Here is a 57,671-nt window from a genome sequence, read left to right as displayed (position 1 = left end):
TCCGCCAAACGCCGACGTCTCCATCCTTGAAAACGGCGTGCTGCGGCAGGTTGTCGTCGTCCTCAAGGATCCGGTGTTCGAGGAGGGAAACCTTCACTACACCGTAAAGATCATCGATGGAGAAATGCCAGTGCTTGGTGAAGACGTGTCCGTCTTCATTGACGTCATCGGCATGCCGCTGACTCCGGTCTCCTTTGCCGGTGCCCGCCGGCGCGCGTATCGGCGTGCGGTCCTCTACTAAATCGTTTCGCGAAACGCTTCAGGCTGGCCAGCCTGGTAGGGTGTCCCGGCGGTGAAGCGTGGAGTTTGTACACGGCAGCCATTCAGCCCTGCGGCTAGTCCGCGTCCTGAACAAATGGCCGGGCTGCCTATTCATCAGACCGCTGAGCGCGCACAAGACGATCCGCAATGGATGTTGCGGTGGCGACGAACAGGCCAAGACCGCAGAATATATATCCGATCGTAAAGAGCTTTCCCGGCACCGTCTGAGGGTAAAAATCGCCATATCCGACCGTGGCGATAGTGATGACCGAGAAATAGACCGAATCCAGCAGTGTCCACCCCTCGAAGTACCAGTAGAACACCGAAGCGATGCCGATCAGCGTGACCGTCATCGTCATCAGCGTCCGCACCCATTCATCGGCAAAGGCCACGGCCAGCCCCCGCCAAAGGTGTCTGACATTTTTCCCCATGCGCCTTATTTCCCCGTCATGCGGTGGGTGCGACCCTGCGGTGCCTTAGCGACAGGACGACAAGTGCGGCCCCGTTAGCCAGCAACTCCAGACCCAGCACAATCCCCAAATTTCCTGCGATAAATCCGGGAATGGTGGTCAAAATCACAAGACCGAGCAGGACCGAGATGGCACCCGCACCGATCACGACAGGAAAAAGGCCATCACCGCGCACATGTCGCGCGGCCCAGAGTTTGGCCGCGCCTGAGATGAACAGGAGCGCGGTCAGCGCGTAGCGCAGGAAGCTGCCGTCGCCAAAGGGGCCGAATACCAAAAGTACCCCCATGAGCAGGGCTGCCGCCGCCGCGATACCGGCTCCGGTTCTTGCCTTGAAACCCTGCGAAGACCAGGCGGACCAGCCTTGCAATGCCCCGATGATCAGCAGGGCCCAACCGGCCAGAGTGGCAGCTGCTATCGACGCCGAAAGTGGGTTGAGTAGGGCCAGAATACCGCCAATCAATGATATGACCCCGATGCAGAGCCACAATGTCCGGTTTTTCATGCCAGCCTCCATTCACCCGACAGCTTCGGTTTTACGGCTCAGCGCCAGCACAATCAGCGAGACACCGTTCAAGATAAGCTCGATCGCCAGGAACACGCCAAGCACGACCGTCGCCGATTGTGGGATATTAGAGAATATCATCACTCCCAGGACGATGGATATTGCGCCGGAAATGACCATCGCCCAGCGAAACTGCGCGATCACGCTGCCAAGGCCAAGCAGCAGGCGGAATATGCCGGTCAGCACGAACATCACGGCAACAAAATAGGTCAGCGAGATCATTCCGCGCAGCGGCTCGCCCACCAGATTGCTCCCCATTATCACCAGCAGAACACCGAGAAGAAGCGCAAAAATTCGCCCGCCCCAGCCCCGATCGCCAAACGCCGACATGAATGTCAGCACGCCCACGACCATGAATATCCACCCCGTCAGCACCACCGCAGTCAATGAGGCCGCAAGCGGATTGGCGAGCGCGAATAAACCACCAAGCAACGAAATCACACCGATAATCAGCCACAAAAACCAGTTTTTCATCGATCTATCTTTCTTTTTTTGGGCACAGCCCATTTTAGAGTAACCACTCCACCGGGAGAAATCCTATCACGACGATGGCGATCTGTTCAAACCACGTTGCCCCCGGTTCTTCCTGATAGATCAGGATTTTACGATCGCTCAGGGGTTCTTTCCAGACCATCTTGTTTTCCGGGGTCAGTTCAGGCTGATAGCTCACTTCGGCCAATGGACCGGAAAACCCTTCACTCACGCGTTTTGCCAGCGTCGGGCTGTCAATCAGAAACCCCATTTCGCAATTCAACATGGCCGAACGCGGATCGAAATTAAAGGAGCCGATGAAAATGCGGCTGTCGTCAATCGCAAATGTCTTGGCGTGCAGGCTGGCCCCCGACAATCCCAGGGGTTTGATCTGGAGGTCGGCTTCCTGCGTCATATCCCCGCGCAATTTCAACTCGTAGAGCTTCACCCCGGCCTCAAGCAACGCGCGCCGGTACTTGCTGTATCCTGCATGCACCATCAGCACGTCCGTGGTGTTCAGTGCGTTGGTCAAAATGCGCACGTCGATTCCGGAACGGGCAAGATTGCTGAAATAGGCGACGCCCTCCTCCCCCGGTACGAAATAGGCCGATACCAGATCCAGCCGCCGGGTGACTTTGCCCAAAATCCCGCCCAATTGCGTGATCATCAGCTGATCGGTTGTGGCGATGCCTTGCCCCTTGGCGGGATCATCGGCGACAAGCTGGACGTCGGTCCACTCGATCTGGGCCGCGCCCTTTGCGTATCTGGCGGCGCTGTTGTTCGCGTCGCCCAAAAATGCCTTGGCCTCCGGGCTGGCGGCGATTTCTGCAACGCGCGCTTCGAACGCCGCAAGGTCGCCGATGCCATCGATGATACTCTCGACGGAAAATACCGAAACACTGTTCCAGTAATCATCGAACACCGCAGCCGTTTGCGCCACGACCTTGCCCGTCGCCAGAACATCCATGTCGACGTAGAAAACACCGTTGCCGACCTGAAAATATTCGTCCCCGATATTGCGCCCCCCGATTATCGCGGCGGCCCCGTCGGCGATTAAGGATTTGTTGTGCATCCGCCGGTTCATGCGCGGGAAATCAAACGCATACCCGGCCAGCTTGGGCGATCGAACCGTAGACGGGTTGAACAACCTTATCTCAAAATTATCCTGCGCATTCAGGGCCGCCAGGAAGGGATCAAGCCCCGGCACGCCGTTGTCATCCAGCAACAGCCGTACCCGCACGCCGCGTTGCGCCGCATCCCGCAACGCGTCCAGAAGCAAAATGCCCGACACATCGTCATGCCAGATATAGTATTGGGCATCGATCGACTGCTCTGCCAACGTGACGAGATCCAACCGGCTGGCCAGCGCATCATGACCATCCCGCAGGGGAATAACGCCTGAGGTGCCGGGATGCCGATCCGCCCCGGCCGCCATCATTTGCCCAAGCGGCGTTTCCGGTTCAGCGGGTATGGCCGTGCTGGCCTCGCGCTGGGAGATGTCAGGCAGCGGAAAGACCAATCTCGCCACGACTACAGCGATTGCGGCGATCACGATGATGGCGATCAAGAATTCCATAAAACGTTTCATTTTACCGCCATCGCATTGAACTTCCATGCACCATACCCCCTCGGCAATGAGAAAGTCAGCCATATTGATCAAGGTTGGGGCGTCGGCGCCCTCAATGGACCTACACCGGGCATCCTCTGCCACTGGCGCGTGCCATCTTGCTGGCCAAGGGGGCCAAAACCATCAGCGGGGTTTGGGTAACATAGCCCTCAGGTTTGTCATTTACATTGTAGACAATATGAATTATATCGACCTTCGATGGACACGCAAAACGACAGTCGGCCATCCGGCGACGGTGCGAGGCGGTATATGGCGGCAGACAGCAAGACCAGAAAGAACAGGTGCGCCGAGGACATCAAGCGCCGCATCCTGACCCAGAATCTGGAGCCGGGCAGCAATCTGGACGAGACGACGCTGGCCGAATTCTATGAAATCTCGCGCCCACCGCTGCGCGAGGTGCTGCGCCAGCTGGCTGGCGAAGGCTATGCCATCCTCACGGAAAACCGGGGTGCGCAGGTTGCGCCGATGACCCACAAGACGTTGCGCAACTTCCTCATTGCCGCGCCGATGATTTACGCCGCCGTCACCCGGTTGGCAGCGCAAAATGCGACCGAGGCGCAGATCACGCGGCTCAAGGACGTCCAGTCCCGGTTCCGCCACGAGATCCGCAGCGGCGATGTCGAGGGGCGGGCGCTGCTGAACATGCAGTTCCATGCGATGATCGGCGAAATTGCCGACAACGAATTCCTGATGCCAAGCCAGCGCCGACTGCTTATCGACCACACGCGCATCGCAATGACGTTCTACAACCCGCGCCACGGGGCGATGGCCGAGCAGCGCGCCATCGCCGCTGACCATCATGACGAATTCATCGCGCTGATCGAGGCTGGCAATGCCGACGCTGCCGCCGCCCTTGCCGTTGCACATTGGGATCTGTCGCGCACGGAGATAGAAAGCTTCGTGATGCCTCCCAGTATCGATATTCCGCTTGGTCGCTTGCCGGGCAGTGCCACCTTGGAAGGAGCCACATGAAATTCGAAGGCATCTACACCCCCGCTATCACCCCGCACCACGACGATGGCGCGATTGACCGCGACGGTTTTGCCGCGCTGATCGAGCATCTGATTGCGTCGGGCGTTCACGGGATCATCAATGGTGGTTCGACCGGGGAATATTACGCCCAGTCGATGGAAGAGCGTGTCGAGATGGCGAAACTGGCCAAGGAGATCATCGGCAAGCGGGTGCCGTTGATTGTCGGCACCGTTGCGATCCGCCTGGAGGATTCGATCCAGATGGGCGAATGTGCCGCCGAAATAGGCGCGGATGCGATCCTGATCGGCTCGCCTCCCTATGCTGTCCCGACCGAGCAGGAAAACGCGTTGAACGCGCTTGCCATTGATCGGGCCGCAGATTTGCCGGTCATGCTGTATAACTACCCCGGACGCATGGGCATCAACATGGGCGAGGAATTTCTGGACCGCGTCGGGCGGTCGCGCAATTTCGTGGCAATCAAGGAAAGCTCGGGCGACATCAACCGCGTTCACCTGCTGGCGCGGGATTATCCGCACATACAGATGGCCTGCGGCATGGACGATCAGGCGTTGGAGTTCTTTGCCTGGGGCGCGCGCGGCTGGGTCTGCGGCGGCTCGAATTTCCTGCCGGGCGAGCATCTGGCGCTGTATCGCGCCTGCGTCATCGAGCGTGATTTCGACAAGGGACGTCGCATCATGTCGGCCCTGCTGCCGCTGATGCGCGTTCTCGAACAGGGGGGGAAATTCGTCCAATGCATCAAACATGGCAGCGAGATGAACGGCTTCCACGCCGGGCCGTCGCGCCCGCCGCTGAAGGGGCTGAACAAGGATGACAAACGACAGTTGGAACAGGTGGTTCGGGTGCTGAAAAGGACAATCGCGGACATCGAAGCGGAGACATCGGCATGAGCGACCTTCTGACAACCGACGAATACAAGGCGATCGCTGCAGCTATCCAGCCGCCGACGCAGGCGTTCATCGACGGCACCTTTCGCCCCGCGATTTCCGGGGCGACCTTCGATAGCATCAACCCCGCGACCGGCAAGGTCATTGCCAAGGTCGCAGCCTGCGGCACTGATGATGTGGATTACGCGGTCGCCAAGGCCCGCGATGCCTTTGAGGATGGTCGCTGGTCGCGGCTGCATCCCTCCGAACGCAAGACCGCACTGATCCGGCTGGCAAAACTGATGCAGCGCAATGCGCGCGAACTCGCCGTGATGGAGAGCCTCGATTCCGGCAAGACGATCTATGATTGCGAAACCGTCGATATCCCCGAAGCGATCAACTGCCTGATCTGGCACGCGGAGCTGATCGACAAGATCTATGATCAGGCCGCGCCCGCCTCGGATAACCACATCGCGATGATCGTCCGCGAACCCGTGGGCGTTGTCGGTCTGGTGCTGCCGTGGAACTTCCCGCTGCTGATGCTGGCGTGGAAGATCGGTCCCGCGCTTGCCTCGGGCTGTTCGGTCATCGTGAAACCCGCCGAGGAGACGTCGCTGACGGCCTTGCGCATCGCTGAACTGGCGATGGAGGCGGGCGTGCCAGCAGGCGTGTTCAACGTTGTGCCGGGAACCGGGCCGGACGTGGGCGAACCCTTGGGCCGCCACATGGATGTCGACATGATTTCCTTTACCGGCTCGACCGAGACGGGGCGACGCTTCCTGCAGTATGCCGCTGATTCCAACCTCAAGGAAGTTACACTGGAGATGGGGGGCAAGAACCCCGCCGTCGTGCTGGCGGATGCCGAAAACCTTGACCGCGTGGCGGCGCATATCGTCAACGGCGCGTTCTGGAACATGGGCGAGAATTGCTCGGCCACCTCGCGTCTTATCGTGGAAAAGGGCGTGAAGGACGCGCTTCTTGCGCGCATCTTTGCGCATACCCGTGAATGGCCGATGGGCGACCCGCTTGATCCGGTCAACCGGGTTGGCGCGCTGGTGTCGCAGGCTCATTTTGAGAAGGTGGCGTCGTATCTGACGGACGGGCCGCAGGTTCTGATGGGCGGCGGGGCCAAGGATGGCTTTGTCGAGCCGACCATTCTTGAGGTCAGCCGCGATGCGCCGCAAGCGTGCGAAGAGATCTTCGGGCCAGTGCTATCCGTTCTCACCGTCGAGAATTTCGACGAGGCGATCGAGCTGGCCAACAACACGGAATATGGGCTGGCCGCCTCGATCTTTACGTCCAACGTCAAGAGGGCGATCCGCGGCGCGCGGGCGATCCGGGCCGGGACCGTCAGTGTGAACAGCTTTGGCGAGGGCGACATCACCACCCCGTTTGGCGGGTTCAAGGCCTCGGGTTTTGGCGGGCGTGACAATGGCATCCACGCCCATGACCAGTACACCCAGCTCAAGACGATCTGGGTGGATCTGAGCGACGACGAGGATGAGGCGGTATCGTGACCGCCTATTCCGCGCGGCGGCTGCCTGTACATCGCGGACCGGCGGCGTGGAACGCCATACTGCCGGTCGCCGATGCGCCTGATCTGATGATAGAGTCCCTGACGGCTGATTTTGCCATTGTGGGCGGCGGGTTTGCCGGGGCGTCGGCGGCGCGGCGCCTTGCCCAGATCAACCCGGGTGCGCGGATCGTGGTGTTGGAGGCCGGGCGCCTGGCGGAAGGGGCCTCCGGGCGCAATTCCGGTTTCATGATCGACCTGCCGCATGATCTGTCGTCCGACGACTACGCCGGGCAGGGCTGCGAAAGTGACCGCGAGGTCATTACCCTGAATCGCGCCGCCATCGCATTTTCCGGCGCGGCGGTCGCAGATTATGGCATCGACACGGCGTTCTTCGATCCGGTCGGCAAGGTCAACGGCGCTGCCAGTGTCAAAGGGGATGACCACAACCGCAGCTATGCCAAACATCTCGCCGACCTTGGCGAGTCCAGCGAGATGCTGGACGCGACGGCCATGCATGAGTTGACCGGCAGTCGGCACTATGTATCGGGCCTCTATACCCCCGGAACGGTAATGATCCAGCCCGCGGGCTACATCCGGTCTTGCGCCAGGGGACTGCGTCGCGACGGGGTGCGCATATTCGAGAACGCCCCGGTTACCGAAATCCGTCGCACCGGGCCGGATTGGATGCTGACAACGCAGCGGGGCCACGTGACGGCGGCAAAGGTGATTCTGGCCAATAACGGACATCTGGAAAGTTTCGGGTTTGAGACGCGGCGGCTGATGCACATCTTTCTTTTTGCGTCGATGACTGCCGAATTGGATGTAGCGGCGCTGAAATCGCTTGGTGGGGCGCCGCGATGGGGGGTCACGCCGTCAGATCCAATGGGCACGACGATGCGCCGGATCGACACTGCGCAAGGCGGAAACCGGATCATCACCCGCACCTGCGCCAGCTTCCTGCCGGGTATGGAGGCAAGCGAGGCGGCGCTGAAACGTGCGAAGCGGGTCCACCACCAAAAATTTGCCAGCCGCTTTCCCGCGCTGGCGGGTGCGCGCATGGACTACAGCTGGGCCGGTCATCTGTGTCTCAGCCGCAATGGCGTTTCGGTCATGCGCCGGCTGGACGACGGGATTTTTGCGGCGTGCTGTCAGAATGGTCTGGGAACGGTGCGCGGAACGCTTACGGGCATCGCCGCCGCCGAACTGGCCAGCGATATGGAAAGCTCGATCACCCGGCATTTCGCGCACGAGGCGGCGCCGTCAAAGCTGCCGCCCGCGCCCTTCGCCGAGATTGGCGCGAACGCCTATCTGCGCTGGAAGGAATGGCGCGCCGGTCAAGAGTGACGCCCCCAAAGCAGCGGGTCCTGCGGCGTGGGTAATCCGGCGGACGGCGCCCGGCCACGGGCGCCGTCCCGGCACTATCAGACGGCGCGGGTCAATCCGCCGTCGATCCGCAGGTTCTGGCCGGTCATGTAGGTGGCCCCCTCGGACGCCAGCCATGAGATCAGGGACGACACTTCCTCGGCCCGGCCGTAGCGCCCCATCGGGATACGCGCGCGGCGGTCTTCGGTTTCGGGGAGGCTGTCGATGAATCCCGGCAGGACATTGTTCATGCGAAGATTCTCGGCCGCGTATTTGTCCGCATAAAGCTTGGTGAACGCAGCAAGGCCCGCACGAAACACGCCGGAGGTTGGAAAAAGCGGGTCTGGTTCGAAAGTCGCAAAGGTCGAAATATTGATGATCGTACCGCCCCCCTGTGCCTGCATCAGCGGCGTTACCAGCCGTGTGGGGCGAATGACGTTCAGCAGATAGGCTTCCATTCCCACGTGCCAATCGTCATCCGAAATGTCCAGCACAGGCCCTTTGGGGCCATGCCCGGCCGAGTTGATCAGCACATCGACACGGCCCCAGCGATCCGTCGCGCCCTGCACCAAGGCGGCAAGATCGTCGGTCGAGCGGTTCGACCCTGTGACGCCAAATCCACCCAGTTCCTTGCCCAGCGCCTCGCCTTTGCCGGACGACGACAGGATCCCGACGCGAAAACCGTCTGCCGCCAACCTGCGGGCCGCATCGGCGCCCAATCCGCTGCCGCCAGCGGTGATAAGTGCTACTTTTTCTACAGACATTGTAGTCTCCCTCATATCCATGTGTCTTATATACTGCGACTGAGCGCGAATTTCGCGTCAGAATTGATGTTGTCTGACAGTAGGATTACTATTGTCAGATGAACCAGATTCCGCCCCTCAACGCGTTGCGGGCCTTTGACGTGGCTGGCCGTCATCTGAACTTTCGCGCCGCCGCGGATGATCTGGGCGTGACCCAAGGAGCCGTCGCGCAGCAGGTGCGGCAGCTTGAGGCGCATCTAGGGATTGCGCTGTTCGAAAGGATGCCGAAGGGGCTGGCGTTCACGCCATCGGGGCGCAGCTATCATGCGCGTATCGCCACGGCATTTGAGGAATTACGGGCCGCCACGGAAACCTTGCGCCCCGAGCCGGGCAAGGTCGTGGTCAGCGTCACGCCGACCTTTGCCGCAAAGTGGCTGATCCCGAACCTGCCGGATTTTTCGACCGCACATCCCGAGATCGACCTGCGCATCCTCGCCACGGAAAAGGTATCGAGTTTTCACAGTGACGGGATCGATCTGGCCATCCGCCAGGGGCATCCGCCGTTCGGCGCTGCGCTGGAGGCGGTCCGCCTTTTCCGTCAGGAGATCATCGCCGTGGCGGCCCCCTCGCTTGTTGCGGGGCACTGCGTGCCGCTCGACCCGGAAGCGCTGTCATGCCTGCCCAAGCTGCACGATTCCCACGATCTATGGTCGGCGTTTCTGAAAAATATGAAGCTGGAGGATCGCGGAGGCCACGGGTTGCGTTTGAACCAGACCGCCCTCGCCATTGACGCCGCGCTTTCGGGTCAGGGGGTGGCCCTCGTCAGCAGTTTCCTCGCAAAACGCGACATTGCCGCAAATCATCTGGTGCAGGTTGCCCCCGAGATGCTGCGCGGTGAACATGATTTCTATTTGCTGTCCCTGCGCGGAGCGAGGCGCGACCCGTCATCACTGCGGGCTGTCATTGAATGGTTCGCCGCAAAAGCCGCATCTGAGGCGTAGCTGTCGCGTTATGGCCCGGTTGCGCGGAGGCGGAAAAGGCCCGGATTGATTGACGTAATGCCGGGTGCCCCTGTCATATCGCGTTCTGGTTGACCCTTTCGGACAGGTCGGCAGCGCTTTCCTTGCGCTCGCTGTAGCGGTCCAGGAGGTAGGCCTTATTGTCGCGGGTGAGCATCGTGAACTTCATCAACTCCTCCATGACATCAACCACCCTGTCGTAGAACGGCGAGGGCTTCATGCGGCCGTTATCGTCGAACTCCAGAAACGCCTTGGGCGTCGAGGACTGGTTCGGAATGGTCAGCAGACGCATCCAGCGCCCGAGGATGCGCAGCTGGTTGACCGCGTTGAAGCTCTGCGAGCCGCCGCTGACCTGCATGACGGCCAGCGTCTTGCCCTGCGTCGGGCGCACACCGCCGAGCGATAGCGGGATCCAGTCGATCTGCGTTTTCATGATGCCGGTCATGGCGCCATGCCGCTCGGGCGAACACCAGACCATGCCTTCGGACCATGTGACCAGATCACGCAGCTCCTGCACCTTGGGATGATCGGCGCCTGCGTCGTCCGGAAGGGGAAGGCCCGAGGGGCAAAAGGTGCGTGTCTCGGCCCCGAACCGCGTCAGGATGCGGGCCGCTTCTTCGGTCATCAACCGACTGAACGAGCGGTCCCTGAGCGAGCCGTAGAGCAACAGGATGCGCGGGGCGTGTGGCGCCCGTTCGGGCGGCAACAGACGATCGGTGTCGATCGCGTGGAAATGCCGGTCTTGGATGTTCGCAGTATCAGCCAACGCGGTTTCCCTCCGTGTCGATCAGTGGCGTGCCGTCCTCTTTGACCATCGGGCCGGGGGGCAGACGGTCAAGAAGATCCAATACCGCCTCGCTCGGGCGGCAGAGCCGGACGCCCTTGGGCGCGCAGACGATGGGGCGATTGACCAAAACCGGGTGTTCCAGCATCGCCGACAGCAGCGTCTCGTCGCTGACGCAGGGGGCGAGCAGCCCCAACGCCTCTGCCGGGGATTTCGTCGTGCGCAGGGCGGTGCGGGGCGTCAGCCCGGCAGCCGCGAACAGGGCCAGAAGCTGCGGACGGGTCCAGCCGGTTTCGAGATAGTCGATGACCACCGGCGCCGCGCCCGAAGCCTCGATGATCGCCAGCACGTTGCGCGAGGTGCCGCAGTCGGGGTTGTGGTGGATGACGATGCTCATGCTGCGTCCTTTGCCGATGGAAACCAGTGCTTTGTTCTGTTGGCGAAGGCAACGAGGGACAGCATCACCGGCACCTCGACGAGGACGCCGACGACCGTCGCAAGGGCTGCCCCCGACCCCAGCCCAAAGAGGCTGATCGCGACGGCGACGGCCAGCTCGAAGAAGTTCGACGTGCCGATCAGGGCGCAGGGGGCCGCGACATTGGACGGGATGCCCCATGCCCGCGCGGCGCCATAGGCCACAAAGAATATACCGTAGGACTGGATCAGCAGGGGGACGGCAATCAGCGCGATGACCAGCGGACGCTCAAGGATGACCTCGCCCTGAAACCCGAAGAGCAGCACCACCGTCACCAGCAGCCCGAAAATCGAGAAAGGCTGCACGCGGGTCTTGAACGTATCCACGGCCGCCTCGCCGCCGCTGCGCACAAGGGTGCGGCGGGTCAGATACCCGGCCAGCAACGGCAGCATGACATAGAGGCCCACCGACAGCAGCAGCGTATCCCACGGCACGACGATATCCGTCACCCCCAGCAGGAAGGCTACGATGGGCGCGAAGGCAAAGACCATGACGACATCGTTCACGCTGACCTGCACCAGCGTATAGGTGGCGTCGCCGCGCGTCAGGTTCGACCAGACGAACACCATCGCGGTGCAGGGCGCCGCGCCCAGCAGGATGACCCCGGCGAGGTAGGCCTGTGCGTCATCGGGCGGGATCAAACCTGCAAAGACATATTCGAAAAACAGCACGCCGAGGGCCGCCATCGTGAAGGGTTTGATCAGCCAGTTCACCACCAGCGTCACGACCAGCCCCTTGGGTTTGTCACCGACCTGCCGCAGCGCGCCGAAATCTACGCCGACCATCATCGGATAGACCATCGCCCAGATCAGCAGCGCCACCGGCAGATTGACCGACGCGACCTCTAACGCGGCAAGGGCCGCAAACAGGCCCGGAAACAGGTTTCCAAGCAACAGCCCTGCACCTATGGCAAGCGCCACCCAGACGGAAAGCCAGCGTTCAAAGGGTCCCAGACCTGCGGCAGCGGGAGTTACTGTATCTGTCATGTCTGTCTTTCGCGGGTTGGAGTTCCGTCAGGTTTGGCAGCGTTCATACACAGGCCAGTTCATCCAGGATGGGCTGGCACAGCTCGGGGCGCCCACCGCAGCAATCCTCCATCAGAAAAGCAAGCAGGCCGCGCAAGCCGTGCATGTCGGCGAAATAGCGGATGCTGCGGCCTTCGCGCGCGCTGCGGATCAGGCCGGAGCGGGCCAGAATCGACAGGTTGGCCGACATCGTGTTCTGGCGAACCCCTAGGGTATCGCTGATGTCCCCAGCCGACATGCCCGCTTCTGCGGCCTTGATCAGCAGGCGGAACACGTCGAGACGGGTGGGTTGGCTGAGAGCCGCAAAGGCATCGAGAGCGTGATTCTTATCCATATATCCAGAGTTCTAGATATTACGAGGCTGCGTCAAGCCCGAAAATCGCGAGCGGGCTGCATCAGGCGGTCAGGGGCGGCGGCGCTCAGGCGCCACGGTTTCTTATCGCGGTCACCGCTGAACGGGCGATCACCACCGTTGCTACGATCAGGATCAGGATCACGGATATCGCGGCGATGGCGGGGTCGATATTGTCGCGCAGGCCCTGCCACATCAGGCGGGGTAGGGTGACGGCGTCGACCGAGGTGATGAAGATGGTCACTGCGATCTCCTCCCATGACAGCACGAAGGTCAGGAAGAAGGACGCGATCACGCCGAACTTGATATTGGGCAGGATCACCTTGAAGACGCGGGTTGCCAGCGAGGCCCCCATTGCCCGCGCGGCAAGGTCCATCCGCCGGTCCACCTGCGCCAGCGACACGCTGACCAGCACCACGGCGAAGGGCAGGATCATCACCGAATGGGCCAGCGCCACGCCCAAAAGCGTGTCATAGGCGACGACGCCGTTGAACTTGGTCAATGTGATGAGAAAGAAATAGAGCGTCAGCGCCGACACGACCGGCGGCGCGACCATCGGCAGCAGGGCAATCCCCATCAACAGGCCGGCAAAGCGGGGCCGGAACATCCAGATGCCAAGGCTGAAGAACGTGGCCAGCGCCGTGGCGAAGGTGGCTGACAGAACACCCACGCGCAGCGACAGCCAGATCCCCTCGATCCACTCGCGGTCCTCGATCAGGGTGCGGTAATGGCGCAACGACAGCGCGCCCTCGGGGATCGACAGGAACCGCTTGGGCGTAAACGACACCGGGACCACCGACAGCAGCGGCAGCAGCATGAAGATGCCAATAAGAACGGCCAGGATCGTGGCCAGCAGGCCGGGGCGCAGGCGGATCATTTGGCGTCCTTGGGGCTAAGCTGTTTCAGCAGCAGCGCCAGCAGGGCCGAGATCGCGACCATCAGGATCACGCTGACCGCCGCCGCCAGCCCCCAGTCGGGGCTTTGGAAAATGCGCAGATAGATCATTTCGGCCACCATCACGCTGCGCCCGCCGCCCAGGATGGCGGGCGTGATGAAGAACCCGATGGCAAAGACGAACACCAGCAGCGCCGCGCCCATGATGCCCGCCGCCGTCATCGGGACGAATACCTGCCAGAAGGTGCGCGTGCGGCTGGCACCCATGCCGCGCGCGGCCAGCAGCACACGCTCGTCCACGTTGCGCATGGCCGAGGCCAGCGGAAACACCGCGAAGGGGATCATGAAATGCACCATGCCGACGATCACGCCAAATTCGTTGCGCACAAGGCGCAAGGGGTCATCGATGATGCCCAGCCCCTCGAGCCAGCCGTTCAGCAGGCCGCGACTGGACAGCAGTGCCAGCCACCCAAAGGCGCGGGTCAGCACGGAAATCCAGAACGGGATGAGGATGCAAAGCTCGGTCAGCGTGCGCACCAATGGCGTGCCGCGCACCCACAGGAGCGACAGCAGATAGCCCATCGCGACCGAGATCGCCGTGACCACCGCGCAGATGCGCAAGGTCCGCCAAAAGACCGACAGGATCAGCGGATCCGTCAGCGCCGCCGCATAGTTCTGCAAGCCCGGTTCCGGGATGGTCACGCTCCAGCCGATGACGCCTGCGAAGGGCAGCATATAGGCCAGCGAAAGGAACATCAGCAGCGGCGCCAGCAGGATCATGGGGCGGATATTGGTCATGGGCATCCTATCACAGCGGGGCCGCCCCGGCAGGGGCCGGGGCGGTATCGGACATTGGCTGTCAGGCCGAAACGATGGCGAGATATTCGTTCAGCGCGTCGCCGTAGTTTTCCTCGTACCACGCGACGTCCAACGCGACCTGCTGTGCGTAATTATCGGGCGCGACCGGGTTGAAGCGGCGCTCGTCTTCGGGGATCAGATCGTCGGTGGCGGGGTTTGCGGGGCCTTGGGACAGCATGTCGAACATCACCAGCTGCTTTTCTGGGTCCTGCGCAGAGGCGATGAATTTCATTGCCGCGTCACTGCCGCCCGGATTGCCCTTGATCACCGCCATCGCACCCGGCGAGATGACACCGTCCTGCCAGATGAATTTCACGTCGCCATCGGTGTCCTGATCCAGCAGGCGGGCGCGGGTGGACCAGATCAGCGCCATCGACGCCTCGCCGTTCAGCATCAGGGTCTGGCTTTCGGCGCCGTTGCCCCAGAAGCTGATGACATGCTGTTTGAAATCCCTCAGCTTGTTGTGCGCGCGCTCCAGATCCAGCGGGTAGAGATCGGCCTGCGCCACCCCGTCGCCCATCAGCAGCGCTTCCCACACACCGGTGCCCCACTTATACATCGCCCGCTTGCCGGGAAATTGCTCGGTGTCAAAGAAATCAGCCATCGAGGTCGGTGGGTTGTCCCCGAATTTCGTGGCGTCATAGGCGATGACGTAGCTGAAGAAATAGCTGGAGGCGGAGTATTCCCAGCCAAATCCGTCGCGCATCTTGGACTTGTCGACGACATCGTAATCGATCGGTTCGATCATGCCCTTCTTGCCCAGTGATTCGGCCGAGAAAGCGTCGGCATCGACGATGTCCCACGTGGGATTGCCGCTCTCGAACTGGGCCTGAATCGCGCCCTCGGTCGGTCCGGAGCCGTCCTGACGCACGCGGATGCCTGTCGCCTCCTCGAACGGTTTGCCATAGGCGTCGTCATAGGCATCGACGGCGTCTCCACCCCAGCTGACAAAGACAAGCTGCCCGTCAGCGGCCAGCGCGGGCATCCCGCGCGAGGCCAGCGCGGCGCTGCCCAAAAGCGCCGCGCCCAATTGGGTGAACTTGCGGCGGCTGATCTTGCCCTGACGGGCCTTGTCGGCCAGCAGCTCCAGCTGGTCGTCGGTGAATGTATCGGTCGGTTTCATTGTTATTTTTCCCATGTTGGCAGTGATTATTGGTGGTTCCCGTTTTACAGCAGGAATCCCTTTTGCTCGGGCCAGCTGGCCCAGATGTTGCTGCCGGGGGCCAGACCCTCGGGCAGTTTGTCGGTGGGATGCGTCAGAATGATCGCGCAGCCCTCGGGACCGCTGAGATCGATGCGCGTGTCGGCGCCCAGATATGTCAGGTCGGTTACGGTGGCGGGGATCGCGTTGCCGGTATCGGGCGCGGCGGTTCCGAGGGCCATGTATTCGGGCCGAACGGCCAGCGTATCGCCGTCCGCATGGCCCGCCGCGCGCAGGGTGCGTCCGCCAAAATGGCCCACCTGCATATCGCCGTCGCGGCTCAGGCCCGTCAGCGGCAGCAGGTTGATATCGCCCAGAAACTCCGCGACAAAACGGTTCTCGGGTCGCTCGTAAATCTCGCGCGGGGGGGCCAGTTGTTGCAATCTGCCGCGCTCGAAAATGGCGACGCGCGATGATAGCGCCAGTGCCTCGGACTGGTCGTGGGTGACAAAGACAAAGGTGGTCCCCGTCTCGCGGTGCAGGCGGCGCACCTCGTCCTGCATCTGGCCGCGCAGGTTCTTGTCCAAGGCCGAGAACGGCTCGTCCAGCAGCATTACCGGTGGCTCGCAGGCCAGCGCGCGCGCCAAGGCGACGCGCTGCTGTTGCCCGCCCGACAGCGCGGTGGGGCGCTTGTGGCCATGACCGCCCAGGCCGACCATCTCGACAATCTCGGACACGCGCGCCTTTATCTGCTGCGCGCTGCGTCTTTGCACCTTGAGCGGGAAGGCGATGTTCTGCTCGACCGTCATGTGCGGGAACAGGGCATAGCCCTGAAACACCATGCCGAACCCGCGCTTTTCGGCAGGCACGTCAGTCATCGGCGCACCGTCCAGCGTCATGCTGCCGCGCGTCGCCTCTTCGAATCCGGCCAGGACCATCAGGAACGTCGTCTTGCCCGATCCGGACGGGCCGAGCAGCGTCAGAAATTCGCCCCGCCCGATGGTCAGCGAGATGTCACTCAGCGCGGTGAAGTCGCCAAAGTCCTTGCCGATGCCCTGAACGCCGATCTCGGCGGCACGGGTTTTCTGCGTCATTGCACACCCCCTTTGAGGTTTGAGCGTAGAGGCGCGCGGCGCGCCGGGGCAAACGAATTGTTTTATCTCCTTTGGCAAATTTGATTTGCCGAAGGGCATCCTATCTGTTGCGCTGGGGCAATGCGCCGATGATCCAGCTGCGAAAGGCGCGGGCCGGCTCCAGCCCCTGTTTTTGCGTCGGGATACCCAGATAGTACGAGCCGGGTGATTTTATCTGGATATCGGTCACGCGGATCAGCTGCCCGGTATCCATCGCGCCGTTGCAGATGAATATGTCGCCCATCGACACGCCCTGTCCGGCGATCGTGGCGGCATAGACCAGGTTCATGTCGGCAAAGACCGGCCCCTTGTCGGCGGCGGCCTGCGGCAATCCGGCCGCTTTCATCCAGCGGCGCCAGTCGGCGTTGTCGCCCAGATGCAGAAGGTCCGTGCGCAGCAGATCCTGTGGCGTTTTCACACCGCCAAGACGGTTTGCCAGAACGGGGCTAACCAAGGGGGCGAAATCGACCTCCTGCAACAGCTCGACCTCGAGCCCCTGCATGGTGCCGTCGCCGAAGGTAATGAAGAGGTCAACATCGGGATTGGACACATCATCAAGCCGACGTGGCGTGACGATATGCAGATCGACATCGGGGCAAATCGCGCGAAATTCGCCGATTCGGGGGGCCAGCCAAAAGGCGGCAAAGCCCGGCGTGCAACTGACCGTCAACTGCCCCGACAGGCCATGGCCGGCGTTGCGCGCCGCCGATCCGGCGATGACCGACAGCGCGCTGCGCACATCGGCGGCATAGGCGCGCCCGCGCGGCGTCAGCTCGATCCGCGTGCCGACCCGGTTAAACAGCGCAAAGCCAAGGTCGCGTTCCAGCAGGCGCAGCTGGTGGCTGACCGCGCTGCGGGTCAGGTTCAGCTCGTCCGCGGCGCCCCAGACGGTGCCGTGCCGCGCGAAACATTCCAGCGCGCGCAGGGCCTGGGTCGACGGGATGCGGGACATGGCGGGCTCCGATCAGGACTATTTTAACCAGTTAGGTGAGTAAATTTTGCCGATGCAAGCAAAAGGTTTCACTATGAAGCGGGCCGCTGCGCTGGCTAACTCTGCACTCAGGAGGACGCCGATGACATTGAATGACGCGCAGAGCCACGCCCTTGGCATTATCGATGCCCGCATGCCCGAGCTTTCGGACTGGTGCAGCATCATTTTCGGCTATGGCGAAACCGCGTGGCGCGAATACCGCTCGGCTGAATGGTATGTGAAACGGCTACGCGCCGAGGGGTTTACGGTCGAGGAAGGGTCGGGCGGAATGCCCACGGCCTTCTGCGCCGAATGGTCGAACGGCGATGGACCGATCATCGGCATGTATGGCGAATATGACGCGATTCCGGGCAATTGTCAGGCCGCCGCGACTCACCGCGCGCCGCGAAAGGGGCTGGGCTATCAGGCGGGCGGCCATACCGATCCGCATTCCGGGCTGGGCATCGGCGCGCTTGGCGGCTTGCTGGCGACAAAGGCCGCGATGGAGGCCAAGGGCATCAGGGGCGGCCTGCGATTCACCGGCGAGCCTGCGGAGAAGGTGCGCGGGTCAAAGCCGATTCATGCCGCCAAGGGGTATTATGACGGGCTGGCGGCGATTCTGTCGTTCCACCCGTTCTACATGCTGCCGATGTGCAACACGGTGCGCTGGGATACCCACTGCGGCGCGGCCTATTCGATGATCTACCGCTTTGTCTGTGATGCCCCCGAGACGTGGGGCGCGGGCGATGGCGCGCCGATCCCGCAATCCCATAGCGCCATCCGCGCGCCGGGCGCCTCCGAGGCGCTGGTGCAGATGTATTCCCTGTCCAAGGCGCTGCGCGAATCCATGCTGCCGCATCAGGGCGGCTGGTCGATCTCCGAGGCGATTCTGACCGCCGGGCAGGCCACCGCCGACAACCAGCCTGCCGGTCTGGCCGAGCTGCAATACATGATGCGCACGCCGACCGTCGAGATGGCCGAGCAGCTGACAGCCGCGCTGGATCGCAACGCCGAGGCGGTGGCCGCGATGACCGGCTGCCGGTGGGAGCGGCACTGGGTCTGCAAGTCGCGCCCCGGTCTGGCGAACCACGCGATGGCGAATGTCGTCTGGGACGCATTGCAAGCTGCCGGTGCGCCGCAATGGGGCGCGGATGCGGTCAGGGTCGCGCAGGAGATTCAGCAAAACCTGGCGCAACCCCCTATGGCAGAGCCATTCATCGACGAGATGAGCCGCCTGATCGCCCCGCAGGACGCCGAAGCGATCCTGCGCCGCGATCTGCCGCCCAGCCAGCTGAACAGCACCTCTGACGATTATACCGACATGAGCTGGCACGCCCCGCTGGCCCGATTCTACATCGCGCGCCCGGCGCTGAAATCGAACGGCGCACCCTATCCGAACTGGGTGATGAACGCGCTCGGCGGGATTCCGGCGACGATTGATCCGATGGTCCGCACGGCGGCGCGTGTCTGCGCCCTGTCGGCGCTGCGCCTGCTCGAGGACAGGGGCGCGCGCGATGCGGCGATGGAGGAGTTCAAGGACCGAACCGGCGGCGGGATCGGCGGCGACAAATGGCTGCCGCCGCTGTGTGATTACGACCCGCCCATTCATTTCCGCTGGCCGGAATATATCGACACCCCGCGCGGCCGCGACTGGTGGATTCCCTCCGCCATGCCGGACGCCTGAAAGGAGACATGGAATGCTCGACAAGACCCTAAGCGAATTCACCCTGCAACGCCGCAAGAGTGGCGGCGGCACCCAGCCGATGAAAAACTGGCGCCTGCCCAATGAGACGGACAAGCTCAGCAAGGTCCTGCTCGGCTCGCCCGCGCATCTGCGGCATCTCTCGACATCGAGCCTGTCCAGCAAACATCTGCGCGAAAATCCCTGCAAAATCCAGGTCGCGCAATCCCAGCACGCCGAAATGGTCGCGGCCTACGAACATTTCGGCGTCAAGGTGCAGATGCACGAGGCCCAGCCAGAGTTGCCGATGCAGGTCTATGCGCGCGATTCCTCGGTGATGACACCCTATGGCGCGATCATCACCGCGATGTCCCAGTGGTGGCGCCGGGGCGAGAATTACGCGGCGATCCGCACCTATGAAAACCTCGGCATCCCGATCTACGACATGGTGAGCGCCGGCACGTTCGAGGGTGGCGACTTCAACGTGATCGAGGAAGGTGTCGTCCTGATCGGCTGCGGCGGCGCGCGCACCAATGAGGCCGGCGCACGGCAGGTTGCCGGGTGGTTCGAGGATGAAGGCTGGGAGGTCAAGCTGGCCTTTATCGATGAATATTACGTGCATATCGACCTGATGGTCGTGCCCATCGCGGAAAAACTGACGGCGGTGTGCCTGGACTGCACCGACCCTTGGATCGTCGAGTGGATCAAGGGCAAGGGACACGAGATCATCGACGTGCCGTTTCGCGATACGATGAATCTGGGCTGCAACGTGATGAGCCTTGGCAATGGCAAGGTGATCGCGCCGAAGGCCTCGACCACGCTGGTCGAGGCTCTGCGTGCGCGCGGTTTCGAGGTGGCGGCGATCGATACGGCCGAGATCTCGAAAACCGGCGGCGGCATTCACTGCATGGCGCAGGCGCTGGATCGCGGTTGAGGGTGGTGATCGCTTCCCGAGCCACGCCAGATGGCGTGGCTGAGTGCGAGTCGCCCTCCCGCAACCGACGTTAGCGAACCAGCCGCCGGCGAAAACCCGGCGGCTTTTCTTTTGTCGGCAAACGGGAACAATCCCGACCAATTGCCCCCGGAAACATACCCTAAATGTGGGTCAGTTTTCGTCGGGAAGCCCGGATCACGACCGGGTGGACATCAACGCGGTCCCGATGGCCGGCCCAGTGCTGCAACTGGTGAAAGGCTTGCGCGTATAGGCAGGGCAAAAAGGCAGAGATTTCCTCAGCCTGATCAATGCCCCCCTCCGCCTGCAAGCCCGATACCGGAAATCACGGCACCCCACACCTTCAGGCGCAGACCGACGGCCTTGATGACGCCTGTTGCCGCAATGATATGGCCCGCCGTCCCGTCGATGTTGTTGGTATAGGTCTGTATCAGACATCCGCTGCCATCCAGCATGATTTTCTGGTGTTCAGGGTGCTCAAGTTCGAAGAAGACCACCATGGAGCCGCGCGCGGTTCTCAAGCTCGGCTCCAGCAACTGACCGCCCGGTACAATCTGACCCGCAGCCACCGCGGGCTGAACAAAGACCACCTTCGCGGGGAGGACCGCATTGTGAAACGACAAACCTGCATTGCTGTCACAGGCGATTTCCGCAGGCATACCCTCGTAAATCGTGGCGCGCGCAATCTGAGAGAAGCCCGCGATGATTCTGATCGGAGTGTCCTTTGGCCGGTCAGGGATGATTATCATCGCCGGGCTCAGGATCAGCTGTGATGCGGGGCTGCCCTTGCTCATGACCAGTTGGGTCACGACACCATCCGTGAAGGAACGTACTTCGGTTCGATCCAGCGCGGTCCTGGCGCTCCCCACGGCTGCTTCGGCCACTGCGCGCTGGGCGGGAAGGGTCTGTGAAATATCCGTTTGAGCTAAATTGACCTGCGCCTGAGTCGCTGACAGTTCGGCCGTGGCAACGGCGACAGAGGCTTCCAATTCTCTGACAGCATCCTGCGTGCCGACGTTCCGGCCATAAAGCGTTTGCGCATTATCCAGATCGACTTTCAGCTTGTCGAGTGATGCCTGCGCTTCGAGCACGCTTGCCTCTGCGACCTTCAGCGTGTCGGCAGACTTGGTCTCGGCGGCGGTAATCTTGCCCAATTCGGCCTCGGCCTGCTTCAACTTGGCTTTCTGGGTGTGGTCCTCTATGCGAAACAACAGATCCCCGGCGGACACCCTCTGTCCGTTTCTGATCGGCAGCTCGATCACCGGCCCGCTGGTCTGAGCGACGACCGAAACAGTTCGGAACGGCACCAGCCCGGAATAGGATTTCGGATGAAAGTAGAAAATCAGGACAAACAGGCAGGTGGCAAGACCGGCCCAGAGAAACACGGCCGTTCGCATGTTCCAGACAGTCATGGCCTCGTTGCGGCGTTTCAACTGGAAGTAACGGATGATGACGGGGAAAGACGTCAGGAGAAGCTCAAGCATTCTTGATCTCCTGCGCTTCATTTGGCCCATCGCCGCCCGGCGAAGGCGGCCCGCTTGTCACGATCAGAACGTCAGTTTCATGTTCGATGTGATCGCTCCCCAAGGCATGGAATCGCGACCAATCTGCCATCAAGGCAATCAAGATTGCGCTGAGCGGCAGAAGCACGTTGAAATGCCCCAAGGGGAAAATTTCGTAGAGCAAGGCAATGGCCAGCAGCGTCGGGATGGTCTTGGCCAGCGGCGTTCCCTTTGACTTGTGTTCGGCCCAGCGGTCGAAAGCGGCATAGAGCGTCACAATCCCGTATAACGCCAGGGCGAGAATGGCCAAAGATACCCACGCCAATATATCCGCGTTATCTGGAGCCACAAACCAAGAAGGGAGCGCATGCCCCGTGCCGTCATCAACCGCCATAATTGGGTTTCTCCAAAAGAAGCTTGAGGGTATGCGTATATATCTTCAAGCGAATAAAATCTATCTTTGATCATAGAATCAGAAATACCTGCCATGCAAATCATACGGGAATCCCGCAGAATGCGCAGAAAGATTTTTACCGGATTGGCCGATCCGTTGCGCCGCGGCTTTGGCCCGCACAGGCGTAGCTGTGGCCGTTCTGGATGTGAGCGCGGGCTGCTGGATAGAGCATTCGCTTCATAACATCAGGATTATCTCGATAGCGCGCCAGGCATCGGTCACCCTGACCGGGCCGCATTATTTCTGCGGGACGTCTGGACGCCCAGTTCTGCCGTCGTTTTTCTCAGAAACTCACACCAATCTTAGCACCCACACCAATCGCTTCATTGTTGCGAAAGCTGGCCTGCACAGTGTTTGACGGGCCGGTTCGGACCAATGCATCGCCCAGCCAGTAATACTGGATGCCGGTTGAGAAGGTGACCGCATCCGTTATCTGGTATTTTCCACCCAGCGAGAGGCTTTGATATCCCCCCGTCGGTGCAAGGGGTGAGATCGGGGTGTTGTCCACCCGGCGTTCGTAACTAAAGGCGAGGCTCGCCGAGAATTTTTCGGTGAACTGACGGGCGATTCCGATTTCATAGGTCCAGGCATCGCTCGTCTCGGCAAGGTTCGGGGTGGCGCTCGGCGGATCGATCTCAAATGTTCTCCAATCCGACCAGCGTATGCTTCCAAAGGCCAGATTGTTACCGGCAATCAATGACTGGATCTGCAATTTCGCAGATTGAGGCAGCGTTAATTTGGTCGGTCCGATTGCAACAGGTGCACCGCCGGGAAAAGTTTCAGTAGACGGCAATTCCAGATTAACAGCGGAATGATAAGTGAGCGCGACGCGAAAGGCGGTTTCGGGTATCGCATAGGCTGCGCCCACCACATATCCGATGCCTTGATTGGGTGAGAGGCGCAGGTTGTAACCATCAAGCGGTCCAAGCGCCAAACCCGAAGGGCTTATGTTGCCCTTTGCGCTAACGACGCGCGGGCCGCCGTAAACCATGATTCTGTCGCTGACATCGTACCGCAGCATCACCGTCAGCGCGTCCGTTTCGGCCGTTGCAGCCGTGCCCCCGAGTTGGGTTGACGCCGGGTCTCCTGAATATTCGATGTCGGTGCCGTAAGGCTGATCATAGATCGCTGCCAGGGAAAAGCCCTTGCTGAACTGCAGCTTGAGCGCGCCACTGGCGAGCCCAAACGCATTTCCAACGTTGCCGGTCGCATTGCCCAATGTATCCGTGCCTGAGACGCTGGGGCTGACGTACCCAAATGAAAGCTCTGCACGGTTGCCGCTTTCGAAAATGATGTCGATCGGGGTCTTGTTACGATCAAGGTTGCCAGCCGTTGCGGTTGTCGCAAAAGTAGCCAACGCGAGTCCGACCGAAAGACAAGTATATTTCATTCTGATGTTTCTCCGGCAGCGTTTGTTGCGGCCCATTTGTATTTTCCCGATGTCACCTTGAGACTTATACCAGCATTTCAAGTCCTAGGTAGACTTGATGTCGTCGATGCCCATTTAGGGGCTGTCGTTGTTGCATTCGTGTCTAAAAAGGCGCCGGGGCGCCCAAATGGCACCCCGGTAAGGACCAGACCGGCGGTGGAGTCTGGACTGCTCTGCGACAGCCTGCCCTGTTGGGACCGCTTCTGCATTCTGAACGGGAGTGATGACTATTGCCGAAGGTGCCGGGCGACCCTGCATGGTGGTCCCATGGTCGGCGGATACAGTCATTGCAGCCCGCATTTCAGTTTTGTCGTCGTGACATATCGGGAATATGCTAACCGACTAAAAATGAACCAAAACCTGAATGGATTTAGCGCAAAAAGAGGGGGGCGGAGGCGCAGGTTATCCTCAGATAACCGCGTTTATTTTGGCGGCCAACTTGCATCGTTGCCGGATCGATATTCCTGTGCTACGCTGATTGAATTACGAAATGTAATTGTAGAATTTCCGAGGTCCGTTTATTTCGGGCAGGTATTCAGTCTCTAGTTTCGGGGTGCGGTTTTTAGAGCCGAATCCCTTTTAAAAACATCGATATCATACAGGCACTTTCGGGCATGGCTTTCCGCGTGTTCCGAACTTTCAAGGAATTGCGACTCCTGTGCGCTCGGGCCGTGCAGGTCTGACATAGGGAAGGTAATTTCAATGTTTGATACCCCTGGCGTCTTTATACGCGAAGTACCCAGCGGCAATCGCGCCATCGCAGGTGTGGCCGCGTCCAACACCGCATTTATCGGCACATTCGGGCGCGGACCGGTGAACCGCGCCATGCGGGTCACATCTTTTGGCGAATTCGAGCGCATATTCGGTGGGCTCAATGCCGGGTCCGAGACATCCTACGGCGTGCGGTCCTATTTCCTGAACGGCGGCTCGGTCGCCTTTATCGTCCGGGTCACGGCCGGAACTCCTGCGACATCCAGCGCCACGGTCGACGATCTGGACCTCGATGCCACGTCGCCCGGTGCGTGGGGCGACCGTATCCGTGTCGGAATCGCGCATACCGGCGCTGGCACCAGCTTTACCTTGCTGGTGCGTGAATACGATCCGACCCTGACCAACGTGGTGCGTGAAGAGGCGTTCATCGACGTTTCGATCACCGCCGGGGACGTGCGTTTCGTTGACGATGTGCTGGCGGAGACCAGCGAATTGATCGAAGGAGCCCTGGGCGCTGCAACCCTTCCCGCCCGCACGCAGATCAGTGCGGTCGACGCGACGGACCTTGACGCGCTGCTGGAAGGTGCGGCGGGGGATTTTACGGCCCTGACCGGCGGCGGCGACGGCACGATGGAGGGCGACGCCGGCTGGGCGGCGGCGGCATCGAACGCCATTCGCGGGTCCGAGGCCAACGGCACCGGCCTGTATGCACTGAACGCGATTGTGCCGCAGGTGTTCAATCTGATGTGCCTGCCGGGGGCGGCGAATTTCACCGACAACTCCGCTTCGGCGGCGATCTATCAGGAGGCCACGACCTTCTGTCGCAACAATTTCGCCTTTCTGGTGATTGATTCGCCGCCCGACGTGAACCGGGGGAACATGCAGTCGTGGCTGACGGCGCTGGGGGCTGCTGCCGGGCCGGATGGCGCGCTGTACTATCCGCGCGTGACCGGGCCGGATCCGCTGAACCCACTGGCGCCGCGCGTCATAGGGGCCAGCGGCATGGCCGCCGGTCTGATCGCCCGTACCGACGCCACGCGCGGCATTTGGAAGGCCCCGGCAGGCACCGAGGCCCGCGTTTCGGGTGGCAATCCGGTCGATGTGATGACCGATCGCCAGCAGGGACCGCTGAACACCTCGGGCGTCAACGTGATCCGGACGTTTCCGGTCTACAATTCGGTGATCTGGGGGGCGCGCACGCTTGACGGGGCCGATGCCCGGGCGTCCGAGTGGCGCTACGTCAATGTCCGCCGTCTGGCGCTTCATATCGAAAACTCGCTGCAACGCGGTCTGCAATGGGTGGTGTTCGAACCCAATGATGAACCGCTCTGGGCCAATGTCCGCATGACGGTGGGCGGGTTCATGAACCAGCTGCACCGCCAGGGCGCGTTTCAGGGGGCGTCTGCCCGCGATGCCTACCTTGTGAAATGCGACAGCGAGACGACGACGCAGGCGGACATCAACCTTGGCATCCTGAACGTCTATGTCGGCTTTGCCCCGGTTCGCCCGGCAGAATTCGTCGTGATCCGTATTCAGCAGCGCTTCCCGAACGCGGCCTAGGAGGACTTTCAGATGGCACAGTTTACCGTCAACACCAACCGCTTCGATCCCTACAAGAACTTCAAGTTCCGCCTGAAATGGGATGGCCGCTACGTCGCGGGTATTTCCAAGGTCAGCCCGCTGAAGCGCACCACCGAGATCGTCGAGCATCGCGAGGGGGGCGATCCCTCCACCCCGCGCAAAAGCCCCGGTCGCACCATGTTCGAGGGCATCACGCTGGAGCGCGGCGTGACCCATGACGTCGAATTCGAACAATGGGCCAACAAGATCTGGAATTTCGGCTCGGGGCTTGGTGCCGAGGTGTCGCTGGCTGATTTCCGCAAGGACGTGATCCTCGATTTCTACAACGAGGCCGGGCAGCTGGCGATCAGCTATCGGATTTTCCGGGCGTGGGTGTCCGAGTATCAGGCTTTGCCCGAACTGGACGCCAACGCAAACGCCGTTGCGATCCAGATGATCAAGCTGGAAAACGAGGGCTGGGAGCGGGATTACGACGTGAGCGAACCGGCCGAGGTCGAGTTCCTCGAACCGGCAAGCTGATGTTGGCGGCGCCCACAGGGTCCGCCATTCTCGACATTTACGGACAGGGGATGGCGGCGGGTCCCGCGGACCGGGCTGCGCTGCTATGTGCGGCGGGCGGCGGCGATGCCGACGCGCTGTCCATCGGCGATGTGGATCGCACGATCTGGGGGTGGTTGACGGCGCTGTTTGACGGCCCGCAAGAGGCGGTAATGACCTGCGAAGAATGCGGCGAGGGCGTGGAGTTCGCCCTGCCTGCCGGTTTCGCGTTGCCCGCGCGCAGTGAATTGGGCGACGGGCTGCACGTGCCCTATGGCGGGGCGCGGTATCCGGTGCGCTTCCCACGGCTGTCCGACATCCGGGGGGGTAACTTGGCCCGCACTGCCCTGTCCAAAGACGCCCCATGGGGCGATCCCGCATTCGAAGCGGCGGCGCAGGCGGCCCTGCTGGAGGCTGACCCGGCCTTGCAGGTCGATCTGAAACTGGAATGCGCCGCGTGCGGCGCGGTGCAGGTACAACCCCTGGATGTTGCGGGCTTTGCCTGGGCGCGGATCGAACAGGCCGCCCGCCGGGTGGTGCAGGAGGTGGCGAAACTGGCCCGCGCTTTTGGCTGGTCCGAGGCCGAGCTGACCGCAATGACGCCCGCGCGCCGTGCGATCTGGCTGGCGGAGTTGGGCGAATGACCGGCCTGTTCGACAGCCTTGCCGCGCGCTTTGCCCCCGGCGCGCAGCCCGCGATCCGGCCCCGCCCGCAGGCGCGTTTTGAGGGCGGCACGGACGCCATGGGCCTGCGCGAAGAAGCGGCGCAGACCGTGGCAAGGCCTGCGCCCCGGCCTCCATCCCCCCAACCGCAGAGAGCGCCGGCTTCCCTGCCGCGGAAATCAGGCCAGGCGGACATGGTGCAGTCGACACCGTCGCCTGCACGCGCGCCGCCCCCACCCGACGCGAAACTGGACAGCGTGCAATCCGCACCCCTCCATCCGGTGGTGCGCGACGGCGACCCCGCCGCAGCAACGCAGGACATTCCGGTGCGATTAGACCGGACGCACAGCGAACAACAGCCCCGATCGCAACCGCAGCGCCGGACTCAAGTGGGAATGCCTGAGCCGCGCCCCGATACGTCGGGCGAATCGCCCGACATCCCGTCGGCGCCGCCGGAACGGATCATCGAAACGAGCGTGCAGGCCGAACCTCCTGCATCGAAAATGGACAGGCTGACCGATCCGCCGACGCACCCTGTAGCAGAACCGGCCTCGGCCCCAACGGCAGCGTCTACCCCCCCCGTCATCCGCATCGGCCGCATCGAGGTGTCACGCCCGGCTGCGCCTGCATCGCCGCCGCCGGCACCAGCCCCGGCGCGCCCCGAGCCGCCGCGCCGGGGCGGGCCTGCCGCCCGCACCCCGGCACCAAGCGGTCTGACAGATTACCTCGGCTGGAAGAAAAGATAGGCCCATGTCAAACGCGCTCGCCATCGCCTCTGTCACTGCCGTCCTGATGGACATGCTGAACGATGGCGTGGCGAATGCCGATCTGGATGCGATCGGGCCGATTGATGTGACCGCGATGCCGCTGGATCAAGTCTCGTCCGAGGATCCGGCACCCAACCGGCTGAATATCTATATGTGGCACGCCACCCGCAACGCCGCGTGGTCCAGCGAACGGCTGCCGGCGCGGGGCCAACAGGGAAACCGTCTGGACAGCCCGTTTCTGGCGCTGGATCTGCACTTTGTCCTGACTGCCACGGGCGCCGAGACACTGAGCGCCGAAATCATCCTTGGCTACGGGATGCAGATCCTGCACGAAACCCCGGTGCTGACCCGCGCCGCGATCCGCACGGCGCTGGGCGGTGTGACGCCGCCGGTCGATGCCTCTTTGCTGCCTGCGGGCTTGCGGTCCATCCTCGCCTCGGACCTGGCCGATCAGTTCGAGCAGATCCGCATCACCCCCGCCGTGCCCGATACCGAGCATCCGATGCAGCTTGAGGGGCTGTCGAACCTGTGGTCGGCATTCTCGGCGCCGCTGCGGGCCTCGTCGCTCTATCAAGTGTCCTGTGTTCTGATCGAAAGCCGTACGCCGGTTCGGTCGTCCTTGCCGGTGCTGACGCTGGGCGGGCGCACCGCGCAGTTGCGCAGCCCGACAATCAGCCGCATCGCACGCCTGCCGGGCGGAGCCGGGACAGCGCGTGACCTGATGGCGGGGATCGAACCGGGTGACTGGGTAGCCATTGAAGGGACGGCACTGGCCTCGGCCCAGATGCGGGTGCGGCTCAGCGACCGTATATTGGCGGTCGATCCGGCCAATGCCACCAACCTGCGCGTCGATGTGCAATTGCCTGCCGATATCCGGGCCGGGCTGTCGCTGCTCCAGATCGAGCATCTGTTCACACCCGAGGGCGGCGGCGGCGACCGGTTGTGGGAGATGTCGAACGCCACGCCGCTGGTCATCACGCCGCAGCTGGACAGCCATGTCGTCACCGGGACCACTGCGTCAGGGCGTTTCAGCGGAACCGTTGCCGCGACGCTGGCGCATCCGGTGGGCGACGATCAGGTGGCGGCGCTACTGTTCAATCCGCTACCGGGCGGTGGCAATGACGCGTTTTCGGTGCGCTGCCGGTCGCGGTCTGCTGTTGGCACCGAGATCATCGCCGATGTCGTCGATGTGGCGGCAGATACCTATCTGATCCGTGTCGAGATCGGCGGCGCCGCCAGCGCGCTGTCGATGGGGCTGGCGGGCTTTGACGGGCCTGTGGCGGATCTTGATCCATGAGCCGCGCCGAGATCATCCCGGCAGAGGCCCTGCAGATGAAGGCGCTGGAACTGGCGGCCGCGCGGATCGGGTGGTTGCTGGGCGCGCAGCAGGGGACGCCGCCCGACCTGGATGCCGGGCTGAAGCAGCTCGTGGCCCTTGGGCCGGTTGGATTGGCCGAGGTGCTTTTGCGGTTTGGCCTTGCGGGGCGGGTGCGCGACACCTTTCTGCTGGCCGCTGCGCCGGACCTTGGGACCGCCGCCGCCGCTGCGATAGGCGCGCATCCGTTGGCTTTGCAGGGCCGCGCGACACCGGGACTGGTGGCGCATGTGCTGGGCGCAGGCGCGTTGAAGGCATTGGCCCCACAAGGCCTGTTGGCGCAGGCCGGGCTGGTCGATCTGGTGCCTGGGCCGGGACTGGCGCAGCGTCTGCTGGCCGTCGATACCGGGCTGATCCACGCGCTGCACGGCCATGCCCAGCCGGGTGAGGCGCTGGCCGATGCCCTGACCGCGCTGCACGATCGCGAAGGCGTGCCCGACGCGGACCGCGACCGTCTGTCCGATGCACTGGTCGCGGCGCGGGAACAGCCGGGATTCCCGCTGATCCATCTGCGGCTGGAGGATCGTCTGAGCGCTGAACGTCTGGCCACTGCCGCCTTTGGCTGGCTGGGTTTGCGTGCCTTCGCGCTGGACCCCGACGCGATTGATCTGCCGCCAGCGCGCATCGCGGCGATGCTGAACCGCGATCTGGTCTTGCTCAAGGCCGGGCTGGTCCTGTCATCCGGCGCCATCGCTGACGTGCTGGCCGATCTGGTCACCGCGCCATTGCTGATCTGGGGCAAGGACACGCCCGCCACCCGCCGTCCGGTGGCTGAATTTCAGCCCGAAACGGGCGGGGATACCCTCCTGACCGACAGTTTGCGCCTAAGCCCGACCGCCCAGCGGGATGCCGTCGCCACCTATGATATGGGCCTTGCCCCCAGTATCTGGGCCACCGCCCGCACCCGTGCCGCGCGCAGCCTTGACGGGCTGGCGCAGCGCATCGAGCCACAGGCCAGCTGGAGCGATCTGGTGCTGCCTGACGGACAGATGGATCTTCTGCGCCAGCTAGCCGCGTTTCAAAAGCACCGCGGGCAGGTTCTGGACGATTGGGGCTTTCGCGCGAAATCGGCGCGCGGGCTGGGATTGGCGGCGCTGTTTTCGGGCCCGTCGGGCACCGGCAAGACCATGGCCGCCGAGGTCGTCGCCACGACCTTGGGCCCTGACGGCGAAGCCGCCGATCTTTACCGCGTGGACCTGTCGGCCATCGTGTCGAAATACATCGGCGAGACAGAGAAAAACATGGCGCGCATTTTCGATGCCGCCGAAAATTCGGGCGTGGTGCTGCTGTTCGACGAAGGCGAGGCACTGTTCGGCAAGCGCACCACGGACGTCAAGGACAGTCTTGACCGCCACGCCAACACCGAAACCGCCTATCTTCTGCAACGGCTCGAGGCCTATTCCGGCTGTGCCATCGTCACGACCAACCTCAAGGCGACGGTTGACGAGGCGTTTCTGCGCCGGTTCCGGTTCATCCTTGATTTTCCGTTCCCCGATGCGGCCCTGCGTATGCGCATCTGGCAGGTGGTGTTTCCGCAACAGATGCCGGTCGAGCCGCTGGACTATCAGGCCCTGTCCAAGCTGGCACTGGCGGGCGGTCACATCCGCTCCATCGCGATCTCTGCCGCCTTTTTAGCCGCAGGTGAGGGCGGCCCGGTCCGCATGAGCCATATTGCAAGGGCCGCGCGCAGCGAGATTGCCAAGTTGGGCAAGCCGCTACCCGAAGGCCAGCTGAGGGCGCTGGGATGAGTGCTGTCATCGAAATTGACACCCTGCGGCTGGAGGGCATGACCGAAGACGAAGGCCGGCGCACGGCGAATGCCTTCGAGGATACGCTGGTAGAGCTGTTGACCCGCGATGGCCTGCCCCCCGGCAAGACCCGCGAAGACGTGGAAGACATTGATCTGGGGCAGCTGCAGGTGGTGTCGCAGACCCCCGAGGGTATCGGGCGCGATCTGGCGCGGGCACTGTTCGCGGAGTTGTGGCTATGAGCGCGCGGGCCGCCAAAACCCCCAAGGCTGCACCTGACAAGGTGGCCAAGCCAAAGACCGGCAAGCGCTGGGCCGTGCATGTCAATCAGGCGGCCCCGCAAAAGCAGAAGGTCGAAACCCATGTCAGCGTCGACCGGCTGAGGCTGGCCGCGTTGCAGGGACAGCCCTTGCCCTATCGGCAAGAGCTTGAGGCGCAGTTCAACGCCGATCTTGGCGGTATCCGCGTCTACAAGGGCCCAGAGGTGGATGCGGCGCTGCATGCCGAGGGCGCGCAGGCGGCAGTGCAGGGCGAAGCGGTGTTGCTTTCGGCCAACTCGGGCAAGCCGATCGTGGCGCATGAGGTCGCGCATACCCTGCAACAGCGCGCAACCGGCCCGCGCGGCATGGAGGGCGCTGCCGAAGCCGAGGCCGCGCAGGCCGAGGCGCTGGTGGCGGCCGGTCGCCCGGTGCCGGACATGTCCGCCGGGCTCTATCCCGGCGCGGTCGCCTTTCGCCGGGTCGAGGAACTGGACGAGGCCGACCTCGTGGTTGGCAGCGACCGCGAGGCGGCGCAGGAATTCGAGGCTTCGGTCGAGGATCCCGCCGCGCCTGACCCTGCCGTTACGAGCGCGCAAACCGGCGCCCAGACCGACGAAAGCCGGGCAGAGCCGGGCGGCACGGATGCAATGGCCCCCGTCAATCTGGGAGAGCCGATACCGGACGAGCCGGTGCCGACATTCGAGCCTGCGCCGATGCCGGATATCGAAATCGACGAAGCCGCCACCGCCGAGGCCGAGGAGGCGCTGGCAGGGGCCGAGGATGCCGATGGGCTGATGGTGGCGTTCAAGGACGCGCCTCCGTCCGTCAAGGCCATGCACCATGACCGGCTGGAGGGCGAAGTCGGCGAGATGGCCGCGCAGGATCAGGCAAGCTTTGAGGCCGACCTGCCCGAGTTTCAGGCGCAGATGTCCGGCACCGACGAAGTGGCCGCGCCAGAGCCGGTGCAGACACCCGAGGCCCGCGAGGCGCAGTTGGAGGATGGCGCGCCGCCCCCGCCGCCCGAACCGCAGGTCGATCCGACCCCGGACGCCGGCACGGCCAATCTGAATGTCAGCGGCAACGCGCTGGTTTCAAGCTGGTTCAGCGAAGGCGATGCACAGGGGCTGGGCCGCGCCTTCAGCAATGTTTCGACCGATGACAATGAGGTGGAGACCTCGGCAGGCGCACGCCCCGAGGTGCCGCTGGAAGGGGCCAGCGATCCGCAGCGCGTCGCCGATCAGGACGAGGCCGCCCGCGCCGATGCGATAAGCAAGAGGCAAGAGGCGACGCAGGGCGTTCTGGACGGGCCGGGCCCCGAGCAGGTGGAACTGCAACAGGTGCGCGAGGACTTCACCATGGAGCCCCGCGAAACGCCGCAGATCGAGCAGGCCGCAGGTCCGGTCGAAGGCGCCGCAGACTTCCGTGACAAGGAATTGGACAACGATGTGATCGCGCTGTTTGACGCGCATCACAACGATAGCATGGCCTCCAGCATGGACGCCGCGACTGCCGAGGTCGGCACGGCAGTCGAATCCCGTAACACGGAACGCGACACAAAGCTGCTTGAGGCCGAGGCCGAGAAGGACCGCCTGAACGCCGAGGCCGACGACCAGCAGCGCGCAGAGGTTGGCACGCGCCGCCAGGAGGTGCAGGACGCGCGCCAGACAGCGGTGGATGCCCAAGCGCAGCATGTTTCGGATGTCGAAGCCGAGGCAGACACCCAACGCGGCATTGCGCAGACTGAAATCGACACGCAGGTCAGCACCGCGGAATCTCAGGTCACCGCTGATTTCGATCAGGCTGAAACCGACGCCGAGGCCGAGGTGACCAGCGGCGAAACCGAGGCCGAAAACGAGCGCAACAGGCAGGAACGCGAGGCCGAGAACCTCAGCTGGTGGGAGCGGGCAGCCAATTGGGTGGCGGACCAGTTCGACAAGCTGACCAAGTTCATCAACGACGTGTTTGACGCGGTGCGCTCGGCCGTGTCGGCCATCATCGATGCGGTCAAGGAGGCCGCGCTTGCGCTGATCGATCTTGCCGCCAGCGCCATCATTGCGGCGATCGAGGCGCTGGGCGAGGCGTTGAAGGCTGCCGTAAACGCGCTGCTGGCCGAGCATTTCCCCGCTATCGCCGCCGCCCTGAACGACGCCATCGATAGCGCCGTGCAGGTCGCGACCGACGCCGTCAACGCCGTGGCCGAGGGCCTGAAGGCGGCGGTTTCGGCGCTGCTCGATGCGCTGGCGGCCGGGCTGGACGCGATCCTCGCGGTTTATCAGGCGGCGGTAAATGCGGCGCTGGCCATCGCGCGGGCGGCGCTGACCGGCGACTGGGGCGCGCTTGCCAAGCTGATCCTCGAACCGGTGCTGATGGCGCTCGGCATCCAGCCCGCCGCGTTCTACGAGGTGATCGCCAGGGCGGTCGAGGCGCTGGACATCATCATCGACGATCCCATCGGGTTCCTGTCGAACCTGGTCGAGGCTTTCGTCGGCGGCGTGCGAAAATTCGGCGGCAATTTTCTGGAGCATCTGAAAAGGGGCATCATCGGCTGGCTGACCGGCGCGCTGGGCGGTGACATCCAGATTCCAGAGAAGTTCGATCTCATGGGCGTGCTGGATCTGGCACGGCAGATCCTGGGCCTGACCGTCGACATGATCCGCCGCGTCGCCGTCCGGGTGCTGGGCGAAGAGGCGGTCGAGCGGATCGAGTTCGTCATGGGCTACATGGTCGAGCTGATCACCGGCGGCTTCAGCGCCCTGTGGGAAAGGATCATGGCCGATCTGTCCAGCCTCAAGGACATGGTGCTGGACGCAATCAAGTCGTTCCTGGTCGAGCGCGTGATCATGGCCGCGATCAGTTGGTTGGCGGGGCTGTTCAGCCCGGTCGGTGCGCTGGTCAAACTGGTGATGACGATCTGGAACTTCATCATGTTCCTAAAGGATCAGCTGGCCCGGATTTTTCAGGTTGTCCAGACCATCGTCAACACGATGTGGGAAATCGCGACCGGCGTGCTGGAGCCTGCAATGCTGGGCGTGGAATCGGTGTTGTCGCGCCTGTTGCCCATCGCCATCGACCTGCTGGCACGGCTGCTGGGGCTAGGCAACGTGGCGGGCAAGGTGCAGGAGATCATCAACAACGTCCGCCAGAGCATCGAGGACGCCATCGTCAACCTGATCAACCGGGTGCTGTCGGCGCTGACCGGCGGACGGGTCGGCGGCACGGCGGGGGATGAGGATGACGAGGCGGCGGAAGGCGGTCAGATCATGGCGCCGATCGCGGTGCGCGGCGGCGGCGAGAGCCATACACTCAGCATCGAAGATCAGGGCGAAACCGTGGTGCCGATGATCCGCTCGACCCCGCAGACGCTGCAAAGCTGGCTGGATGGGCGCACCGGCCCGCCGTTCGAGGATCTGGCAGCAAGCAGCGGCTGGGAAGGCGAGGCAAAGACCACCAAGAGGGCCGAACTGGAAACCCTCGTCGATCGGGCCAAGACGGAAGAGGCAGAACTGGACCGCGCCGCCGAGGCCGCCGAGGATGCGGACAACGCCGACCCGGCCACCGCCACGGATGAAAAACAGGCCACAGCCCAGGAAGGCGAGCAGACCAAGCGCGCACTGGAGCAGGTGCTGGAATTCTTTGGAATTGATCCCAATCGCGGCCTTGGCGATCACTTTGCCGATGATCTGGCGGCGCTGGGCAATGATGCACTGGCCGCGCGCCTGCGCGCCAACGTGCTGAACCGTCTCGACGTGCCGCGCTATTTGACGATGAGCTGGGCGCAGGCCCGCACCGCGATTCCCGCCGACACCGCGATCCCCGGCACGTGGTCGCGCCCGGCATCCTCGGACGCGATCCTGCGCAGTCTGCATGACGCGACGTTCCGCGCCGGGGTCAAACGTGTGGTCGAGGCGCATCTTGGCCCGCAGGAGGATTTCGACCCGCAATCCGACAAGATGAACGACTTCCTGTCCGACTATCTGACCGGCGATCTCAACCGGTCGCCGCACCCGGCCGCGATCCTTGGCGAAATCCTTCAGGGCCGCGACGGCAACGCCGTTGCCGATGCCGTGGCCCCGGCCATTCGCGCGGCTGCGGATCGCAAGTTCGCCAACCAGCTGGAGTATGATTTCAAGTTCAAGGACGTCACCGGCAGCTACTACAAAACCGTAATAGTGCCGAACCCGGCGGCGCTGCTTGATGGTAATTTCGGGCCGTATTTCGATGACGATAACGAGAATACGGCAGGTGCGGGACACGGCGTGCCACAAGCGCTGGTGTTTTTCCTGCGCGACGGGAACAGCAAACGTGCGTCCAAGAACCGTACGCGCATGGCCGATGCGGTGCGGGGTGCGGATCCGGGCAATCACGAATGGATTCCGGCCAGCAAGGCCGCGACCATCCTGACCGCCACCGCAGCGCGGATCGAGTCTGGCGGCGATGTCGACAGTGCCAGCGGTCTGGCCATGTTGCTGAAATTCCAGCACGAGGTGCGCACGCCCACGTCCAAACTGGTGTTCAAGCCGCAATCGGGGCTGGCCAATGCCGACCGCACGATCCCCTATTTTTCCAAGGCCCATGTCAATAGCGGCGAGGCGTATAACGATCTGAGCGCAGACCAAAAAACCGAGTTCTACCCCGCGACCGGACCCGCGCATATGGAACAGGTGCCGGTATTGCAGGCCCATGCCGGTGGTCTGGACGCGGGGACGCTGGCGGGCGGACAGGTCGCGCGCGGGGCGCAGCTGCAATGGTCCAGCCCCGACTGGCACGGGCAACTGGGCGATCGCCTGAACGGCCCGATCAACGACAACATTGCCTCGACCGCCGATGGTCTGGCGATCAAGGACGCGATCCTGGGCTTTTACCGTGAAACGATCTGGCAGGGGGCGCAGCGGCTGCCCGCGCCAAAGCGGGTGCATTTCGATTTTTACTATTCATCGTCCGACGCCCAGTGGCGCACCTACGGGCAGCTCAAGGACAATTCGCGGCGGGCTTACTCGGCGACCGTGGATGCATTGGAATCCGATATCACGAGGGTCCTGCAATGACCGGATACACGCGCTCTCCCAAGCTGTTGAAAGGCGCCATCGTGGCCTTTCGCCCGCCGGTGCCGATCCCGTCGGTGATCCCGTTCCAGTTCAATCCCGAAAGCCTGTCGCGCACCGTCGAAGCCCGGTCTGCCGAGGGCGAGGGCGGCGCCGAGACCTTTCGTCTGGCCGGCGCCCCGACAGAGACGATCAAGGTCGAGGCGATGCTGGATGCCGCCGACGATCTGGAGGTGCAGGACGCCGTGGTCGTTGAAAACGGCCTGCATCCGCGCCTCGCCGCGCTGGAAACGCTTCTATACCCGCAATCGGCCACGGTGATTGCCAATTCGATCCTGATGAACGTCGGCACCATCGAGATCCTGCCGATGAAAAGCCCGTTCACCGTTTTCATCTGGGGTCGCCATCGCATCCTGCCGGTCAAGCTGTCCAGCCTGTCGATCACCGAGGAGGCGTATGACCCCAACCTCAACCCGATCCGCGCCAAGGTGGCGATGGATCTGTCGGTGCTCAGCTATTCGGACCTGCGCGTGACCCATCCCGGCTATGCGATGTTCCTCGCCCATCAGGTGGTCAAAGAGGCAATGGCGACGATTGCCAGTGCCAACAGCCTGGGTGCGGTTCTGGGATCTGACGTCAGTCTTTTATAAAGGAGTTTCAACATGTTCGACAAAGACAGCCGCTACGCGAAACTGCCCTTGCGGGAATTCATCGATCCGGCCGGGCGCAGTGTTGCCTATGTCGCGCGCCGGATCATTCGCTCTCCCGAGGCGCCGGTTGCCTCGATCAAGGTGCAATCGGGCGACCGGCTGGATCTGATTGCCGACCGTGCCTACGGCGAACCGCGCCAGTTCTGGCGCGTGGCCGATGCCAACCCTAATGCCGACCACACCACGCTGACCGAGCCGCCCGGACGGCGGCTGGCGCTTAACCAGATCAAACCGGAGTAGCCCTCGTGCTGGAACAGCTTCTTGGCGCACATCTGACACTGCTGATCGGCCAGGGCGTGCCGCGTCCGGCCACCTTGGCCGTGATGGAGCATTTCGTGTCCGCCGAGATCGCGTCATCGGACCGCGAGCGGTCGGGGTTTGAACTGGTGTTCGAGGCGGTGCGCGCCGGGGCCATCGCCGGCCTGTTCCCGATCATGGCCGAGCCGGGGCTGAAGGCGGGTGCGCGCGTCGTCATCACCGCGACGCTGGGTATCAGGCCGCATGTCCTGATGGACGGCATCATCGAGCAGGCCGAATTCAAGCCCTCCGAGGGCGAAGGCCCGGCCAAGCTGCATGTGCGCGGCAAGGATCTGAGCTTTGTGATGGACCGCACGGAAATCGAGGCGCAGCACCCGGCGCAGGGTCCGGGTGAGATCGCGGCGCTCGTCTTACTGAAATATGCAAGCTACGGCGTCGTGCCTCTGGTGATCCCGCCCCTTACTGCCGAACGGCCCAACCCGATTGACCGCGTGCCGATGCAGCGCGCCACCGATTACGCCTATCTCACCGAACTGGCCGAAGCGCATGACGCGATCTTCACCCTGATCCCCGGTCCGGTGCCGCTGACCTCGACCGCGTATTGGGGGCCATTGCCGCGCATAGGCATCCCGCAATCGGCGATCACCACCGACATGGGGCCGGAAACCAATGCCACGGGCCTGAGCTTTGAAAATGCCGAAGCCGAGGCCGCCAGCGTCGAAGGTCAGGTGCAGGACCGCCAGAGCGGCCAGACCGTCCCGGTGCAATCCACCGCCCCGTTGCGCCCACCCCTGGCCAGCCAGCCGGCCATCGCCAATCAGGCCACCGCGCGCAGCAACCTGTTTCGCACCAATGGCGCACCCACCGCCGCGCAGGCACTGGGCGAGGCACAGGCGCAGTCCGACGCCACACAGGACACCGTCACCGTGACCGGCGATCTGGATACCGGGGTTTACGGGGCGATCCTGACCCCGCGCGGTCTGGTCGGTCTGCGCGGCGCAGGGCTGGATCATGACGGGCTGTATTACGTGCAAAGCGTGATCCAGAAAATTTCGCCCGGGGCCTGGGTGCAATCCTTTACACTGAACCGAGAGGGGGTCGGCACCACGGTGCCGGTAGTGCTGCCATGAATGATATGACCACCACCAACAGGGTTTTCGGCAAATATCGCGGCACGGTATCCAACAACATCGATCCCAATCAGATCGGGCGGCTTCAGGTCGAGGTGCCTGCGATCTACGGCACCAACACCCTGAACTGGGCGATGCCCTGCGTGCCTTATGCCGGCCCGGATCAGGGCTTCTACATGATCCCGCCGGTAGGGGCGAAAATCTGGGTCGAGTTCGAGGGCGGCGCAATCGACGCCCCGATCTGGTCGGGGTGTTTCTGGGGGCAGGGCGAGGCGCCGGGCACCGTACCGCAGACCAAACTGATCAAGACACCTGCCGCCACGATCACGCTGGATGAAATCAACCCCGCCGCCCCCGTCGTCATCGAAACGGTTGCCGGCAACAAGGTCACGATCACCGCCAGCGGCATCACGCTGGAAACCTCGGGCGGGGCCAAGATAGAAATGACCGGCCCGCAGGTCAGCGTCAATTCCGGCGCACTGGAGGTGGTGTGATGAGCTTTCTTCTGCACCAGGGCGCGACGGTGATGTGCACCCATGGCGGGCAGGCGACGCCCTCGTCCGCCTCCAGCCGCGTCACCCTGGGCGGGCAGCCTGCAACCACCATGGCGCACAGTTATTCTATCAGCGGCTGCCCCTTTTCCACGCCGGAACCCGCGCCCAAGCCGTGTTCCAGCGTGCAATGGACGACCCCCGCCACCCGCGTGCGGATCGAAGGCCAGCCCGCGCTGCTATCGACCAGTCAGGGCATCACCATCGGCCCGCTGGGAACCCAAGGCACCCCGACGGCGACGGTTCAGCAGGTCCGGGTGAAGGGACAATAGGAAAGGCATCGACATGAGTTATCTTGATCTGCCCTACCACATCGACGGTTCCGGCCGCACCGCGACCACTACGGACCACGCGCGCCGGGTCCGCAACCTGCTGGAGGCGGTCCTGTTCACCGCACCGGGCGAACGGGTGATGCGCCCCGATTTCGGCTCGGGCGTGCCCGAGATGTTGTTTGACAGCAACTCGGACGCGCTTGAAACGGCGGCGGATTTTCTGATCCGCTCGGCTGTGCAGCGCTACCTGTCGGATGTTCTGGTGCTGGCGGCCCTTGATGTCAGCCGCGATGAGGGCGAGCTGCATATCACCGTCACCTATTCGCTGGTCGGCGAAGAGGACCAGCAGACCGAAACCTTTAGCCGGGGAGGGGTGTGATGGCCGTCCGAACCCGCTCCTTCCTGGATGAACGGCGCGAGGCGCTGGCCGCCTCGGGCGCGCCGTTCAACGGCATCGCCGGGATCGAGGTCGATCCCACCGACGGCACCCGCCTGATCCTGCGCTTCGTCAAGCCGCGCCCCGGACCGGGCGGCGTGCCTGCCGCCCCCCTTGGCGCCAGCGATTTCAGCATCAGCGGCGGCGATCGTATTCGCGGCATCGCTGTCGAGTCGGTTGCGCCGCAGGGCAGTGACCTGTTGCTGACGCTGAACCGCGAGGGCGATTTTTCGACCTATGATCTGGCCATTGACGCCGATCTGCCCGGCTTTGATCCGATCCTGCGGGAAATCCGCTTTCGCTTTCGCGTGCATTGCGACACCGATCTGGATTGCGAAGCGCCTGCCACCGTTCTCGAAGACCTGCCGAACGAGCCGCGCCTCGACTACCTTGCCCGCGATTTTGAAAGCTACCGCACCATGATCCTTGACCGGATGTCGGTCACGACGCCGGATATGGTCGAACGCAATCCGGCCTCACTGGAAATCGCGCTGGTGGAGTGGCTCGCCTATCTGGGCGATCACCTCAGCTACAAGCTGGACTGCGTCGCCACCGAATACAGCCTGGACACCGCGCAACTGCGCCGCTCTGCCGCGCGTCATGCAAGGCTGGTCGGCTACCGAATGCACAATGGCGTCAGCGCCCGCGTTCTGGCGCAGGTCGAGGTCGCCGCCCCGGTGGTCAACCTTGGGCGAAACGATCTGACCTTTCTGACGCGCAGCAACGATCTGAACGCCGCGGTCGTGCCGATGGCGCAGGTGCCGATGGCGGCGGCGCGCGGCGCGATGGTGTTCGAACCCGCGCATGACATGGCGCTGAGCGACGCGCATAACCGGATCGGCCTGCACCACTGGGACGACCCGGACGCGGCGCTGGCGAAGGGCGCAACCGAGGCATGGCTGCGCGACCCGGACCGGGTTCTGAACCTGCGCGCGGGCGATCTGCTGATCTTGACGGAGGAGCGCGACCCGACGACAGGCCGCAGTGCCGACGCCGATCCCGGCCACCGGCAGGCCGTACGCCTGATCGCCGATCCCGAAACCGTGCTGGATCCGCTGGAAATGGTCGCACCCGGCATGCTGCTACAGGTCCACCGGGTGATCTGGGGACCGGACGATGCCTTGCCGTTCAGGCTGTGCGTCGGCGCGCGCCCGGCGGGCGAAGAACTGGCCACCGCCCTTGGCAACATCGTCGTCGCCGACCACGGCATGACATTGCCGGTGCCTGAACCGCTGGGCGTGGCCCCTGATATGACGGACCCGGAACTGCCCCCGGCACCGGGCCAGCCCGATGAAATCAAGCCGCTTGCCGGTCTGGACCGCCCGCATCCTTTTGCGCCGGTGCTTGCGCATAAGGATCTGACATTCAGCGCCGGTCTGTTCCCCACGCTCGACCCGCTGACCCCCGCCGCGCGCATCACCGCGATGGATCCGGCAGCGGCGATGGCCGATATGTTCCTCAGCGTCGATGGCAAGATCGAGGCGTGGAACCCGCTGCCCGACCTGCTGCCTGCCGGACCCGAAGATCGCGTCTTTGTCCCCGAGGTTGCCCATGACGGCAGCGTCACCCTGCGCTTTGGCGAAGGGCACGAGGGGCGGGCCAGCACCCACGGCAAGACGCCGGTGGCCAGCGACAGCTTCTTTGCCAATTACCGCGTCGGCACGGGCCGCGCGGGCAATATCGGCGCCAATGCGCTGGCCCATGTCGCGGCCTCTGGTCTGGCGCTGGCCAACGTCACCGCCGTGCGCAACCCGTTGCCCGCAGCGGGTGGCCTGAACCGTGAGACGATCCCCGAGGTACGCCAGCGCGCCCCGGTCAGTTTTTTCGAGCAACGCCGCGCGGTGACGCTGGCTGATTATGAAACCCTGCTGACCAGACATCCCGACGTGCAGCGCGCCCATGCCCGCAAACGGTGGCTGGGCAGTTGGTCGGCGATCTTCCTGTCGGTCGACCGCGTCGGCGGGCTGGAGGTGGACGCGGGCTTTGCGCAGGCACTTCTGGACTATCTGGAACCCTACCGCATGATGGGCCACGATCTGACCATCGACGCGCCGATCTATGTGCCGCTGGAGGTGGCGCTGACGGCCTGCGTCCTGCCCGATCATTTCGCGGACGATGTGGCAAACGCTTTGATCGACGCTTTCTCGGCGGGTCTGCGCACGGATGGCGAGCGGGCGTTTTTCCACCCCGACAACATCACATTCTCGTCGCGGATCTACCTGTCGCGCATCTATGAGGCGGGGATGCAGGTGCCCGGCGTCGAGGATATCCACGTCACCAGTTTTCAGCGCGCCAGCGCCGCCGCGTCCACGGCGATTGACGAGGGCGTGCTGACCTTCGGGCCGCGCGAAATTCCGATTCTCGCCAATGATCCGAACCACCCGGATCAGGGCACCCTGACAATTCATACGGAGGGCGGACGATGAGCGGCTCACTGGATAAACCCACCCCGAAGGATGTCGATAACCGTCCCGGCCTGCCCCAGATCGCCGCCCGCGCCGGCACCCATCAGACATTCTACGAGTCGATGCGCCGGGGGCTTGCCGATGCCAACCGCCCCGGCCTGTCGGATCTGCGCGCGCGCGGGCAGGGCGATGTCACGCTGGGGGTGCTGGATGCCTGGGCCGCCGTTTTGGACACGCTGACCTTCTACGGCGAGCGCACCGCGAACGAGGCCTATCTGCGCACTGCCACCGACCGCGCCAGCCTGCGCGCCCATGCCAGCCTGATCGGCTACCAGCTGGCGCCGGCCAAGGCCGCATCGGTGCATCTGGCCTTCATCGCCGAAGCAAACGACGCCCCCGAAGATGTGCTGGAGTATGATGTGGGCCTACAGGTCCGGTCGGTCCCGCGCGACGGTGAAATCCCGCAGATATATGAAACAATCGAGCCGCTGACCGCTTATGCCGGTTGGAACGCAATGACCCCGCGGATGAGCTATCCACAGGAACTGGACGGCGAAAGCGATACGGTCCGGCTGGCGGCGGGCAGTGCCGCCGTGACCCCCGGCGATCCGGTGCTGTTCCTGCAAGGCAAGGTGCCGGTAAAATACGAGGACGCCAGCAAGGCCGGTTTCCTGCGGTCGGTCAATGGCGTCGCGGAACTGGCCGCGGGCGAGAAGCTGATGACGCTCAGCGCCGCGCCCACCGGCACCTTCCCCTATTTTTTCTTTGCCTACACGCCGGTCATGGCGTGGGCGCCCAGCGCCCCCCTGACCACCCTGTCGCTGATCTCGACGGTGTCGCAGGCCAGTTGGTCGGTGTCGGCGCTGTCCACGGCAACCGCGATCAACCACGTGTCCTACTTCACGCTGGCCACCGCCATCACCGCAGTGCCCTATCTGTCCTTCGATCCGATCCTGCCCGCGAAAATGAGGGTCAAGGCAGGCTGCTTTGGCAACAACGCCATCACCCAACCCTCGCCACTGATCGACGATATCGTCGCGGCGTTCCCGCCAGCGACTCCGGTTGCCTCCCCGGGTGCGATTACCGACACGCAAGGGCATACCGGCGATACGGCCCCTCCCGCAAACCACGTCTATATCTATCTGGACCGCGAATACCCCGAGATCGTGGCAGGCGAATACGTGCTGGTGCGCGATGCCTTCTCCGAAGGGCATTCCGTGGTTCACGGGGTCGAACTGCTGTCGGTTGAGGCTTATGGTCTGTCGACCAAAGTCACCCGGCTGGAAGTGAATGCGTCTCTCACCGGGCCGTCCGGCACTGTCCAGGCATCGGGATTTCTGACGCGCAAAACCACCGTCTATGCCGCGCCGCAGGCTCTGCCTCTGGCGGCCTTGCCCATCACGCACGATGTCGGTGCGGCGCATGGCGCGCTGGGCGCGGATTCGGTCGAACTGGGTTCGGCGCAACTGTCACTGTTTCCCGGCAAGACGGTGGCGCTGACAGGCGAACGCGCCGATCTGGCGGGTGTGGTTGCCAGTGAGATCCTGACCGTTTCCGACAATGTCCTGAACGACGGCTTGTCGGTTCTGACCTTCACCGCGCAGCCCGCCCATGCCTACCTGCGCGACACGGTCACCCTCAACGCCAACGTCGCCGAGGCGACCCATGGTGAAACCGTGGCCGAGATCATCGGCGACGGCGATGCCGCGCGCAGCTTTGCCACCTATCCGCTGAAAAGCAAACCGCTGACACATGTTTCGGCCAAGTCCGAAACAGGTATGGCCCCGGCGCTGGAGGTGCGGGTCAACGGCGTGCTCTGGACCCTTGTGGAGGATTTCCGCGATGCGGGCCCCGAGGACCGGGTTTATATCCTGCGGATTGCCGAGGACGACACCGCGAGCATTGTCTTTGGCGACGGCGAAAAGGGCCTGCGCCCGCCCACGGGTCAGGACAATGTCGAAGCCGCCTATCGCAAGGGGGCGGGTAGTGACGGGATGCTGGAGGCGGGGCAATTGTCGCTGCTGGCAACCAAACCCGCCGGGCTGAAATCCGTCGTCAACCCGTTGGCCCCAGCAGCGGCGGCAGATGCCGAAGGCATCGATGATGCCCGCCGCAACGCACCGCTGAAAGTGTTGACGCTGGGCCGCGTGGTGTCCTTGCGCGACTACGAGGATTACGCGCGCGCCTTTGCAGGCATCGCCAAGGCGCGGGCCGATTGGACGTTTGACGGTTTCCGGCGCCCGATCTTCGTCACCGTGGCGGGCGAGGGCGGCGTGCTGCTGCCAGACGGCGGCGAGGACATGACCAATCTGCTGGCCGCACTGCAAGGCGCGGGCGAGGCCGATATCACCATTTCGGTGCGCAACTATCAGGCCGCCAGCTTTGTGGTGGTCGGGCGGCTGTTCATCGACGCGGCGTTCGAGGCCGACGACGTGATCGCCGCCGCGCGGCAGGCGCTTGAGGCGGGCTTCAGCTTTGAGGCCCGCGATCTGGGGCAGGGGGTCAGCCGGGCGCAGGTCATCGCGGTTCTGCAACTGGTCGTCGGCGTCACCGGCGTCGATGTCGACCATTTTCACCGCAGCGGTGCCGCCCCGACGCTGGAGCATCGTCTGGGCTCGGCGCGGCCGCAGCCCTCGCTGGATGGGGCGATTCCCGCACCAGCCGAGATGCTGACCATCGACATGGCCGCAACCAAGCTGGAGGCCGTGACATGAACCTGACCACTGATCAGTTGTTTGAATTGCTGCCCGCCTTCCTGCGTCTGCGCGACGCCGAGCAGGGGCGCCGGATCAAGCGCGAGGTCGATCCAACCTCGACCACTCGCGACATCGAGGATTTCGGCCCGCTGCGCACGCTCGCCTCGCTGGTCGCGCGCGAGGGGCAGATCGTCGACGAGACGCTGGATCAGCACTATGCCGACGCGTTTATCGAAACCTGCGCGCCCTGGGCGATCCCCTATCTGGGTGACCTGCTGGGAATGCGCGGCCTGGCCGATATCCCCGACGGCATCGACATGCGCGCCCGCGTCGCCAACGCGCTGGAGCTGCGCAGCCGCAAGGGCACCCTGCGCGCGCTGGAACAGGCCGCCGCCGACAGTTCGGGCTGGCCGGTCTATGCCGTCGAATACTGGAAGAAGCTGGTCCACACCCAGTCAATGCGCCTGACCCATCCGGCGATGGGTCGCACCGTGAATATGCGGGACAAACCGGCGATGGCGCGGATCGGCATGGCCTTTGAACGCGACGGGCGAAATGTCGAAGTGCGTCGGATCGAGACGGGCGACGGGCGCTGGAACCTTGGCAATATCGGCCTGCACGTCTGGCGGCTGCGGCCCTATTCGATCAGCGGCCATGTCGCACGCGCCGTCGGCACCCGTCGCGATTTCCGGTTCCATCCCCTGGGCTGCGATGCCCAGCTCTATGCCCGCAGCGGTATTGATGCCGGGGTCGAAATCCCCAGTCTTGAGGCCGATATGCCCGCACCGATCACGCGCAATATCATGGCTGAGGACGAGTCGCGGTTCTACGGACCCGGCAAGGCGATCCTGATCCAAGTGGGGGGAACCCCGATACCGGTTGAAAACATCAAGGCCGCCAACCTGGGCAGCCGCGCGGCCCCGGCTGCGCCTGAACCGGACTGGACGCGCAGTGGCGGCATTTCTGGCGTGACGCTGATCGACCCCGAACTGGGGCGGATCGTCATCGACCCCGACTTGGCCGGCCCGGTCCGGGTGACCTGCCATTTCGCGCGCGTGCTGGAGATCGGCGGCGGCGAGCATGGCCGTGTCAACAGCATCGGGTCGATCGAGGATGGCGTCACCATCGCGCCCTCCAACAATCTGGTTACCGCGATCAACGGCGTCGGCGGCGAGGGGACGTTCCTGCTGGCGCAATCCAGCCATTACGACGCCAACGGTGCAATCACCGTGCCCGCAGACGGCATCCTGCGGATTGTCGCAAGCGACGGCGCGTTTCCTACGGTCCGGCTCGGCGCCGCGGGGTTGACCGTCGACCTTGGCGATAACGCCATACTGGAACTGAACGGATTGCGTTTGCACAACGGCGCGGTGACGGTGATGGGCACCGGGGCAATGATAAATGTCCGCGATTCCACGCTGGTGCCCGGTCTGGCGCTGGACATTGACGGCATGCCTGCCAGCCCCGGTGCGGTGACGCTGGACTGTCGCACGGCGGGCGCCGCCCTGCGCATGGACCGCTGCATCAGTGGCCCGGTTCAGGTTGTACAGGACATGGATGTGCGCATCGGCGAGACCATTCTTGATGCAGGTGATCCCGCCGACATGGCGTTTCAACCGGCGCCGGGGGCCGCCCGTGTCACGGTGGGTTTCGACCGATGCACGATTCTGGGCCGGGTCGCAACCGGGGCCTTCGCCGATGGCGCACGCGCGGCCCCGGCCGGCTTTGGCGTGGCCATCGAAAGCGACGAGCGGCTGGCCACCGCAGATACCCTGTTCTTTGGACGCACCGCACCGCCGGTGGCGGCCGAATTTCGCCAGATCGGCTGCATCCGTTTCTCATATGTGCCCGAAGGCAGTCTGCCGCCGCGCCTTTACCGCTGCGCCCAAACGCCCGAGCCGATCTTTGACAGCACGCGCTACGCCAGCGCCGACTACATGCTGCTGGCCTCGCGCACCGATGCGGCCATCACCGACGGGGCAGAGAACGGTGGCGAGATCGGGGCCTACAATCGCGCCGCGCACCAGGCACGCGCCGCCAATATCCGCCGCTCCATCGACGATTTTCTGCGCTTTGGCCATGCCGCCGGGCAGTTCAATGAAACATGACGACATTTCAATAAGGAGGCTCTGACCATGAAAGGCGATTTCTCACGCTGGACGGCCCCGAACGCCGCCGCGCGCCACTATTCAGGCGTGCTGATGCAACAGGGACGGCTGCACACCGATGCCGACTGGAACGAACAGGTCCAGATCGGGCTGGCGCGATCCGAAGCCGCGTTGGGCGACATCATCGGGCAGGCCGGAACGCCAAAGGGCGAGGGCGGTTTCGCCATCTCCGCGGGGGCAGGCGGCTTTGCGATTGGGGCGGGGCGCTATTATCTGGACGGCGCGATGGTGCAGAACGATGCGCGCGTCACCTATGACGATCAGGGCGACGGGGTCGCCGTGCCGCCATTGGCGGACGCGGGCGGCACCGGCACAGACGTCATCATCTATCTCGAAGCCACCCGCGCGCAGGTGACAGGGCTGGAGGATTCGCGCCTGATCGATCCGGCCTTGTCCGGGGTCGATACGGCGACACGGATCAAGGCCGCATGGCGCGTCGGGGTCGAAGCAATCACCCTGACCGCAGCCGAGCGGGACGCCCTGATCGACGCCGCGCAGTGTGGCAATATTCCCGATCTTGCGGGTTGGTCCCCGTCCACAGGTGCGCTGTCGGCGCGCACTCTTCCGGCGGGTGCCCTGCCGGATGACAGCGATTGCAAGATCCCCCCCGAGGCGGGCTATCTGAGTCAGGAGAACCAACTCTACCGGGTCGAGATCATCACCGGCGGCACCCGTGCGCAGTCGCGCTTTGTCTGGTCGCGCGAGAACGGGGCGGTGGAGGCAACCCTTGGGCGCAACACCGATGGCGACTTTGTCCTGCAAGGGGCCATCGACGACGAGGCGCTGGGCTTTCAGACCGGCAATTGGGTCGAAGTCTATGATGCCGCAGACAGCTATAACGCGCGCAGCGGCGATTTACGCCAGATCACCCTGACCGACGACGTGGTGACGTTCAGCGCCTCCATCGGTGACTTTACCCAGATGGTGCGCCCGCGTGTGCGGCGCTGGGATCAGACCGGGAATGTGCCGCAAGGACGCACGCTGAGCGTGACCCCGGTCGAACTGGAACGCGGCATCGAGGTGTCGTTCATCAACGGCAGCTATCGCACGGGCGACTACTGGGTGTTCGAGGCTCGCGCCGCCACCGGCAATATCGTCTGGCCGCAATACCCGATGGAGGATCCCACCGATCCGGTTCCGCCGATGGGCTGGGGGTTTCGCCGGGCGCCGTTGGCGCTGGCGCGGATCGCGGGCGCGGGACTGAGCAACATCACCGATCTGCGCGCCGAGTTTCCGACGCTGACATGCCTGCACGCCGATGACATCGAATATGATGACAGCCAGTGCAACATGGGCGCCGAAACGGTGCAGGAGGCGCTGGATGTCCTGTGCAGACGCACGGCGTCCGGTCTGTGCACCTTTGTCGTGCGCAATGCCCGCGAACTGGCCGATGTCGTCGCCAAGCTAAGGCAGGATCAAAGCGCGCGGATTTGCCTGCGGGCGGGAAACTTTGCGCTGAACGACGCCGTCCTGTTCGAGAATCTCGGCCACATCACCGTGGAGGGTACCGGCCCGCAGACCGTGATCAGCGTCGCCGGGACCGAACCGGCGCTTGTCTTTCACAATTGCGCGTCGGTGCGGGTGGTTGACCTGTCGGTCAATGGCGGGCCGACGGGTGTTCTCGGACGGTTCGTCCAAAGTGGCAGGCTGGGGGCAATCACCGCCGTCGATTGTGGTGACATGGCGTTCGAGCGGGTGCGCGCGCGCTGCCGGGCCGGGCTGGACCGCACGGCGGCCTGCATTTCGACCCGCAACGACAGCCCAAAGGCGCGTCATGGGGTCGCCAGGGTACTGGTGCGCGATTGCACGCTGAAGGTTGGGCAATCGCAGATCGGCGTGCAGGTGATCGGCGCCCGCCGGGCCGTGATCGAGGACAACGTGATCTCTGCGATCAGTATGGACCCGGAACAGGTGCGCCGCCGCATTCTGGCCGATCCTGTTCTGGTCGGGCGCATACGGCGGTCCTTGCTGGATTTTCCCATCGCGCAAAAGAACCCCGGCAATGTGACCATCAAAGGGGCCGGAGCGCGGGATCATGTGCTGCCACTGGACGGGGCCTTTAGTGCCAAGCAACGTGGGACCGTCCCGCTGCCGCGTGGAGATTCCGGGCTCGAGGTGCGCGCGGATCCGCGCATCCTGGGTCAGCTGGTGCAGGCGCTACGGCAAAATGATGCCAGCCAGATCGCCGTGCCAAAGGAACTGCGCCAGCACATGACCAACCTTGTGGATGAAGCGATCCGCGACCCGCGCGGCAGTGCGGTAGTCGGAACGCGCCGCGTCAATATTCTGGGTGCCAGAGTCCTTATGTTGGCGCGCACAGGGTACATGGCGCAAGGCATCACGGTCGCCGGCGCCGAAATCGAGGATCTGCATATCCTGACCAACCGTATCGAGGGCGCGAACGATGCCATCCGCGTTGCTGCCAGTACGTCGGGCGACCCGAACCCGTCGGATTGGCGGCAGCGCCGCCCGCCCAACACGGTGCGCCGCGCGCGGATCGAGGGTAATGTGATCACCCTGCAACCCGTGGCCTCGGGGGTCGAGGGTCACGGTATTTATCTGGGCCATGTCGACAATGTCACGGTCGGGCAGAACGACATTTCGGGGGGCGGAACCCTGCCAAATTCCAAGGTGATCATGCCGCATTTTGGGCTTTATCAGTATGGCTATCGGGGCCCGCGGTTCACCGTTACCGAAAATACCGTGACCAACCTCTACCACGGCTATGCAGTGGTTCCCGAGCTATACGACGACGTGACCGGCATTTGGCGCCTGCGCGATAACGCGACCCAAGGCTGCCCGCGCCCCTTCGCGGTGGCGACCGGGGTGGAGGTGCTTTAGACGCGCGCGACACCCGCCGCGACCCTGCCTCGCCACGTTGTCGTGGCGGGAAAATCGTGCTAAAGTGGCGACAATCTGATCCGGTCGTCTGATCGTTTTGGGTAGACGTCGTGGGATTACTGTGGCGGCAAACCTGTTCGAATCAGCGTGATGATTAGGATGAAGCGCAGGGAAACCTGCGCTTCTACCCGTATTGGGGGGGTGGTGTGCTTGCTGCCCGCTAGGGATGCTTTGGGCAAGACACCGCAGGGCGCGCGTTATCGACTGTATTTGATGAACGGCGTCAGCGTGCCGATGCGGTCATAGAGCTTGCGCGCGGTTTCGTTGAAATCCTGCGTCAGCCAGTAGACCGTCGGGCAGCCATCTGCGTCGGTGGCCTTGTACACGGCTTCGATCAGCTTGCGGCCCACGCCGGTGCCGCGCGCCGCCGGATCTGCGTAGAGATCCTGAAGATAGCAGACATCCTCGATCTTCCAGTTATGCGGATGATAGATGTAGTGGACCAGCCCGACGGGCCGGTCCCCTTGCAGTGCGATCAGGCCGTTCTGGTTTGGGTGATCGGTGCTGACAAGGCGCTGGAATGTGGTTTGATAGACCTCGCCCGGCACCGATGTTTCGTAGTATTCCAGATACCCGGTCCACAGGCGGCGCCACTCGCCCTCGTCCGCGGGCAGAAGGGGGCGGATCGTGATGGGATCGGACATGGCATGCGCTTTCGGCTGATTCGATTCCCCGTCATGGTAGCGGCGCGCAGCGGGCGCGCCAGCCCCGACCGCCCTATTCGGCGGCGACGGGGCCGGGGTCAACCAGTGTGACGATGTCGCGCATGATCGTGTTCAGCTCGAAATCCTTGGGGGTGTAGACGCGGGCGACGCCCATGGCGCGCAGGCGTCTTGCATCCTCCTCGGGGATGATGCCGCCGACGATGACGGGGATGTGCGACAGCCCAGCCGTCTGCATCCGTTCCATCAGGTCTTCGACCAGCGGGATGTGGCTGCCCGACAGGATCGACAGGCCGACGACATGCGCCTCGTCATCCTGCGCGGCGCGTACCAGTTCCTCGGGGGTCAGGCGGATGCCCTGATAGTCGATGTCCATCCCGCAATCGCGCGCGCGAAAGGCGATCTGTTCCGCCCCGTTGGAGTGGCCGTCAAGGCCGGGTTTGCCGACCAGAAACTTCAGGCGGCGGCCAAGCTGCGTGCTGACCGCGTCCACCTGCTCGCGGATCTCCTCCAGCCCCTCGGTCTTGTTCGAGGGGCTGGAGGAGACGCCCGTCGGGCCGCGATATTCGCCGTGGACGGCGCGCATCTGCTGCGCCCATTCACCGGTGGTCACGCCCACGCGGGCCGCGTTGATCGAGGCGGGCATGATGTTGCGCCCCTCGGTCGCCGCGGCGCGCAATTCAGCCAGTGCGGACCTGACGGCGTCGGCGTCGCGGTCTGCCTTCCAGGTGGTCAGGCGACCGATCTGTTCGGCCTCGACCGCCGGGTCGACCGTCATGATGCCGCCGTCCGCGTCCATCAGCGGCGATGGCTCGCCGGTGGTGAATTTGTTGACGCCGACGACGACCGTCTCGTTCCGCTCGATCCGGTTCAGGCGTTCGGCGTTGCTGTCGACCAGCCGCGATTTCATATAGTCGATGGCGCCGATGGCGCCGCCCATCCCCTCCAGCGTGGCCAGCTCGTGGCGCGCGCCGTCTTTCAATTCCTCGACCTTGCGGTCCACGGCAGGGTTGCCGTCAAACAGGTCGTCGAATTCCAGCAAATCCGTCTCGTACGCCAGGATCTGCTGCATGCGCATCGACCATTGCTGATCCCACGGACGGGGCAGGCCCAGCGCCTCGTTCCAGGCGGGCAGCTGCACGGCGCGGGCGCGGGCCTTCTTGCTGAGGGTGACGGCCAGCATTTCGATCAGGATGCGGTAGACGTTGTTTTCCGGCTGCTGCTCGGTCAGACCCAGTGAGTTGACCTGCACGCCATAGCGGAAGCGGCGGGCCTTGGGGTCTTCGATGCCGTAACGCTCATGCACGATTTCGTCCCACAAATCGACGAAGGCACGCATCTTGCACATCTCGGTCACGAAGCGGATGCCGAAGCATTGACGAAGAAGCTGATGCGCCCGGCCAGCACCGGAAAATCGGCCTCTGGCACGCGGGGGCGCAGTTCGTCCAGCACGGCGATGGCGGTGGCGAGCGCGAAGGACAGTTCCTGCTCGGGCGTCGCGCCGGCCTCTTGCAGATGGTAGGAACACACGTTCATCGGGTTCCATTTCGGCACGTTTTTATAGCAGTATTCGGCGACGTCGCCGATCATCTTCAGCGACGGTTTCGGCGGGCAGATATAGGTGCCGCGCGACAGGTACTCCTTGATCAGATCGTTCTGCACGGTGCCTTGCAGGGTTGAGGGATCGACGCCCTGCTCCTCGGCCACGGCAATGTAGAGCGCCAGCAACCATGGCGCCGTCGCGTTGATCGTCATCGAGGTGTTCATCTGTTCCAGCGGGATATCCGCGAAAAGCTGGCGCATGTCGCCCAGATGGCACACCGGCACGCCGACCTTGCCGACCTCGCCCCGCGCCAGAATGTGATCGCTGTCATAGCCTGTCTGCGTGGGCAGATCGAAGGCGACCGACAGGCCGGTCTGCCCCTTGGCCAGGTTCGCCCGGTAGAGCGCGTTGGATGCCGCGGCTGTCGAATGGCCGGCATAGGTGCGGATCAGCCAGGGGCGGTCTTTTTGAGGGTGTGACATCGGGCGGCCTCGTGCTGTGATTGGTAACATTATTGCGCTACAGACTGGATATGCGAAAGATTGAGCCAATGTCAATTCGCTGCATTGCGGCATTTCATACAGCGCAAACGCGCCTGTGGCAATTTTAGCGCTAACAGGGCCGCTGGCGATATTTCGCACTGACGCATCTTGCCGGGCGCGGGGGCACATACAAATTCACGACAAACGAAACCCTGCGTCTGGAAAGGATGCTGATATGAATATTTCTATTCGTAAGTCTCTTTTGATCGCCGTCTGCTCGGGCCTTGCCCTGCAAGCCTGCTCGCGCGAGAATGTCGCGGATAATACGTTTGATGGAACAGTATTCGTCGTCAAGACCATCGGCAAGACGGCCGTCGGAGCGGGCAAGCTGGCTGTCAAGGGTGGCACAGCCGCCGTGAACGCGGCACGCGAGAGCCGCGCCGCCAAGACCGAATTTCCGCGCGGCACCGCTGTGTGCGAGAATGCCTCGGGCGGCTATTATGCCGCGCTGACCTCCGAGCAGGGCGAACTTGTCTGCCTGCCAAAGTAAACACACGAGCTTTTGAGGGCGGCGCGCAATGCCGCCCCATCCATTGCACCAATGCCGCATTTCCACACCGATCTGCGCGCGGCTCTCTTGAGGCTGGTCCCAACCCCGCGCTTGGCGTAAAAGTCGATGAAACCACACCCCCATGGTGCCCGTCGCGCCTATGCTGCGAGGGCTTCTAATGTCAGGACCGCAAGAATTGCTTTACGATATACCATCCGCCGTTATCGCACTGACTCTTTTGGCTGCCATGCTGCTGGCCATGTTCGCGGCCTATCTGATTGGCGGGCGCAGTCATCGCAACCAGTCCGAGGAGGGGCGCAGCCAGACAACGGCGGTGCAGGGCTCGATGCTGGGTCTGTTGGCGCTGCTTCTGGGGTTTACCTTTTCGCTGGGCCTGTCGCGGCACGATGCCCGGTCTGTCGCCGTGGTGAGCGAGGCGAACGCCATCGGCACCGCTTGGCTGCGCGCTGATTTCCTGCCCGAAGATCTGCGCGTGACCGCGAAGGAAGATTTGCGCCGCTACACCCGTCTGCGGCTGGAGGCGTCCGAAGTGCCTGCCGATCAACACCAGCGCCGCAAGCGTCTGGTCGCCAATGCCGAAGCGGCCTTTGCCGATCTGTGGGCGCAGGCGTCGCTGAATGCGGCGGAAAAGGGCGGGCCGGCCGCTGTCAGCTATGCGGCGTCGCTGAATGACATGATTGACGCGCTGGGCGCGCGCGACGCTGCGATTGAACGGCATGTGCCCGAAATTGTGCTGTTCATGCTGTTCGGCACATTCATCCTGTCGGGCGCGATGCTGGGCTTTTCCTCTGGCCTCGCCGGGTCGCTGCCTGCGACGCCGGTGTATCTGATGCTGGCGCTGATCGTGCTGCTGGTGTTCATGATCATCGATCTGGACCGCCCCCGGCGCGGTCTGATCGAGGTGGATCAGCGGCCCCTGGCGGCGCTGCTAGAGACGATGAAGCCGCGATGATGCCTGCGCGCGCGCCCATTCCACGCGCCTGTCGCGCGGGGCAGGCCGGTCTGGCGCGGTGAATTCGACCGTTCATATGCCGCTATGGGCGCTGCTGTTGCTGCTGGCCTTTGCGGCTGTCACCTTTGCGTCGCATTTCCTGTTTCCGTCGGTGCGCTGGTTCTTTCGCCGTCGGCTCGAGCGGGCGGTGGCGCGGTTGAACACTCGCCTGACGCGGCCCATCGAACCGTTCAAGCTGGCCCGCCGCAACGACCTGATTCAGCGGCTGGTCTATGATCCGGACGTGACGCGGGCCATCGTCGCCTATGCGGCCAAGAACAAGGTGCGCGAGGACGTGGCGTTCGAGAAGGCGCGCAGATACGCGCGCGAGATCGTGCCCAGTTTCAGCGCTTTCGCCTATTTCAGCTTTGGCACGCGTGCGGCGAACTGGCTGGCCAACATGCTGTATGATGTAAGGACCAGCCCGCAAAACAGCGCCATCATCCAGAGCATCGACAAGGATGCGACGATGATCTTCATCATGAATCACCGCAGCAACATGGATTATGTGCTGGTGACGACGCTGGCGGCCCAATCCTCGGCCCTCAGCTATGCCGTTGGGGAATGGGCGCGCGTCTGGCCGCTGAGCCGCCTGATCAAGGCGATGGGCGCCTATTTCATCCGCCGTAGGGCGCGCGGGGGGCTCTATCGTACGGTGTTGGCGCGCTATGTGCAGATGGCGACGACGGGTGGCGTGACGCAGGCAATCTTTCCCGAGGGTGGGTTGACCGTCGATGGCTTCGTGAAACCGGCCAAGCTGGGGCTGCTTACCTATCTGGTCGAGGGCTGGAAGCCCGGCGGGCGGGATGTGGTGTTCGTGCCGATCGCCATCAATTACGACCGCGTGCTGGAGGACCGGGTGCTGATCGCCGCAGGCGCGCGCGGCGGTCGCAGGTTTCACGCGCGTGTATCTGTGATCGTGCGGTCGTCCCTGCGGATAGTGTGGCAGCGTCTGCGTGGGCGGTTCGTGCGCTTTGGGACCGCCGCCGTCGTCTTTGCACAGCCCATCCGGCTGAGCGATTACGGCGATGCGCCCCGGCTGGGCGATCTGGGTCGTGACCTGATGGGCAGCATTCAGGCAGCGATGCCGGTGCTCTATGTGCCGATGGTGGCACATACCCTGCTGCGCAGCGGCGATGCGATGGACAGTACCGCGCTGGCGGCGCAGGTTGCGCACATCCTGCAAACCGTTCAGGGGGACCCCCCGCCGCCCGAGGATATCGCAAGCGGTGTCGCCCGCGCCAGCGCGACGCTGGCGGCGCGCGATGCGATTATCGAGGGCGTTGACGGTTGGCAGATTGCGCCCGAAGGTGCGCCGTTGTTGACATATTACGCCAATTCCATCGCTCATTTCCTGCCCGACGCGGATGCGTCAGATGATGCTGCGGGTGCAAAGGAAATTTCTGCACCTGCTGGGTCATAAAGTTACAAAAGCCGACTTCGCGGCATTGCATTGTTGCGTGTGCTTGCGTATCTCAGGGTGGATATTCGCGATTCTGCATCGCGGCAACGATATGCGAAAGGAGGCCACCCATGGCTCTGGACACCGACATCGACACAGGCATCGCCAGCTACGACGCACCGGAAAAGGACCTTTACGAGGTGGGCGAAATGCCCCCGATGGGGTTTGTTCCCAAACAGATGTACGCGTGGGCGATCCGCCGCGAGCGGCATGGCGAACCCGAGCAGGCGTTTCAGCAGGAAATCGTCGACGTTCCGGTGCTGGACAGCAACGAAGTGCTGGTTTTGGTGATGGCCGCTGGCGTCAACTATAACGGCGTCTGGGCGGGCCTTGGCCAGCCGATCAGCCCGTTCGACGTGCACAAGGCCGAATACCACATCGCAGGCTCGGATGCCGCCGGTATCGTCTGGGCCGTGGGGGACAAGGTGCGCCGCTGGAAGGTGGGCGACGAGGTGGTCATCCACTGCAATCAGGACGATGGCGACGACGAGGAATGCAACGGCGGCGATCCGATGTTCTCGACCTCGCAGCGGATCTGGGGCTATGAGACGCCGGATGGCTCATTCGCGCAGTTCACCAACGTGCAGGCCCAGCAGCTGATGCCGCGCCCCAAGCATCTGACATGGGAAGAATCGGCCTGCTACACGCTGACGCTGGCCACCGCCTATCGCATGCTGTTCGGGCACGAACCGCATGACCTGAAGCCCGGCCAGAACGTGTTGGTCTGGGGGGCGTCGGGCGGCCTCGGCTCCTACGCGATCCAACTGATCAATACAGCCGGGGCGAACGCGATCGCCGTCATCTCCGAAGAGGACAAGCGCCAGTTCGTCATGGATCTGGGCGCCAAGGGCGCGATTAACCGCAAGGATTTCACCTGCTGGGGGCAACTGCCCAAGGTGAACACGCCGGAATACAACACCTGGCTGAAAGAAGCGCGCCGTTTCGGCAAGGCGATCTGGGAGATCACCGGCAAGGGCGTCAGCGTCGACATGGTGTTCGAGCATCCCGGCGAGGCGACGTTCCCCGTCTCATCGTTGGTGTGCAAGAAGGGCGGAATGGTCGTGATCTGCGCCGGCACCACCGGGTTCAACTGCACATTCGACGTGCGTTACATGTGGATGCACCAGAAGCGCCTGCAAGGCTCGCATTTCGCGCATCTGAAACAGGCCAGCGCCGCGAACAACCTGATGGTAGAGCGTCGTTTGGACCCCTGCATGTCCGAGGTGTTCCCGTGGGCCGATATCCCCGCCGCGCACACCAAGATGCTGCGCAACGAGCACAAGCCCGGCAACATGGCCGTGCTGGTGCAATCGCCCCGCACCGGGCTGCGCACCGTCGAGGATGCGCTGGCCGCGCGCGGCTGATCAGGCAAGGCTGATATCTGGCCAGAACGGCCCCGCGAATCGCCAGATCGGTTCGCGGGGTCGTTTTGTTTCGGGCGATTTGAAATGATGCCGGATATGCGCCGCGTTTCCCTGTTTCCGGGGGAACATAATCGGTGAGGTTCGCAGGATTCTTTTGCAAGTCAGGCTTGCGTTAGGGCTTCCTTAATCCACCTCGGCGAGGCTGGCATGAAGAATGAATGGATACCCGGCGTGCGCGCAGACCCGATCCCGCCCGACACAACCTGCGCGCGACGCACAGGATCAATGCCGCGCGTACTGTCCTTCAGCCGGGTAAAACCGCCGGGAAACGCTGTGCGACCTTGCGCATTGCAATAAAACAACAGCCGTTGTTTAGTCGGGTCTCACATCACCAAAGAGTTCGAGGAGGAACCCTGATGAAAGAGAATTTTGCACGCCTCATTCGCGCTGCGACAGTCGGTGCCGCGATGATCGTGGCCGGCGGCGCCGCAGTGGCGCAGGAACCCCAGTTTTTCCGCATCGGCACCGGTGGCACATCCGGCACCTACTATCCCATCGGCGGCCTGATCGCGAACGCGATCTCAAACCCGCCCGGCTCGCGCCCCTGCGACGAGGGCGGATCCTGTGGCTATCCGGGGCTGATCGCCTCGGCGCTGTCGGCCAACGGGTCGGTTGCTAACATCAACGCGATCGCCGGTGGCACGCTGGAATCGGGTTTTTCGCAGTCTGACGTCGCCACATGGGCGCAGACCGGCACCGGTATCTGGGACGGTCGCGAGCCCGTCGAGAAGCTGCGCGTCATCGCCAACCTCTACCCCGAGACGATCCATCTGGTCGCCTCCGCGTCCT

The 57,671-nt window shown here is 63.5% G+C and carries 49 protein-coding genes and 1 pseudogene (2 of these 50 cut by a window edge); 31 read left to right on the top strand and 19 right to left on the bottom strand.

Going from position 1 to position 57,671, the window contains the following annotated elements; translation table 11 throughout:
* Positions 1-241, top strand: the end of a protein-coding gene (locus FGD77_RS06000) for a hypothetical protein (protein ID WP_255007428.1). 311 nt of this gene lie to the left of the window's left edge; the window shows 241 of its 552 coding nt (coding positions 312-552); its start codon lies off the left edge, out of view; it ends in the stop codon at positions 239-241.
* A gap of 127 nt (positions 242-368) precedes the next feature.
* Here the strand turns inward: FGD77_RS06000 and FGD77_RS05995 are convergent, their stop codons facing one another.
* Genes FGD77_RS05995 through FGD77_RS05980 form a run of 4 tightly spaced genes read right to left on the bottom strand, consistent with a single transcriptional unit; the run spans position 369 to position 3,352 of the window.
* Positions 369-653: a potassium channel family protein gene (locus tag FGD77_RS05995; RefSeq protein WP_255007426.1), complete on the bottom strand. Its 285-nt coding sequence runs from the start codon at positions 651-653 to the stop codon at positions 369-371.
* Positions 654-708: 55 nt separating this feature from the next.
* Positions 709-1,233: an HdeD family acid-resistance protein gene (locus FGD77_RS05990; RefSeq protein ID WP_255007424.1), complete on the bottom strand. Its 525-nt coding sequence runs from the start codon at positions 1,231-1,233 to the stop codon at positions 709-711.
* A 12-nt stretch (positions 1,234-1,245) separates the two neighbouring features.
* Entirely contained in the window at positions 1,246-1,767 is a 522-nt protein-coding gene (locus FGD77_RS05985; protein ID WP_255007422.1) for an HdeD family acid-resistance protein, read from the bottom strand.
* 34 nt (positions 1,768-1,801) lie between these two features.
* Complete coding sequence (locus tag FGD77_RS05980) at positions 1,802-3,352, bottom strand: phosphatidylserine/phosphatidylglycerophosphate/cardiolipin synthase family protein (protein ID WP_255007420.1); 1,551 nt, start codon at positions 3,350-3,352, stop codon at positions 1,802-1,804.
* 237 nt (positions 3,353-3,589) lie between these two features.
* Between FGD77_RS05980 and FGD77_RS05975 the strand changes: the two genes are divergently transcribed.
* The 4 genes from FGD77_RS05975 to FGD77_RS05960 are packed head-to-tail and all read left to right on the top strand — an operon-like array spanning position 3,590 to position 8,107.
* Complete coding sequence (locus tag FGD77_RS05975) at positions 3,590-4,363, top strand: GntR family transcriptional regulator (RefSeq protein ID WP_255007418.1); 774 nt, start codon at positions 3,590-3,592, stop codon at positions 4,361-4,363.
* Entirely contained in the window at positions 4,360-5,271 is a 912-nt protein-coding gene (locus tag FGD77_RS05970) for a dihydrodipicolinate synthase family protein (protein WP_255007416.1), read from the top strand. The genes FGD77_RS05975 and FGD77_RS05970 overlap by 4 nt, the downstream gene beginning before the upstream one ends.
* Complete coding sequence (locus FGD77_RS05965; protein WP_255007414.1) at positions 5,268-6,764, top strand: aldehyde dehydrogenase; 1,497 nt, start codon at positions 5,268-5,270, stop codon at positions 6,762-6,764. Before FGD77_RS05970 ends, FGD77_RS05965 begins: the two co-directional genes overlap by 4 nt.
* Positions 6,761-8,107 carry an FAD-binding oxidoreductase gene (locus FGD77_RS05960; protein ID WP_255007413.1) on the top strand — a complete coding sequence of 449 codons (1,347 nt, stop codon included), beginning with the start codon at positions 6,761-6,763 and terminating at the stop codon, positions 8,105-8,107. Before FGD77_RS05965 ends, FGD77_RS05960 begins: the two co-directional genes overlap by 4 nt.
* A gap of 77 nt (positions 8,108-8,184) precedes the next feature.
* Here FGD77_RS05960 and FGD77_RS05955 read toward each other — a convergent pair whose 3' ends face one another.
* On the bottom strand, positions 8,185-8,889 hold the full coding sequence (locus FGD77_RS05955) for an SDR family oxidoreductase (protein WP_255007410.1): 705 nt from the start codon (positions 8,887-8,889) through the stop codon (positions 8,185-8,187).
* Between the two features lie 98 nt (positions 8,890-8,987).
* On the opposite strand from FGD77_RS05955, the gene FGD77_RS05950 reads away from it, so the two are divergent.
* The gene (locus FGD77_RS05950) at positions 8,988-9,869 is read left to right on the top strand and encodes a LysR substrate-binding domain-containing protein (protein WP_255007408.1); all 882 of its coding nucleotides are present in this window, start codon (positions 8,988-8,990) and stop codon (positions 9,867-9,869) included.
* Positions 9,870-9,942: 73 nt separating this feature from the next.
* Here the strand turns inward: FGD77_RS05950 and arsH are convergent, their stop codons facing one another.
* The 9 genes from arsH to FGD77_RS05905 form a co-directional block, all read right to left on the bottom strand.
* A complete protein-coding gene (arsH, locus tag FGD77_RS05945) occupies positions 9,943-10,653 on the bottom strand; it encodes an arsenical resistance protein ArsH (RefSeq protein ID WP_255007406.1) in 711 nt (236 codons plus the stop codon).
* Entirely contained in the window at positions 10,646-11,068 is a 423-nt protein-coding gene (gene arsC / locus FGD77_RS05940) for an arsenate reductase (glutaredoxin) (RefSeq protein WP_255007400.1), read from the bottom strand. Before arsC ends, arsH begins: the two co-directional genes overlap by 8 nt.
* A complete protein-coding gene (gene arsB, locus FGD77_RS05935) occupies positions 11,065-12,132 on the bottom strand; it encodes an ACR3 family arsenite efflux transporter (RefSeq protein WP_255007399.1) in 1,068 nt (355 codons plus the stop codon). Before arsB ends, arsC begins: the two co-directional genes overlap by 4 nt.
* A gap of 43 nt (positions 12,133-12,175) precedes the next feature.
* Positions 12,176-12,505 carry a helix-turn-helix transcriptional regulator gene (locus tag FGD77_RS05930; RefSeq protein ID WP_255007398.1) on the bottom strand — a complete coding sequence of 110 codons (330 nt, stop codon included), beginning with the start codon at positions 12,503-12,505 and terminating at the stop codon, positions 12,176-12,178.
* A gap of 85 nt (positions 12,506-12,590) precedes the next feature.
* Positions 12,591-13,400, bottom strand: coding sequence for an ABC transporter permease (locus FGD77_RS05925; protein WP_255007390.1), 810 nt, complete (start codon positions 13,398-13,400; stop codon positions 12,591-12,593).
* Positions 13,397-14,215, bottom strand: coding sequence for an ABC transporter permease (locus FGD77_RS05920; protein ID WP_255007387.1), 819 nt, complete (start codon positions 14,213-14,215; stop codon positions 13,397-13,399). Before FGD77_RS05920 ends, FGD77_RS05925 begins: the two co-directional genes overlap by 4 nt.
* Before the next feature lie 61 nt (positions 14,216-14,276).
* Positions 14,277-15,398, bottom strand: a complete 1,122-nt coding sequence (locus FGD77_RS05915) for an ABC transporter substrate-binding protein (RefSeq protein ID WP_255007384.1) — start codon at positions 15,396-15,398, stop codon at positions 14,277-14,279.
* Positions 15,399-15,442: 44 nt separating this feature from the next.
* Entirely contained in the window at positions 15,443-16,510 is a 1,068-nt protein-coding gene (locus FGD77_RS05910) for an ABC transporter ATP-binding protein (protein ID WP_255007373.1), read from the bottom strand.
* Positions 16,511-16,610: 100 nt separating this feature from the next.
* Positions 16,611-17,501 carry a LysR substrate-binding domain-containing protein gene (locus tag FGD77_RS05905; RefSeq protein ID WP_255007371.1) on the bottom strand — a complete coding sequence of 297 codons (891 nt, stop codon included), beginning with the start codon at positions 17,499-17,501 and terminating at the stop codon, positions 16,611-16,613.
* Between the two features lie 121 nt (positions 17,502-17,622).
* Between FGD77_RS05905 and FGD77_RS05900 the strand changes: the two genes are divergently transcribed.
* A complete protein-coding gene (locus FGD77_RS05900) occupies positions 17,623-19,203 on the top strand; it encodes an amidohydrolase (RefSeq protein ID WP_255007370.1) in 1,581 nt (526 codons plus the stop codon).
* Positions 19,204-19,216: 13 nt separating this feature from the next.
* The gene (locus FGD77_RS05895) at positions 19,217-20,134 is read left to right on the top strand and encodes a dimethylarginine dimethylaminohydrolase family protein (protein WP_255007369.1); all 918 of its coding nucleotides are present in this window, start codon (positions 19,217-19,219) and stop codon (positions 20,132-20,134) included.
* A 305-nt stretch (positions 20,135-20,439) separates the two neighbouring features.
* Here the strand turns inward: FGD77_RS05895 and FGD77_RS05890 are convergent, their stop codons facing one another.
* The 3 genes from FGD77_RS05890 to FGD77_RS05880 all read right to left on the bottom strand — a co-directional run bounded on the left by FGD77_RS05890 (position 20,440) and on the right by FGD77_RS05880 (position 23,534).
* Positions 20,440-21,636: an HlyD family secretion protein gene (locus FGD77_RS05890; RefSeq protein WP_255007368.1), complete on the bottom strand. Its 1,197-nt coding sequence runs from the start codon at positions 21,634-21,636 to the stop codon at positions 20,440-20,442.
* The gene (locus tag FGD77_RS05885) at positions 21,629-22,048 is read right to left on the bottom strand and encodes a hypothetical protein (RefSeq protein ID WP_255007367.1); all 420 of its coding nucleotides are present in this window, start codon (positions 22,046-22,048) and stop codon (positions 21,629-21,631) included. The genes FGD77_RS05890 and FGD77_RS05885 overlap by 8 nt, the downstream gene beginning before the upstream one ends.
* Positions 22,049-22,391: 343 nt before the next feature.
* Positions 22,392-23,534 carry an OmpP1/FadL family transporter gene (locus FGD77_RS05880; protein WP_255007366.1) on the bottom strand — a complete coding sequence of 381 codons (1,143 nt, stop codon included), beginning with the start codon at positions 23,532-23,534 and terminating at the stop codon, positions 22,392-22,394.
* 705 nt (positions 23,535-24,239) lie between these two features.
* Here FGD77_RS05880 and FGD77_RS05875 point away from each other — a divergent pair.
* The 18 genes from FGD77_RS05875 to FGD77_RS05790 are packed head-to-tail and all read left to right on the top strand — an operon-like array spanning position 24,240 to position 49,687.
* Positions 24,240-25,808: a phage tail sheath C-terminal domain-containing protein gene (locus tag FGD77_RS05875; protein WP_255007365.1), complete on the top strand. Its 1,569-nt coding sequence runs from the start codon at positions 24,240-24,242 to the stop codon at positions 25,806-25,808.
* A 12-nt stretch (positions 25,809-25,820) separates the two neighbouring features.
* Positions 25,821-26,348, top strand: a complete 528-nt coding sequence (locus FGD77_RS05870; protein WP_255007363.1) for a phage tail protein — start codon at positions 25,821-25,823, stop codon at positions 26,346-26,348.
* Positions 26,349-26,398: 50 nt separating this feature from the next.
* Complete coding sequence (locus FGD77_RS05865) at positions 26,399-27,010, top strand: hypothetical protein (RefSeq protein WP_255007361.1); 612 nt, start codon at positions 26,399-26,401, stop codon at positions 27,008-27,010.
* Positions 27,007-27,774, top strand: coding sequence for a hypothetical protein (locus FGD77_RS05860; RefSeq protein WP_255007359.1), 768 nt, complete (start codon positions 27,007-27,009; stop codon positions 27,772-27,774). The genes FGD77_RS05865 and FGD77_RS05860 overlap by 4 nt, the downstream gene beginning before the upstream one ends.
* Positions 27,775-27,778: 4 nt before the next feature.
* Positions 27,779-29,092 carry a DUF4255 domain-containing protein gene (locus tag FGD77_RS05855; RefSeq protein WP_255007357.1) on the top strand — a complete coding sequence of 438 codons (1,314 nt, stop codon included), beginning with the start codon at positions 27,779-27,781 and terminating at the stop codon, positions 29,090-29,092.
* The gene (locus tag FGD77_RS05850) at positions 29,089-30,918 is read left to right on the top strand and encodes an ATP-binding protein (protein ID WP_255007355.1); all 1,830 of its coding nucleotides are present in this window, start codon (positions 29,089-29,091) and stop codon (positions 30,916-30,918) included. Before FGD77_RS05855 ends, FGD77_RS05850 begins: the two co-directional genes overlap by 4 nt.
* Entirely contained in the window at positions 30,915-31,160 is a 246-nt protein-coding gene (locus tag FGD77_RS05845; RefSeq protein ID WP_255007353.1) for a hypothetical protein, read from the top strand. Before FGD77_RS05850 ends, FGD77_RS05845 begins: the two co-directional genes overlap by 4 nt.
* A complete protein-coding gene (locus FGD77_RS05840) occupies positions 31,157-36,223 on the top strand; it encodes a DUF4157 domain-containing protein (RefSeq protein ID WP_255007351.1) in 5,067 nt (1,688 codons plus the stop codon). Before FGD77_RS05845 ends, FGD77_RS05840 begins: the two co-directional genes overlap by 4 nt.
* Complete coding sequence (locus FGD77_RS05835) at positions 36,220-36,870, top strand: hypothetical protein (protein WP_255007349.1); 651 nt, start codon at positions 36,220-36,222, stop codon at positions 36,868-36,870. Before FGD77_RS05840 ends, FGD77_RS05835 begins: the two co-directional genes overlap by 4 nt.
* Before the next feature lie 12 nt (positions 36,871-36,882).
* Complete coding sequence (locus FGD77_RS05830; RefSeq protein ID WP_255007347.1) at positions 36,883-37,170, top strand: hypothetical protein; 288 nt, start codon at positions 36,883-36,885, stop codon at positions 37,168-37,170.
* Between the two features lie 5 nt (positions 37,171-37,175).
* Positions 37,176-38,318, top strand: coding sequence for a hypothetical protein (locus tag FGD77_RS05825; RefSeq protein ID WP_255007344.1), 1,143 nt, complete (start codon positions 37,176-37,178; stop codon positions 38,316-38,318).
* Positions 38,315-38,812: a phage baseplate assembly protein V gene (locus FGD77_RS05820; RefSeq protein ID WP_255007342.1), complete on the top strand. Its 498-nt coding sequence runs from the start codon at positions 38,315-38,317 to the stop codon at positions 38,810-38,812. Before FGD77_RS05825 ends, FGD77_RS05820 begins: the two co-directional genes overlap by 4 nt.
* Positions 38,812-39,141 carry a DUF4280 domain-containing protein gene (locus FGD77_RS05815; RefSeq protein WP_255007340.1) on the top strand — a complete coding sequence of 110 codons (330 nt, stop codon included), beginning with the start codon at positions 38,812-38,814 and terminating at the stop codon, positions 39,139-39,141. Before FGD77_RS05820 ends, FGD77_RS05815 begins: the two co-directional genes overlap by 1 nt.
* 13 nt (positions 39,142-39,154) lie before the next feature.
* Positions 39,155-39,520, top strand: coding sequence for a GPW/gp25 family protein (locus FGD77_RS05810; protein WP_255007339.1), 366 nt, complete (start codon positions 39,155-39,157; stop codon positions 39,518-39,520).
* A complete protein-coding gene (locus FGD77_RS05805) occupies positions 39,520-42,003 on the top strand; it encodes a putative baseplate assembly protein (RefSeq protein WP_255007336.1) in 2,484 nt (827 codons plus the stop codon). The genes FGD77_RS05810 and FGD77_RS05805 overlap by 1 nt, the downstream gene beginning before the upstream one ends.
* Complete coding sequence (locus FGD77_RS05800; protein WP_255007334.1) at positions 42,000-44,696, top strand: hypothetical protein; 2,697 nt, start codon at positions 42,000-42,002, stop codon at positions 44,694-44,696. Before FGD77_RS05805 ends, FGD77_RS05800 begins: the two co-directional genes overlap by 4 nt.
* Positions 44,693-46,786 (top strand): phage tail protein, encoded by a 2,094-nt coding sequence (locus FGD77_RS05795; protein ID WP_255007331.1) that lies wholly within the window; start codon positions 44,693-44,695, stop codon positions 46,784-46,786. Before FGD77_RS05800 ends, FGD77_RS05795 begins: the two co-directional genes overlap by 4 nt.
* Before the next feature lie 27 nt (positions 46,787-46,813).
* The gene (locus FGD77_RS05790) at positions 46,814-49,687 is read left to right on the top strand and encodes a DUF6519 domain-containing protein (RefSeq protein WP_255007329.1); all 2,874 of its coding nucleotides are present in this window, start codon (positions 46,814-46,816) and stop codon (positions 49,685-49,687) included.
* Positions 49,688-49,944: 257 nt separating this feature from the next.
* On the opposite strand, the gene FGD77_RS05785 is transcribed toward FGD77_RS05790, so the two are convergent.
* On the bottom strand, positions 49,945-50,391 hold the full coding sequence (locus FGD77_RS05785; protein ID WP_255007326.1) for a GNAT family N-acetyltransferase: 447 nt from the start codon (positions 50,389-50,391) through the stop codon (positions 49,945-49,947).
* A gap of 73 nt (positions 50,392-50,464) precedes the next feature.
* Positions 50,465-52,434: pseudogene (locus tag FGD77_RS05780) on the bottom strand (methylmalonyl-CoA mutase family protein).
* Positions 52,435-52,669: 235 nt separating this feature from the next.
* On the opposite strand from FGD77_RS05780, the gene FGD77_RS05775 reads away from it, so the two are divergent.
* The 5 genes from FGD77_RS05775 to FGD77_RS05755 all read left to right on the top strand — a co-directional run.
* Positions 52,670-52,984 carry a hypothetical protein gene (locus FGD77_RS05775; RefSeq protein ID WP_255007323.1) on the top strand — a complete coding sequence of 105 codons (315 nt, stop codon included), beginning with the start codon at positions 52,670-52,672 and terminating at the stop codon, positions 52,982-52,984.
* A 178-nt stretch (positions 52,985-53,162) separates the two neighbouring features.
* Positions 53,163-53,957, top strand: coding sequence for a hypothetical protein (locus FGD77_RS05770; protein WP_255007321.1), 795 nt, complete (start codon positions 53,163-53,165; stop codon positions 53,955-53,957).
* Between the two features lie 58 nt (positions 53,958-54,015).
* Positions 54,016-55,419, top strand: coding sequence for a 1-acyl-sn-glycerol-3-phosphate acyltransferase (locus FGD77_RS05765; protein ID WP_255007319.1), 1,404 nt, complete (start codon positions 54,016-54,018; stop codon positions 55,417-55,419).
* 110 nt (positions 55,420-55,529) lie between these two features.
* Positions 55,530-56,822 (top strand): crotonyl-CoA carboxylase/reductase, encoded by a 1,293-nt coding sequence (ccrA, locus tag FGD77_RS05760; RefSeq protein WP_255007318.1) that lies wholly within the window; start codon positions 55,530-55,532, stop codon positions 56,820-56,822.
* Between the two features lie 416 nt (positions 56,823-57,238).
* A protein-coding gene (locus FGD77_RS05755; RefSeq protein WP_255007314.1) for a TAXI family TRAP transporter solute-binding subunit crosses the window boundary here: on the top strand, positions 57,239-57,671 show its 5' portion. It continues 584 nt past the right edge of the window; the window shows 433 of its 1,017 coding nt (coding positions 1-433); its start codon is at positions 57,239-57,241; the stop codon falls past the right edge of the window.

The organism is Roseovarius sp. M141, from assembly GCF_024355225.1.
Classification (GTDB): Bacteria; Pseudomonadota; Alphaproteobacteria; order Rhodobacterales; family Rhodobacteraceae; genus Roseovarius.
Note: the sequence above shows the minus strand (reverse complement) of the source record. Positions and strands in the feature narration are given on the sequence as shown.

Coding starts and splice junctions, on each gene's coding strand:
- FGD77_RS05990 (WP_255007424.1), bottom strand. CDS start 1,233: ATGAAAAACCGGACATTGTGGCTCTGCATCGGGGTCATATCATTGATT.
- FGD77_RS05985 (WP_255007422.1), bottom strand. CDS start 1,767: ATGAAAAACTGGTTTTTGTGGCTGATTATCGGTGTGATTTCGTTGCTT.
- FGD77_RS05980 (WP_255007420.1), bottom strand. CDS start 3,352: ATGAAACGTTTTATGGAATTCTTGATCGCCATCATCGTGATCGCCGCA.
- FGD77_RS05975 (WP_255007418.1), top strand. CDS start 3,590: ATGGACACGCAAAACGACAGTCGGCCATCCGGCGACGGTGCGAGGCGG.
- FGD77_RS05970 (WP_255007416.1), top strand. CDS start 4,360: ATGAAATTCGAAGGCATCTACACCCCCGCTATCACCCCGCACCACGAC.
- FGD77_RS05965 (WP_255007414.1), top strand. CDS start 5,268: ATGAGCGACCTTCTGACAACCGACGAATACAAGGCGATCGCTGCAGCT.
- FGD77_RS05955 (WP_255007410.1), bottom strand. CDS start 8,889: ATGTCTGTAGAAAAAGTAGCACTTATCACCGCTGGCGGCAGCGGATTG.
- FGD77_RS05950 (WP_255007408.1), top strand. CDS start 8,988: ATGAACCAGATTCCGCCCCTCAACGCGTTGCGGGCCTTTGACGTGGCT.
- arsC (WP_255007400.1), bottom strand. CDS start 11,068: ATGAGCATCGTCATCCACCACAACCCCGACTGCGGCACCTCGCGCAAC.
- arsB (WP_255007399.1), bottom strand. CDS start 12,132: ATGACAGATACAGTAACTCCCGCTGCCGCAGGTCTGGGACCCTTTGAA.
- FGD77_RS05930 (WP_255007398.1), bottom strand. CDS start 12,505: ATGGATAAGAATCACGCTCTCGATGCCTTTGCGGCTCTCAGCCAACCC.
- FGD77_RS05925 (WP_255007390.1), bottom strand. CDS start 13,400: ATGATCCGCCTGCGCCCCGGCCTGCTGGCCACGATCCTGGCCGTTCTT.
- FGD77_RS05920 (WP_255007387.1), bottom strand. CDS start 14,215: ATGACCAATATCCGCCCCATGATCCTGCTGGCGCCGCTGCTGATGTTC.
- FGD77_RS05915 (WP_255007384.1), bottom strand. CDS start 15,398: ATGAAACCGACCGATACATTCACCGACGACCAGCTGGAGCTGCTGGCC.
- FGD77_RS05910 (WP_255007373.1), bottom strand. CDS start 16,510: ATGACGCAGAAAACCCGTGCCGCCGAGATCGGCGTTCAGGGCATCGGC.
- FGD77_RS05905 (WP_255007371.1), bottom strand. CDS start 17,501: ATGTCCCGCATCCCGTCGACCCAGGCCCTGCGCGCGCTGGAATGTTTC.
- FGD77_RS05900 (WP_255007370.1), top strand. CDS start 17,623: ATGACATTGAATGACGCGCAGAGCCACGCCCTTGGCATTATCGATGCC.
- FGD77_RS05895 (WP_255007369.1), top strand. CDS start 19,217: ATGCTCGACAAGACCCTAAGCGAATTCACCCTGCAACGCCGCAAGAGT.
- FGD77_RS05890 (WP_255007368.1), bottom strand. CDS start 21,636: ATGCTTGAGCTTCTCCTGACGTCTTTCCCCGTCATCATCCGTTACTTC.
- FGD77_RS05885 (WP_255007367.1), bottom strand. CDS start 22,048: ATGGCGGTTGATGACGGCACGGGGCATGCGCTCCCTTCTTGGTTTGTG.
- FGD77_RS05880 (WP_255007366.1), bottom strand. CDS start 23,534: ATGGGCCGCAACAAACGCTGCCGGAGAAACATCAGAATGAAATATACT.
- FGD77_RS05875 (WP_255007365.1), top strand. CDS start 24,240: ATGTTTGATACCCCTGGCGTCTTTATACGCGAAGTACCCAGCGGCAAT.
- FGD77_RS05870 (WP_255007363.1), top strand. CDS start 25,821: ATGGCACAGTTTACCGTCAACACCAACCGCTTCGATCCCTACAAGAAC.
- FGD77_RS05865 (WP_255007361.1), top strand. CDS start 26,399: ATGGCGGCGGGTCCCGCGGACCGGGCTGCGCTGCTATGTGCGGCGGGC.
- FGD77_RS05860 (WP_255007359.1), top strand. CDS start 27,007: ATGACCGGCCTGTTCGACAGCCTTGCCGCGCGCTTTGCCCCCGGCGCG.
- FGD77_RS05855 (WP_255007357.1), top strand. CDS start 27,779: ATGTCAAACGCGCTCGCCATCGCCTCTGTCACTGCCGTCCTGATGGAC.
- FGD77_RS05850 (WP_255007355.1), top strand. CDS start 29,089: ATGAGCCGCGCCGAGATCATCCCGGCAGAGGCCCTGCAGATGAAGGCG.
- FGD77_RS05845 (WP_255007353.1), top strand. CDS start 30,915: ATGAGTGCTGTCATCGAAATTGACACCCTGCGGCTGGAGGGCATGACC.
- FGD77_RS05840 (WP_255007351.1), top strand. CDS start 31,157: ATGAGCGCGCGGGCCGCCAAAACCCCCAAGGCTGCACCTGACAAGGTG.
- FGD77_RS05835 (WP_255007349.1), top strand. CDS start 36,220: ATGACCGGATACACGCGCTCTCCCAAGCTGTTGAAAGGCGCCATCGTG.
- FGD77_RS05830 (WP_255007347.1), top strand. CDS start 36,883: ATGTTCGACAAAGACAGCCGCTACGCGAAACTGCCCTTGCGGGAATTC.
- FGD77_RS05820 (WP_255007342.1), top strand. CDS start 38,315: ATGAATGATATGACCACCACCAACAGGGTTTTCGGCAAATATCGCGGC.
- FGD77_RS05815 (WP_255007340.1), top strand. CDS start 38,812: ATGAGCTTTCTTCTGCACCAGGGCGCGACGGTGATGTGCACCCATGGC.
- FGD77_RS05810 (WP_255007339.1), top strand. CDS start 39,155: ATGAGTTATCTTGATCTGCCCTACCACATCGACGGTTCCGGCCGCACC.
- FGD77_RS05805 (WP_255007336.1), top strand. CDS start 39,520: ATGGCCGTCCGAACCCGCTCCTTCCTGGATGAACGGCGCGAGGCGCTG.
- FGD77_RS05800 (WP_255007334.1), top strand. CDS start 42,000: ATGAGCGGCTCACTGGATAAACCCACCCCGAAGGATGTCGATAACCGT.
- FGD77_RS05795 (WP_255007331.1), top strand. CDS start 44,693: ATGAACCTGACCACTGATCAGTTGTTTGAATTGCTGCCCGCCTTCCTG.
- FGD77_RS05790 (WP_255007329.1), top strand. CDS start 46,814: ATGAAAGGCGATTTCTCACGCTGGACGGCCCCGAACGCCGCCGCGCGC.
- FGD77_RS05785 (WP_255007326.1), bottom strand. CDS start 50,391: ATGTCCGATCCCATCACGATCCGCCCCCTTCTGCCCGCGGACGAGGGC.
- FGD77_RS05775 (WP_255007323.1), top strand. CDS start 52,670: ATGAATATTTCTATTCGTAAGTCTCTTTTGATCGCCGTCTGCTCGGGC.
- FGD77_RS05770 (WP_255007321.1), top strand. CDS start 53,163: ATGTCAGGACCGCAAGAATTGCTTTACGATATACCATCCGCCGTTATC.
- ccrA (WP_255007318.1), top strand. CDS start 55,530: ATGGCTCTGGACACCGACATCGACACAGGCATCGCCAGCTACGACGCA.